At 71.4% G+C, this 42,207-nt stretch carries 37 protein-coding genes and 1 pseudogene; 18 read left to right on the forward strand and 20 right to left on the reverse strand.

Translation table 11 applies throughout. The features are described 5' to 3' along the window. Positions 1–4: 4 nt before the first annotated feature. Together treY and glgX are read right to left on the reverse strand one after the other, a co-directional pair. The gene (gene treY, locus ABT114_RS31355) at positions 5–2,389 is read right to left on the reverse strand and encodes a malto-oligosyltrehalose synthase (RefSeq protein WP_351146263.1); all 2,385 of its coding nucleotides are present in this window, start codon (positions 2,387–2,389) and stop codon (positions 5–7) included. A 117-nt stretch (positions 2,390–2,506) separates the two neighbouring features. Beyond that, the gene (glgX, locus tag ABT114_RS31360) at positions 2,507–4,624 is read right to left on the reverse strand and encodes a glycogen debranching protein GlgX (RefSeq protein ID WP_351146264.1); all 2,118 of its coding nucleotides are present in this window, start codon (positions 4,622–4,624) and stop codon (positions 2,507–2,509) included. Between the two features lie 181 nt (positions 4,625–4,805). On the opposite strand from glgX, the gene ABT114_RS31365 reads away from it, so the two are divergent. The 4 genes from ABT114_RS31365 (at position 4,806) to ABT114_RS31380 (ending at position 9,173) form a co-directional block, all read left to right on the forward strand. Then, positions 4,806–5,618, forward strand: a complete 813-nt coding sequence (locus ABT114_RS31365; protein WP_351146265.1) for a Tat pathway signal sequence domain protein — start codon at positions 4,806–4,808, stop codon at positions 5,616–5,618. A gap of 66 nt (positions 5,619–5,684) precedes the next feature. Beyond that, entirely contained in the window at positions 5,685–7,001 is a 1,317-nt protein-coding gene (locus tag ABT114_RS31370; RefSeq protein ID WP_351146266.1) for a copper amine oxidase, read from the forward strand. A 102-nt stretch (positions 7,002–7,103) separates the two neighbouring features. Next, positions 7,104–8,342: a DUF5919 domain-containing protein gene (locus ABT114_RS31375; RefSeq protein WP_351146307.1), complete on the forward strand. Its 1,239-nt coding sequence runs from the start codon at positions 7,104–7,106 to the stop codon at positions 8,340–8,342. Positions 8,343–8,450: 108 nt separating this feature from the next. Then, positions 8,451–9,173: a 3'-5' exonuclease gene (locus ABT114_RS31380; protein ID WP_351146267.1), complete on the forward strand. Its 723-nt coding sequence runs from the start codon at positions 8,451–8,453 to the stop codon at positions 9,171–9,173. A gap of 10 nt (positions 9,174–9,183) precedes the next feature. On the opposite strand, the gene ABT114_RS31385 is transcribed toward ABT114_RS31380, so the two are convergent. Next, the gene (locus ABT114_RS31385; protein WP_351146268.1) at positions 9,184–9,675 is read right to left on the reverse strand and encodes a YbaK/EbsC family protein; all 492 of its coding nucleotides are present in this window, start codon (positions 9,673–9,675) and stop codon (positions 9,184–9,186) included. Then, entirely contained in the window at positions 9,645–10,646 is a 1,002-nt protein-coding gene (locus ABT114_RS31390; protein WP_351146269.1) for a DMT family transporter, read from the reverse strand. Before ABT114_RS31390 ends, ABT114_RS31385 begins: the two co-directional genes overlap by 31 nt. 94 nt (positions 10,647–10,740) lie before the next feature. Here ABT114_RS31390 and ABT114_RS31395 point away from each other — a divergent pair, with 94 nt between their 5' ends. Then, positions 10,741–11,676, forward strand: coding sequence for a LysR family transcriptional regulator (locus ABT114_RS31395; RefSeq protein WP_351146270.1), 936 nt, complete (start codon positions 10,741–10,743; stop codon positions 11,674–11,676). Positions 11,677–11,812: 136 nt separating this feature from the next. Here ABT114_RS31395 and ABT114_RS31400 read toward each other — a convergent pair whose 3' ends face one another. Next, on the reverse strand, positions 11,813–12,676 hold the full coding sequence (locus tag ABT114_RS31400; RefSeq protein WP_351146271.1) for a phosphotransferase enzyme family protein: 864 nt from the start codon (positions 12,674–12,676) through the stop codon (positions 11,813–11,815). Positions 12,677–13,053: 377 nt separating this feature from the next. On the opposite strand from ABT114_RS31400, the gene ABT114_RS31405 reads away from it, so the two are divergent. Then, a complete protein-coding gene (locus ABT114_RS31405; RefSeq protein ID WP_351146272.1) occupies positions 13,054–14,277 on the forward strand; it encodes an RNA-guided endonuclease InsQ/TnpB family protein in 1,224 nt (407 codons plus the stop codon). A gap of 179 nt (positions 14,278–14,456) precedes the next feature. Then, a pseudogene (mgt, locus tag ABT114_RS31410) lies at positions 14,457–15,699 on the forward strand (macrolide-inactivating glycosyltransferase). Positions 15,700–15,868: 169 nt separating this feature from the next. On the opposite strand, the gene ABT114_RS31415 reads toward mgt, so the two are convergent. After that, the gene (locus ABT114_RS31415; RefSeq protein ID WP_351146273.1) at positions 15,869–18,115 is read right to left on the reverse strand and encodes an MMPL family transporter; all 2,247 of its coding nucleotides are present in this window, start codon (positions 18,113–18,115) and stop codon (positions 15,869–15,871) included. A 315-nt stretch (positions 18,116–18,430) separates the two neighbouring features. Between ABT114_RS31415 and ABT114_RS31420 the strand changes: the two genes are divergently transcribed. Further along, positions 18,431–18,973, forward strand: a complete 543-nt coding sequence (locus ABT114_RS31420; RefSeq protein ID WP_351146274.1) for a DUF1697 domain-containing protein — start codon at positions 18,431–18,433, stop codon at positions 18,971–18,973. Here ABT114_RS31420 and ABT114_RS31425 read toward each other — a convergent pair. Then, positions 18,948–19,820 (reverse strand): transglutaminase-like domain-containing protein, encoded by an 873-nt coding sequence (locus ABT114_RS31425; RefSeq protein WP_351146275.1) that lies wholly within the window; start codon positions 19,818–19,820, stop codon positions 18,948–18,950. The two genes, ABT114_RS31420 and ABT114_RS31425, sit on opposite strands and share 26 nt — an antisense overlap. A gap of 89 nt (positions 19,821–19,909) precedes the next feature. On the opposite strand from ABT114_RS31425, the gene ABT114_RS31430 reads away from it, so the two are divergent. Genes ABT114_RS31430 through ABT114_RS31440 form a run of 3 tightly spaced genes read left to right on the forward strand, consistent with a single transcriptional unit; the run spans position 19,910 to position 22,227 of the window. After that, entirely contained in the window at positions 19,910–20,932 is a 1,023-nt protein-coding gene (locus tag ABT114_RS31430; protein ID WP_351146276.1) for a ketopantoate reductase family protein, read from the forward strand. A 25-nt stretch (positions 20,933–20,957) separates the two neighbouring features. Beyond that, positions 20,958–21,554: a TIGR03086 family metal-binding protein gene (locus ABT114_RS31435; RefSeq protein WP_351146277.1), complete on the forward strand. Its 597-nt coding sequence runs from the start codon at positions 20,958–20,960 to the stop codon at positions 21,552–21,554. Positions 21,555–21,609: 55 nt separating this feature from the next. Beyond that, positions 21,610–22,227, forward strand: a complete 618-nt coding sequence (locus ABT114_RS31440) for a mycothiol-dependent nitroreductase Rv2466c family protein (protein ID WP_351146278.1) — start codon at positions 21,610–21,612, stop codon at positions 22,225–22,227. 45 nt (positions 22,228–22,272) lie between these two features. On the opposite strand, the gene ABT114_RS31445 is transcribed toward ABT114_RS31440, so the two are convergent. Together ABT114_RS31445 and ABT114_RS31450 are read right to left on the reverse strand one after the other, a co-directional pair. Then, on the reverse strand, positions 22,273–24,288 hold the full coding sequence (locus ABT114_RS31445) for a histidine kinase (protein ID WP_351146279.1): 2,016 nt from the start codon (positions 24,286–24,288) through the stop codon (positions 22,273–22,275). Next, the gene (locus tag ABT114_RS31450) at positions 24,285–24,965 is read right to left on the reverse strand and encodes a response regulator (RefSeq protein ID WP_351146280.1); all 681 of its coding nucleotides are present in this window, start codon (positions 24,963–24,965) and stop codon (positions 24,285–24,287) included. Before ABT114_RS31450 ends, ABT114_RS31445 begins: the two co-directional genes overlap by 4 nt. Positions 24,966–25,142: 177 nt before the next feature. Here ABT114_RS31450 and ABT114_RS31455 point away from each other — a divergent pair, with 177 nt between their 5' ends. Continuing rightward, entirely contained in the window at positions 25,143–25,547 is a 405-nt protein-coding gene (locus tag ABT114_RS31455; RefSeq protein ID WP_351146281.1) for a hypothetical protein, read from the forward strand. Between the two features lie 223 nt (positions 25,548–25,770). Here ABT114_RS31455 and ABT114_RS31460 read toward each other — a convergent pair whose 3' ends face one another. After that, positions 25,771–27,111 (reverse strand): MFS transporter, encoded by a 1,341-nt coding sequence (locus tag ABT114_RS31460; protein WP_351146282.1) that lies wholly within the window; start codon positions 27,109–27,111, stop codon positions 25,771–25,773. Between the two features lie 56 nt (positions 27,112–27,167). Here ABT114_RS31460 and ABT114_RS31465 point away from each other — a divergent pair, with 56 nt between their 5' ends. Further along, the gene (locus ABT114_RS31465) at positions 27,168–28,151 is read left to right on the forward strand and encodes an ArsR/SmtB family transcription factor (protein WP_351146283.1); all 984 of its coding nucleotides are present in this window, start codon (positions 27,168–27,170) and stop codon (positions 28,149–28,151) included. A 165-nt stretch (positions 28,152–28,316) separates the two neighbouring features. Continuing rightward, positions 28,317–28,595: a hypothetical protein gene (locus ABT114_RS31470; protein ID WP_351146284.1), complete on the forward strand. Its 279-nt coding sequence runs from the start codon at positions 28,317–28,319 to the stop codon at positions 28,593–28,595. A gap of 130 nt (positions 28,596–28,725) precedes the next feature. Here ABT114_RS31470 and ABT114_RS31475 read toward each other — a convergent pair whose 3' ends face one another. The 3 genes from ABT114_RS31475 to ABT114_RS31485 form a co-directional block, all read right to left on the reverse strand. After that, positions 28,726–29,325: a recombinase family protein gene (locus tag ABT114_RS31475; RefSeq protein ID WP_351146285.1), complete on the reverse strand. Its 600-nt coding sequence runs from the start codon at positions 29,323–29,325 to the stop codon at positions 28,726–28,728. Between the two features lie 190 nt (positions 29,326–29,515). Further along, positions 29,516–31,072: a sensor histidine kinase gene (locus tag ABT114_RS31480; RefSeq protein WP_351146286.1), complete on the reverse strand. Its 1,557-nt coding sequence runs from the start codon at positions 31,070–31,072 to the stop codon at positions 29,516–29,518. Beyond that, positions 31,069–31,785: a response regulator transcription factor gene (locus ABT114_RS31485; RefSeq protein WP_351146287.1), complete on the reverse strand. Its 717-nt coding sequence runs from the start codon at positions 31,783–31,785 to the stop codon at positions 31,069–31,071. The genes ABT114_RS31480 and ABT114_RS31485 overlap by 4 nt, the downstream gene beginning before the upstream one ends. A gap of 322 nt (positions 31,786–32,107) precedes the next feature. On the opposite strand from ABT114_RS31485, the gene ABT114_RS31490 reads away from it, so the two are divergent. The 4 genes from ABT114_RS31490 to ABT114_RS31505 are packed head-to-tail and all read left to right on the forward strand — an operon-like array spanning position 32,108 to position 35,755. Further along, positions 32,108–32,608 (forward strand): hypothetical protein, encoded by a 501-nt coding sequence (locus ABT114_RS31490; RefSeq protein ID WP_351146288.1) that lies wholly within the window; start codon positions 32,108–32,110, stop codon positions 32,606–32,608. Continuing rightward, entirely contained in the window at positions 32,605–33,858 is a 1,254-nt protein-coding gene (locus ABT114_RS31495; protein WP_351146289.1) for a peptidoglycan-binding protein, read from the forward strand. Before ABT114_RS31490 ends, ABT114_RS31495 begins: the two co-directional genes overlap by 4 nt. Beyond that, the gene (locus tag ABT114_RS31500; protein WP_351146290.1) at positions 33,855–34,547 is read left to right on the forward strand and encodes an ABC transporter ATP-binding protein; all 693 of its coding nucleotides are present in this window, start codon (positions 33,855–33,857) and stop codon (positions 34,545–34,547) included. The genes ABT114_RS31495 and ABT114_RS31500 overlap by 4 nt, the downstream gene beginning before the upstream one ends. Beyond that, entirely contained in the window at positions 34,544–35,755 is a 1,212-nt protein-coding gene (locus ABT114_RS31505) for an ABC transporter permease (protein WP_351146291.1), read from the forward strand. Before ABT114_RS31500 ends, ABT114_RS31505 begins: the two co-directional genes overlap by 4 nt. A 60-nt stretch (positions 35,756–35,815) precedes the next feature. On the opposite strand, the gene ABT114_RS31510 is transcribed toward ABT114_RS31505, so the two are convergent. The 7 genes from ABT114_RS31510 to cysD all read right to left on the reverse strand — a co-directional run. Continuing rightward, entirely contained in the window at positions 35,816–36,394 is a 579-nt protein-coding gene (locus tag ABT114_RS31510) for a Tn3 family transposase (protein ID WP_351146292.1), read from the reverse strand. A 183-nt stretch (positions 36,395–36,577) separates the two neighbouring features. Further along, the gene (locus tag ABT114_RS31515; protein WP_351146293.1) at positions 36,578–37,318 is read right to left on the reverse strand and encodes a sirohydrochlorin chelatase; all 741 of its coding nucleotides are present in this window, start codon (positions 37,316–37,318) and stop codon (positions 36,578–36,580) included. A gap of 6 nt (positions 37,319–37,324) precedes the next feature. Next, on the reverse strand, positions 37,325–38,203 hold the full coding sequence (locus tag ABT114_RS31520) for an ABC transporter permease (RefSeq protein ID WP_351146294.1): 879 nt from the start codon (positions 38,201–38,203) through the stop codon (positions 37,325–37,327). Continuing rightward, complete coding sequence (locus tag ABT114_RS31525) at positions 38,190–38,975, reverse strand: ABC transporter ATP-binding protein (protein ID WP_351146295.1); 786 nt, start codon at positions 38,973–38,975, stop codon at positions 38,190–38,192. Before ABT114_RS31525 ends, ABT114_RS31520 begins: the two co-directional genes overlap by 14 nt. Before the next feature lie 34 nt (positions 38,976–39,009). Then, positions 39,010–40,122 carry an aliphatic sulfonate ABC transporter substrate-binding protein gene (locus ABT114_RS31530; RefSeq protein WP_351146296.1) on the reverse strand — a complete coding sequence of 371 codons (1,113 nt, stop codon included), beginning with the start codon at positions 40,120–40,122 and terminating at the stop codon, positions 39,010–39,012. Positions 40,123–40,354: 232 nt separating this feature from the next. Next, on the reverse strand, positions 40,355–41,689 hold the full coding sequence (locus tag ABT114_RS31535; protein ID WP_351146297.1) for a sulfate adenylyltransferase subunit 1: 1,335 nt from the start codon (positions 41,687–41,689) through the stop codon (positions 40,355–40,357). Between the two features lie 2 nt (positions 41,690–41,691). Continuing rightward, on the reverse strand, positions 41,692–42,207 hold a 516-nt coding region (cysD, locus tag ABT114_RS31540; protein WP_351146298.1), incomplete at its 5' end, for a sulfate adenylyltransferase subunit CysD.

Below are 42,207 nucleotides of genomic sequence, written 5' to 3' on the forward strand. Positions count from 1 at the left end.
CTTGTCACCCCTCGTCGGCGGAGCTCCCGGACGGTCCGTCGGTGCCGATCCGTTCCAGCAGTGCCACCGGCAGCCGCTCGAAAAGCTCCGCCACGCGCGTGTGCCCCTCGAACTCGCGGCCCGGGTCCAGCACGTCGGCCCACCGCCCCGGCGGCAGCGGCAGCCGCGTGTCCTGCCAGCCGCCCGACTCCGCCAGCCGCAGCGACAGGCGTGTCACCGCCGTGACCACCGTTGCGGAGCGTGCGAACGCCAGGCAGTGCGCTGCCGCCGGGCCCTCGGCGGGCAGGGGCGCGTACGCCGCCGCATCCCCGAACACGCCGGGCAGTCGCCCGCGCAGCCGCAGCGCGGCCCTGGTCACCGTGCCCTTGTCGCCGGGGTCCTCGGGCGGGAACCGCACCGGCCGCCGGTTGTCCGGGTCCACCAGCGCCCGGTACTCGGCCTCCGTGCCCTGGTACAGGTCGGGGACGCCGGGCATCGTCAGATGGACCAGGGCCGTACCCAGCACGTTCGCGCGGATGTAAGGCTCCAGCGTGGTCCGGAAGGCGGCCACCCGCTCGCCCGGGACCCCGCACGGTCCCGCCGCGACGAACTGCGCCACGGTCTCCTCGTACGGGGGCTCCTGCTCCGTCCAGCTCGTGTACAGGCCGGCCTCACGCACGTGCTTCAGCAGAGCCTGCTGAACGCGTTCCCCGGACGCGGGCCCGAGCCCGAACACCGTCTGCCAGGCCGCCCACGCCAGTTGGGCGTCGGGCACGCCGTCGCCGTCCCGGGTCACCTCGGCCAGGACGCCGGCCCACCGCCCGGGGCACTCGGTCAGCACGGCGAGGGCCGCCCGGACGTCGGCGCTGCGCTTGGTGTCGTGGGTCGACACGACGGTCCCCGTGCCCGGCCAGTCGCGCTGCACGCGCGCGCAGTAGGCGTGGAAGTCCGCCGGGGACACGACCGGGCTCCCCGGGTTCCCACCGACCTCGGTCGCCGACAGCAGCGGCACATAGCGGTAGAACGCCGTGTCCTCCACGGACTTGGCACGCAGCGCCGACGCCGTCTGCGCGAACCGCGCACGGAACTCCACCTGCCCGGGCCCGTCACCGTGGCGCCCGAGCACGAGACCCCGTACGACATCGACCGCACCGGCCTCCTCGGGTACGACGAAGGCGAGCCGGGCCTCGGCCGCGGCCTCCTCGGTGACGACGGCGGCAGCGTCACTCGAGGTGTACGGCCGGTAGACCTCCAGGCGTACGAGCAGCTCCTGCAGCGCCGTACGCAGCGCCCAGGGCGCGTGGTCGCGCAGCGCGGGATCCGGTGAGGCCGTACACAGCCGGCCCGCCAGCCGGGTCAGCCGGTCGATCTCGGTGGCCAGCTCGTGCGAGAGCACCCGGTACGCCGCCCGCCGCACCGTCGCAGCCCAGTCGCCGCCCCGGTCCGTCTGCGGGGCCGCGAACCGCCGGTACCGGCCGAGGAGTTCCCCGGCTCCCGCCGGATCCGTGAAGACGCCGTCGATGTGCCTGAGGGCGTCGTAGCCGGTGGTGCCCGCGACGGGCCAGGAGGCCGGCAGGTGCTCCCCGTCCGCCAGGATCTTCTCCACGACCGTCCAGCGGCCCCCCGTCGCCTCGTGCAGCCGCCGCAGATAGCCGTCCGGATCGGCGAGCCCGTCGGGATGGTCGACGCGCAAGCCCTCGATCACGCCCTCGTGGAGCAGCTGGAGGATCTTGGCATGGGTGGCCTCGAACACCTCCGGGTCCTCGACCCGCACCCCGATGAGCTCGGAAATGCTGAAGAAACGCCGGTAGTTGAGCTCGGTACGGGCCAGCCGCCACCACACCGGGCGGTACCACTGGGCGTCCAGGAGTTGCGGCAGCGGCAGTTCCCCGGTGCCCTCGCGCAACGGCAGGACGTGGTCGTAGTAGCGCAGGACCTCCCCGTCGACCTCCAGGTGTTCGATCTCCGTGCCGAGCGGGTGGCCCAGCACCGGCAGCAGCACCTGCCCGCCCTGCGCCTCCCAGTCGATGTCGAACCACCGTGCGTACGGCGACTTCGGGCCCTCCCGCAGCACCTCCCACAGGGCGCGGTTGTTCCGCGGGGCCATGGCCATGTGGTTCGGCACGATGTCCACCACCAGGCCGAGACCGTGCTCCCGCGCGGTGCGCGACAGCGCGCGCAGCCCCTCCTCGCCGCCCAGTTCGGCACGTACGCGCGCGTGGTCCACGACGTCATAGCCGTGCGCCGAGCCGGGTACCGCCTCGAGGACGGGAGACAGGTGCACATGCGAGACGCCGAGCGAGGCCAGGTACGGCACGACCGCCGCCGCGGCCCCGAACGGGAACTCGGGCTGCAACTGCAGCCGGTAGGTGGCCGTGGGCACCACCGGGTCAGGTCGCTCAGGTGTCATGGAAACCTACGTACCCGCCCCGCCGCCGTTCGTGTCATCGCCGGACCCACCTCCGCCCGTACGCCGCCGGCCCCGTCCGCCCTGTCGTCCGCGCACCGCGCCCGCCCGGACAGGGTCCTACGTGGGCCGCCGCAGTACCGTCAGGCTCCGGTCCACCAGGGTCAGCCGGTCCCCGGCCTGCACCTTGGTGCTCGTCTCCGTCGGCACGCCCTCCGGGAGCGCCGTGTCCACCACCACCTGCCACTGCCGTCCGTGGTCTACCGGCACCACGAACTCCAGCTGCTTCGGCGAGGCGTTGAACATCAGCAGGAAGGAGTCGTCGCCGATGCGCTCCCCGCGCGGGCCGGGCTCCGAGATCGCGTTGCCGTTGAGGAACACCGTCAGCGCCGACGCCTGCGCCGAGTCCCAGTCCCGCTGGGTCATCTCCTTGCCCTCCGGAGCGAACCAGGCGATGTCCGACAGCTCGTCGTGGGTGCCCTCCACGGGCCGGCCGTGGAAGAAGCGCCGCCTGCGGAAGACCGGATGGTCCTTGCGCAGCCGCACGACGGCCCGCGTGAAGTCCAGCAGCTCGCTGCCGCTGCCGTCGGTGTCGGGCCACTTCACCCAGGCCAGCTCGCTGTCCTGACAGTAGGCGTTGTTGTTGCCCTGCTGCGTGCGCGCGACCTCGTCGCCGTGGCTGATCATCGGCACGCCCTGGGAGAGCATCAGCGTGGCGACGAAGTTCCGCATCTGGCGGGCCCTCAGCTCCAGGACGGCCGGGTCGTCGGTCTCGCCCTCGACGCCGCAGTTCCAGGACCGGTTGTGGCTCTCGCCGTCCCGGTTGTCCTCGCCGTTGGCTTGGTTGTGCTTGCTGTCGTACGACACCAGGTCGTGCAGCGTGAACCCGTCGTGGCAGGTCACGAAGTTGATGGAGGCGAGCGGCCGCCGCCCGTCGTCCTGGTACAGGTCGGACGACCCCGTCAGCCGGGACGCGAACTCCGCGACCGCCCGCGGCTCGCCTCGCCACAGGTCCCGCACGGTGTCGCGGTACTTGCCGTTCCACTCGGTCCACAGCGGCGGGAAGTTGCCCACCTGGTAGCCGCCCTCGCCGACGTCCCACGGCTCGGCGATCAGCTTCACCTGGGAGACCACCGGGTCCTGCTGCACCAGGTCGAAGAACGACGACAGCCGGTCGACCTCGTGGAACTGCCTCGCCAGCGTCGCCGCCAGGTCGAAGCGGAACCCGTCGACGTGCATCTCGGTGACCCAGTAGCGCAGCGAGTCCATGATCAGCTGGAGCACGTGCGGGGACCTCATGAGCAGCGAGTTCCCGGTCCCGGTGGTGTCCATGTAGTAGCGCGGGTCGTCGGCCAGGCGGTAGTACGACGGGTTGTCGAGCCCCCGGAAGGACAGCGTGGGGCCCAGGTGGTTGCCCTCGGCGGTGTGGTTGTAGACCACGTCGAGGATCACCTCTATCCCGGCCTCGTGCAGCGCCCGCACCGCCGACTTGAACTCCAGGACCTGCTGGCCGCGGTCGCCCCAGGAGGCGTACGCGTTGTGCGGGGCGAAGAAGCCGACCGTGTTGTAGCCCCAGTAGTTGCTCAGGCCCATGTCCACCAGACGGTGGTCGTTCACGAACTGGTGCACCGGCATCAGCTCCAGCGCGGTGACCCCGAGCGAGGTGAGGTGCTCGATGATCGCCGGGTGGGCGAGCGCCGCGTAGGTGCCGCGCAGCTCCTCGGGCAGGCCCGGGTGGCGCATCGTGAGGCCCTTGACGTGGGCCTCGTAGATCACCGTGTGGTGGTACTCGGTGCGCGGCCGCCGGTCGTCGCCCCAGTCGAAGTACGGGTTGACCACGACCGACGTCATGGTGTGCGGCGCCGAGTCCAGGTCGTTGCGCTTGTCCGGGTTGCCGAAGTGGTAGCCGTACACCTCCTCGCCCCAGCGGACCGAGCCGCTGATCGCCTTCGCGTACGGGTCGAGCAGCAGCTTCGCCGAGTTGCAGCGCAGCCCGCGCCCGGGGGCGTACGGGCCGTGCGCCCGGAAGCCGTACCGCTGGCCGGGCATGACGCCGGGCACGTACGCGTGCCGCACGAACGCGTCGCTCTCGCGCAGTTCGACCGCCGTCTCCGAGCCGTCGTCCTGCAGCAGACACAGCTCGACTCGGTCCGCGGACTCCGTGAAAACCGCGAAGTTGGTACCGGCGCCGTCGTAGGTGGCACCGAGTGGATATGCCTCTCCAGGCCAGACCTGCATGGACACGACTCTTCCAGGTGTACGGCCGCGCGGGGGGCGCCTTGGCCCCGAGTGTCCCCGAAAGTGATGGAACCACCTATGACTTACGTCCCTCTTACCGGGCGACCAGTGCATACGCGGTATGCCGAACCAGTGGGGCAAACACATACTCCCGGGGATGTAGGGGGAGTAGGGGGAAGATGTGCGCGAGACAGTGCACCGCCATCTGGGAAAGGTGGTGGCCGGTGCGGCCATGGCGGTGGCGGGAACCGCCGTCATGGTCGGGATCACCCTGCCGGGCACGGCAGGGGCCGATGAGACGGGAGGAGGCAAGGGCGGGCAGTCGGCCCGGCAGGCGGCCCAGGACCAGGGCGGCGCCGCGGTCGCGCCGGGTGTCGTCGAGCAGGCACCGGCCGAGGGCGAGAAGGGCACGGGCCGCGACCCGCTGACCGACGACGAGATCGAGCGCGTCGAGAAGCTCGCGCTGAACGGGCAGCTGCTCACCAGCGGGGAGAACGTGGAGGGCGGGCGTGGCCCGCAGCGCGTCGGCGTCGACCTCGCCGAGCCGGAGGCCTCGGAGCTGGACGACCCGAACGCGCCACGCCGCGCGGACGTCACGTTCTACGACTACCGGGACGACACGCTCGTCACCAGGACCGTGAACCTCGCCACCGGGAAGGTCGAGCAGACCAGCTCCCAGCACGGCGTCCAGCCGCCGCTGAGCCGTGACGAGCAGACCGAGGCCGCCCGGCTGCTGATCGCCGATCCGGCGGGCGCGGGCCTGAAGGCGGACTACAAGGACGCCACCGGCGACGAGCTGACCTCGCCGGACCAGCTGCTGATCACCGCCATGGTGTACCGGGCCACTCCGGGCGCCCAGCCCGCCGTACTCGACAAGTGCGGCGAACACCGCTGCGTGCGGCTGTTTCCGAAGGTCAAGAACGGGCCGTGGATCGACGCCAGGTCGCTCGTGGTCGACCTCAGCGCCCGCAAGGTCGGCAAGCTCGCCCGCTGAGCCGCCCTCCGTTCGCTTCCAACTCGTTCCTCTTTTTTGTTCCTCCTGTAAGGGAGTCACTTCTTCATGCGTGTGAACAGAATCGGTCGTGCCCGGAAGGCGGCGGTGGGGCTGTCCCTGGCGGCGCTGGCCGCCGGCGTGACGACCGCCGCGGGACCGGCGGCCGCCCAGCCGAAGGCGGCGTCCGCGGCGGCGGCGCAGTGCAGCACCACGTACCGCATCGAGCAGAAGCTCGCGAGCGGCACGACCTGGCGCATGTGCTGGCGCTTCGAGAGCAAGTCCGGGCTCGTCCTGGAGGACGTCTCCTACCAGCCGCCCGGCGAGGCCGCTCCGATCAAGGTCCTCGACAGCGCCAAGCTGGCCCAGATCCATGTGCCGTACGACGACGGCAAGAACGAGTTCAACGACGTCACGGACTACGACTTCGGCTCCGGCCTGGTGAACCTGGATCCGGGCGAGTGCCCGGGCGGCACCATCCGGGTGGTCAAGGTCCCCGACGGCCTGGACCCCGCGCACCCCTACGTCAAGGGCCTGTGCACCACGACCCGCTCCCGCGGCCACGCCTACCGCATGCAGGCCGACACCGGCAACAAGGTCTACCAGGCCCAGGGCAAGGACCTGCTCGTCTACACGGTCAACAAGGTCGGCTGGTACGAGTACATGACCGAGTGGCGCTTCCAGGACGACGGCACGATCAACATGAACGTGGGCGCGACCGGCAGCCTCTCACCGTACGACTACGACGCGGGCGACGGCCGCGGCTGGCCGATAGGCAAGGGCGCCAAGTCCTACGCCACCAGTCACAGCCACAACGTGTTCTGGCGGCTCGACTTCGGCCTCGACGGCTCCTCCAAGGGCCGCGTCGAGCAGTACGACTCGGTCGTCAGCCCGCCCGCGGCCGGCCAGCAGGGCCCGACCAACAAGACCACCCGCACCAAGGTCACCAAGGAACTCGCGGGCGACGCCAAGAACATGCGCTGGTGGCGCATGGTCAGCGCGACCGGCAAGAACAAGGACGGGCACGCGCGTTCGTACGAGATCGTCCCGGGCCCCACCTCCAAGTACCTGGGCCGCCCGTTCACCAAGCACGACGTGTACTTCACCGAGTACGACAAGTGCGAGCAGTACGCCAGCAACAACCCGCTCAACTGCGGTGCCGGACACGGGAAGTCCGTCGACACCTGGGTCGACGGACAGACCCTCACCCACCCCGTGGTCTGGGTGAACGTGGGCTTCCACCACATCGCGCGCGACGAGGACCAACAGCCCATGCCGGTCCACTGGCAGGGCTTCTCGATCGCCCCCAGGGACGTCACCGCTATGAATCCGCTCACTCCGGCCGAGCTGGCCGGGCAGAACGGGCAAGTGGATCCGAGTAGTTGAGAAACGACCCTGTCCATCCGGCTGCACCGCCGACCGCTCCCGGAGTACCCTTCCTTGATCGTTGAGACGGGGAAGCTCGGGGGAGCGGAAGGCGGTGCGCGGGTGGGCTCGGGAGGGCTTGAGTTGCCCCCTGGTGACGAGGGTCACGAGGGGAACTCGGCAGACGTCCCGCCCGGCACGGTGTCGCTGGCGCGGCCGATGGAGACGAGTTCCATCGGGCCGGAGCTGGACTGGGACGCCGACGCCTGGCGTGAGGTGCGTACGCGCGCCCAGCGAGCCGGCCGGGCCTACATCTGGCTGAACCTCGTCGAACAGCGGCTGCGCGCGGTCGTGGCCGCCGTTCTGCGGCCCATCTACGAACCCGTCCACGGCGACGAGTGGGTGGTCGCCGCGGCCGGTCCCGCCGGCCAGGAGTGGGTGCAGCGTGCGGTCGCCGTACGCGAGGTCAGCCGCCGAAAGGGCTATCTGCTCGACCCGGCCGATGACAACGTGATCAGCTTCCTGACGCTGCCGCAGCTGCGCGAGCTGATGGTGCAGCACTGGCCGTGCTTCGAGCCCTACTTCGACGAGCGCCGGGACGTCGAACTCGCCCTGGACGAGCTGGAAGTCACCCGCAACGTCGTCTCCCGCAACCGGGCCCTGTCCGAGGCGGTCCTCAACCAGGCCGAGCGGGCCTCCGCGCGGCTCCTCGAGATGCTCGACTCGAGCGGCGACGTGCCCTCCGCGCGGCGACTGCCCGTCGACGCGGTGGAGGACCTGGTCGGCGACCGGTACGCGGACGTGGTCGCCGTGCACTCCGACCGGGTGCGGCTGCTGCGCCAGTTCCCGGCCGAGGACATCTTCGGCGGCGCCCGCCGGCTCGACGCCATCGGCATCGGCCTCAACCTGCTCGTGCAGAACTTCTCCGGGCGGCGCCTGGTGCGGCTGGCGGAGGCGGGCGCGCGGGTACGGCTGCTGTTCCTCAACCCGGCCTCCAGCGCGGTCAAGCGCCGCGAGCGGGAACTCGGCATCAAACGCGGCGAACTGAGCCGGGCCGTGGAGATGAACATCCTGCACATGCGCCGGGTGCGCTCCCGGCTGCGGGACCCGGACGCCTTCCAGATCCAGGTCTACGACGAGACCCCGCGCTTCACCGCCTACCTCGTCGACGGCGACGGCTCGGACGGCATCGCGGTCGTGCAGTCCTATCTGCGGCGGACCCGGGGCATGGAGGCACCGGTGCTGGTGCTGCGCAACGGCAGCCGGGTGGTCAAGTCGGACGAGGTGGACGAAGGCGGTCTCTTCTCTGCCTATCGCGAGGAGTTCGAGCTCGCTTGGGCTGATTCGCGACCAGTGTCCTGAACTGTCCGTTCTTGAGGTGGCTAAGCGGAACGCGGTCCTCGGATTGTCAGTGCCGCATGCGATCGTGGAGACCACTGGGGGAAAGCACCACCGAGAAGGGGGGCCACCATGGCCTGGCACCGCGAGCTGCTGATCGGCTTCGACCTGGAGACGACGGGTACGGACCCGCGTGAGGCGCGCATCGTCACGGGGGCCGTGATCGAGGTCAGGGGCGGGCAGCCCACAGGACGCCGGGAATGGCTGGCCGACCCGGGCGTGGAGATCCCGGCGGACGCGGTGGCGGTGCACGGCATCAGCAACGAGCGCGCGACCTCCGAGGGCAGACCGGCCGACCAGGTGGCGGACGCGATCGCGGACGTCCTCACCACGTACTGGAAGACGGGCGTCCCGGTCGTCGCCTACAACGCGGCCTTCGACCTGACCCTGCTCTCCGCCGAACTGCGCCGGCACGGGCTTCCGTCCCTGCGCGACCGCCTCGGTGGCCTCGACCCGGCCCCGGTGGTCGACCCGTACACCATCGACCGCTGGGCCGACCGCTACCGCCGCGGCAAGCGCAACCTCGAAGCGGTCTGCGCGGAGTACGGCGTCGTCCTCGACTTCGCCCACGACGCCTGCGCCGACGCCCTCGCCGCGGCCCGGCTGGCCTGCGCGATAGCCGACCGTCACCCCAAGGTCGCGGCCCTCGGCCCGGCGGAACTGCACCGCCGCCAGATCGAGTGGTATGCCGACTGGGCGGCAAACTTCCAGAGCTTCCTGCGCGGCAAGGGCGACGCGGACGCGGTCGTGGACGGGACGTGGCCGCTGCGGGAGTTGGCGGACGACCGGATCTGAACCGGCCGGGTCAGGCCGGGCTCGCGATGCGCTCTACGCGCGGCTGGGCGAGCCTGGCGTAGTCGGCGCCGGAGATGACCAGGGAACGGTCCAGCCGGGCGGCGTTGAAGTACAGCCGCCGTTGGGCGACGACGTCCGGGTCGGCGACGAGGTCGAGGCCGGGGTCGAAGGCGAACGGCAGCACCGTTCCGGGGACGGAGCGGGCCAGCCGCTCGGCGGTCTCCGCGTCGCTGAAGCCGACGTACCGCGCCGCGAACAGCGCCCGCACGGCGTCCAGGTCCACGCGCCGGTCCCCGGGGACCACGGCGAGGACGTGGCGCGTCGTGCGCCGGTCCACCTTGACCCTGAGGACGATGCACTTCGCGGCCTCGGACGCCGGGTGACCGCGCAGCGCGCACACGGCCTCGGTGGCGCCCTCGGGCTCGTGGTCGATGAGGCGGTAGTCGACGCAGGAGGTGTCGAGCAGGGAGATCAGCTGGTCGTAAGTGTCGTGGTCCGGCATGGGGAGTCCTCTTCGAAACGGGGTTCGGTGCGGGGTTCGGTGCCAGGTACGGGGGTGGTGGCGGAGGCGGACAGGATGACCGGCGTCGCCGCGCGGTGGGCGCGTTCCACGGACTGCCCCCAGTAGGTGCCGGCGACCATCAGCGCCGCGCCGAGGCCGGTGAGCGGGCCGAAGTGTTCGCCGCCCAGGGCGACACCCACCACCGCGGCCCAGACGGGCTCCGTGCCCAGCAGCAGGCTGGCCCGGCTGGCGGAGGTCCGCTGGACCGCCCAGGTCTGGGCGAGGAAGGCGAACACGCTGCAGAGCAGCGCAAGATACACCAGCTGCGTCCAGGTCGCCGCGTCGGCCCGGACGAGGTCGGGCAGGCCGGTGGCGGCGGCCGGTGGCAGGAACAGGGCCGTGCCGACCAGGGTCTGCAGCGCCGTCAGGTGCAGCGGCCGGACGGCCCGGCGCGCGGTGAGTCGGCCGACGAGCGCCACGTGCACCGCCCGCACACCGGCCGCGGCGAGCATCAGCAGATCGCCGATACGGGGCGCGTGGAAGCCGTTGCCGGACATCAGCAGCCCGACGGCCAGGACGCACACACCGGCGGCGGCGTAGAAGGAGGGAGGCAGTCCGCCGGGGTGACCGGAGCGGTCGAGCAGCGGGGTGAGGACGATGGTCAGGCTGATGATGAGGCCCGCGTTGGCGGCGCTGGTGTGGGCGACGCCGTACGTCTCCACCACCAGTACCGCGGCCTGGGTCACCCCCAGCGGCACGCCCACCCGGACCTCGTCGCGGGTCCATCGGCGCGGTCCGCGACGGGCGACGCCCACCACACCCAGACAGGCGACGGCGGAGAGCGCGTACCGCGCGAACAGGACGGTCAGGACGGGCAGCGCGGAGACCGCCGTCTGGGCGGACAGATAACTGGAACCCCAGACGAGCGCGACCAGGAGGAGTACCGCGTCGGTACGGCGGGCGTCGGACACCCGCCTACCGTGCACCGACGACGTCCATGAAGCCCAGAACCAGTTTCTAAAATGATCTTTTAGCGTCCCTACACTGTGCCCTTACACTGCGAAAATGGACGAACGGCAGTTGCGGATCCTTCGGGAGCTGGGCGAACTGGGCAGCGTCACCGCGGTCGCCGAGGCGCTGCTGGTGACCCCGTCGGCGATCTCGCAGCAGTTGCGGCTGCTCCAGCGCTCGATGCCGGTGCCGCTCACCGAGCGCCACGGGCGGCGCCTGGTGCTCACCGACGCCGGCCAGGCGCTGGCGGGCGCGGCCGTCGAGGTGGAGAGCGCGCTGGCGCGGGCCCGGCACGCCGTGGCGGAGTTCGTGAGCCGGCCGGACGGGGACGTGTCGGTGGCGGCGTTCCACAGCGCGGGCTCGGCCTTCTTCCCCCTGCTGGTGCGGGCCTGCGCCGGGCCCGGCGCGCCCGCGCTCGTGCTCGCCGACGAGGACGTACCGCAGGAGGACTTCCCCCGGCTGACCCGGGAGTACGACCTCGTGCTCGCGCACCGCCTCGACCACGCCCCGCCGTGGCCGCGCACGGTGACCGTGACCACGCTGCTGCGCGAGCCGCTCGACGTGGCGATGCCCGCCGGCCATCCGCTCGCCGCCAAACGGCGGCTGACCCCGCAGGATGTGGCCGACGAGCCGTGGATCACGGTGCACGAAGGGTTCCCCGTCATGGCGACCATCGACGCCATCGCCGCCGCGGCCGGCCGCCGGCTCCGGCTCGGCCACCGCATCAACGAGTTCGCGGTGGTCGCCGAGGTCGTCGCCGCCGGGGGTGGCATCGCGCTCATGCCACGCTGGACCATGCGCCCGCACCCGGCCCTGGTCCTCCGGCCACTCAGTGGCGTCCAGGCCAGACGCCACATCGACGCCCTGTGCCGCCCCGAACGCACGGCCCGTACAGCGGTCGGCACGGTCCTGACCGAACTCCGCCGCGCCGCCCGCACGATCCAGGCCCGCGACGCGGGGACCCCGGTACCTGCCACCCCGGACGCCTGACCGCTGCTTCGTCTCAGAGCCGTCGTGAGAGCTGCCGTCAGCGCCGCCCTAGTCGTCGGAGCTGCCCTCGTCGTCGGAGCCGCCCTCGCGCTCAGAGCGCTCAGAGCGCTCAGAGCCCTCAGGGACGCTCAGCGTCTCAGAACGGATACCACCGCACCGTCTCGTCCCCATCCCGCAGCGACGCCACCCGGCGCCGGAACTCGGCCAGCGCCTTGGGGTTGCTCGGGGCGTGCTGGGCGACCCAGGCGCAGCTGGCGGTCTCGCGGGCGCCGCGCAGCACCGAGCAGCCCGTCCACGTGCGCACGTCCCAGCCGTAGGCCTCGGTGAAGGAGTCGTACGCCTTGGCCGGAAGACCGTAGCGGTCGCGGGAGAGGGCCATGACCACCAGGTCGTGCTCGCGCAGGTCGGCGGAGAAGGTCTCCAGGTCGACCAGGACGGGGCCGTCCGGCGCGATGTGCACGTTGCGCGGCAGCGCGTCGCCGTGGATCGGGCCGGGCGGCAGGTGCGGGGTGAGCGCGGCCGCGGCCGTCGCGAAGCCGTCGCGGCGCTCGCGCAGGTACGCGGCGTCCGCCGGGTCGATCGCGTCACCGGCCAGCCGCAGCCAGCGCTCCACCCCGCCCAGCAGCTCGCGCGGTGGCAAGGCGAAGGCGGGGGAGGGCAGGGCGTGGACGACCCGTAGCAGTTCGGCCAAATCGCGGGGCTCGGCGGGCCGTACCGGATCGGGCAGCCGGTGCCACACGGTCACCGGGTGCCCCTCCACCAGGAGGGCCTTGGATTCGGCCGCCCGTACCGCCGGGACACCCGCCTCGGCCAGCCATGCCGCGATGTCCAGTTCGCGCCGCGCCCGGTCGAGGAGTTCGGCGTCGCGGCCCACCTTGACGACCAGGTCACCGGCGGCGAACACCGCGTTCTCACCCAGGGCGAGGAGCCGTGCGTCCCCGGCCGGCCCCGGCGACACCCCCGCCGCGGCCAGTACCTCCCGGGCCCGTGCCTCGTCCATCGTCCGCCTCCGTGTCCGTACTCGCTGTTCCCGTGCGCCGGCGCTCACGCCGTCGGGATCTCGCCAATCGTCGGCCAGTGTCCCATCCCCACTGGTCGGACCCGGTGCGCGGTGTCTTGACGAGGTTCCGCGTCTTTACCTGATTCTTGCGAAGAGGCCCCGGCGTTCACGCCGGGGAGGAATCGCATCCCGTCCCGGCGACGCGGAGCGCCGTCACAGCCGCCTGACGGAGTCAGGCAAAGCGAACGTCCGTACGCCCGATCGCCGGTTGGGGTGATCGGGGTGGGAGTGGGGTGCGGGTGTGTGGATCTCGTACGTACGGTCGTCCGGCACGACGGGAACCGGACGGTGGGCAAAGGGCGCAGGGGGTTGATGGCATGGCGGCGCAGCAAGGCGGTGAAGAGGCGGGGCATGCCCGGTACACCTACCGGCTGCGCCTGTCGTCCACCGCGCACACGGCACTCTTGGCGGAGTGGGACCGGTGCCGGTGGATCTGGAACGAGTGCGTGGCTAAGTCCCAGGCCACCCACCTGCACAACCGGGCTCACCCGGACGAGCAGCAGACCTGCGGTCCGGCCCAGCTGGACAAGATGCTCACCCAGGCCCGCGCGGTGATCCCGTGGCTGCGGGAGGGCTCCTGCGTGCCGCAGCAGCAGATCATCCGCGACTTCGGCCGCTCCCGCACCAAGGCGCTCAAGGACATCGTCGAGCGGCTGCCGATGACGCAGCGGGCCGGGATGCCCGCCGTCAAGACCAAGCGCACGGCGCGACCCACGCTCAACTACACCCGGCGCGGCTTCCAGGTCAGGGACGGGCGGCTGCATCTGGCGGGCGGCATCGTCCTCACCGTGGTGTGGTCGCGCCCGCTGCCCGCCGACCCGACCAGCGTCCGCGTCCACCAGGACAGCCTCGGCCACTGGTATGCGAGCTTCGTCGTCCCGGCCACGGTCGTGCCGTTGCCGGAAACCGGTGCGGTGCTCGGCGTGGACTGGGGCGTGCGTGAGATCGCCACCACCACCTCCGACCCACACGATCTGCCGCACCCCGAGCACAGCACGAAGGCCAAGGCGAAACTGTCGCGCTACGACCGGATGATGGCCCGCCGCACACCGCCCAAGGGCCAGGCCGCCTCCAAGGGGTACCGGGCGGCCAAGCACCTGCGGGCCAAGGCCCACAAGAAGGTCGCCCGCCAGCGTGAGGACACCGGCCGCAAGTGGGCGAAGAAGGTCGTCGCCGACCATGACGCGCTGGCGGTGGAGGACTTCAAGCCCACGTTCCTCGCCAAGACCACGATGGCCAAGAAGGCCGCGGACGCCGCCATCGGCGCCACCAAACAGGCCCTGATCCACCTGGGCCGCAAACACGGGCGCGATGTGCGCCTGGTCCACCCCGCGTACACCACGATGGACTGCGGACAGTGCGGCGCGAGAGCCAAGCACGCCCTGCCGCTGGGGATGCGCACCTACACCTGCACCGCGTGCGGAACCGTGAAACCACGGGACAAGAACTCCGCACGCGTCATGCTCCACCGGGCTGGTCTCCTCCCGGCTGGCGCCGAGGGCACAAGACCACCCGGGGCGACGCCCCGGGAGGCAGCCTGAGCCAGGAATCCCCTCCCCTTGAGGGAGGGGAGGATTCAAGACCATGACGGGGCCCACCCGAGCCGCGCAAAGGGGTTGATGCAGCGACGTCAGCGCTGGAGGCAAGGCACCGGCCCCGACGAGGGCCGGGCCTGGGACGGAAGGAGCAGCGGCCCGCCGGCGACCACCGCCTATTTCATTTGCACGAGACGTCTCGTCTCGCTTACGGTCGATCGCATGACCACCCCCGCCCACATCGCCATGTTCTCCATCGCCGCGCACGGCCACGTGAACCCGAGTCTGGAGGTGATCCGTGAGCTCGTGGCGCGCGGGTACCGGGTCACCTACGCGATTCCGCCCGTGTTCGCGGAGAAGGTCGCCGAGACCGGTGCCGAGGTGAAGCCCTGGCGCTCCACGCTGCCCTCGCCCGACGACGACCCGGCAGCCTGGGGCTCCACGCTGCTGGACAACGTGGAGCCCTTCCTGAGCGACGCGATCCAGGCGCTGCCCCAGCTGATCGACGCCTACGACGGGGACGAGCCCGACCTCGTCCTGCACGACATCGCCTCCTACCCCGCCCGCGTCCTCGCCCACCGGTGGGGCGTGCCCGCGGTCTCCCTCTCACCGAACCTGGTCGCCTGGGAGGGCTACGAGGAGGAGGTCGCGGAGCCGATGTGGGCGGAGCCCCGGAAGACCGAGCGCGGGCGGGCCTACTACGCCCGCTTCCACGCCTGGCTGGAGGAGAACGGGATCACCCAGCACCCCGACCCGTTCGCCGGCCGCCCCGCCCGCTCCCTCGTGCTGATCCCCAAAGCCCTCCAGCCCCACGCCGACCGGGTCGACGAGCGGGTGTACACCTTCGTCGGTGCCTGCCAGGGCGACCGCGCCGCTCAGGGCGACTGGCGGCGGCCGACGGGCGCCGAGAGGGTGGTGCTCGTGTCGCTCGGGTCGGCCTTCACCAAGCAGCCCGACTTCTACCGGGAGTGCGTGCGGGCCTTCGGAGAGCTGACCGGCTGGCACCTGGTGCTCCAGATCGGCAAGCACGTCGACCCGGCCGAACTGGGCGACGTACCCGCGAACGTCGAAGTGCGGGCCTGGGTCCCGCAGTTGGCGATCCTGAAGCAGGCCGACCTGTTCGTCACCCATGCGGGCGCGGGCGGCAGCCAGGAGGGACTGGCCACGGCCACCCCGATGATCGCCGTACCGCAGGCCGTCGACCAGTTCGGCAACGCGGACATGCTCCAGGCCCTCGGCGTCGCCCGTCAGGTCCCCGCCGCGGAGGCCACCGCCGAAACCCTGCGCGCCACCGCCCTGGCCCTGGTCGACGACCCGGACGTGGCCCGCCGGCTGAAGGACATCCAGGCGCAGATGGCGCAGGAAGGCGGCACGCCGCGTGCGGCCGATCTGATCGAGGCCGAACTCCCCGCGCAGCGGCGCGCATGAGGATCGAGGCGGAGCTCCCCGCGCAGCGGCGCGCATGAGGATCGAGGCGGAGCTCCCCGCGCAGCGGCGCGCATGAGGATCGAGGCGGAACTCCCCCCACGGCAGCGCGCATGGGTGAGGGCCCGTTGGTTCCCGTCAGGGATACCAACGGGCCCTCGGCCGCGCAGGATCAGACCCTCAGCGGCTCGCCCTCGTCCGGCACCGCGGGAGCGGTCACGGCCTCCGGCGACTCGTCGTGCGTGAAGTCCGGCATCCGGTTCAGCCACTTCGGCAGGTACCAGTTGCGCTCGCCGAGCAGCGCCATCACCGCCGGGAGCAGCACACCCCGGATGACCGTCGCGTCGATCAGCACCGCAGCCGCCAGGCCGACACCCATCTGTTTCATCGACTGCATGGACAGCGTCCCGAAGATCGCGAACACGGCGACCATGATGACGGCGGCGCTGGTCACGACACCGGCCGTGGTGACCACGCCGTGCTGGATCGCGTCCTTCGTCGTACGGCCGCGCAGCCGCGCCTCGCGGATCCGCGAGACCACGAACACGTGGTAGTCCATCGACAGGCCGAACAGGATCACGAAGAGGAACAGCGGCAGCCAGGTCACGATGGCGCCGACGCCCTCCGCGCCCACCAGCGAGGCACCCCAGCCGTGCTGGAAGACGGCCACGAGGATGCCGTACGCCGCGCCCACCGACAGCAGGTTCAGCGCGATCGACGTGATCGCGACGGTCAGCGAGCGGAACGACAGCAGCATCAGCAGGAAGGCGAAGACCACGACGAACGCGAAGACCGGGACGACGGAGCCGACCAACTGGTCGTTGAAGTCGTGGTTGCCCGCGACCTGCCCGGTGATCGGCGCCTGGACGCCGTCCACCTTGCCGAGCGTGGCGGGCCGCACCTCGTCGCGCAGCTTCTCCAGGCTCGCACTCGCCTTGTCCTGGTCGGATCCGCCGACCAGCGGGACGTAGACGAAGGCGACGTTCTGTGCGTCGTGCAGCTTGATCTCGACCGGGCCGCGCGAGGCACCCGAGCTGATCGCCCGCTCCTTGAACTGCGTCAGCGCGTCCGCCACCTCGGGGGCGTTGATGTCCTGCGCCTTGACGACGACCTCGGCCGGCTCGGAGCCGCCGGGGAAGGCGTCGTTGACGCGGTTGTACGTCTGCACGATGGACAGCGAGTCGCCGAACTCCTGGTCCAGCGTGAGGTTCTGGGTCTTCATGCCGACCGCGGGAGCCGCGATCGCCAGCAGCGCGCCGGTCGCGACGACGACGGAGACGACGGGCTTGGCCAGCACGCCCCGCAGCACCGCCGTCCAGACACGGCTTCCCTGGTCCGCGGCCCGTCGGCGCCGGCCCAGGAACGGGATCCGGCCCTTCTCGACCCGCTCGCCCAGCAGTGACAGCAGCGCGGGCAGCACGGTCACCGAACCGACCATGGCGACCGCCACGACCATCAGCGAGGCCAGGCCCATCGCCTCGAACCCGGCGAGCCCGGTGAACAGCATGCCCGCCATCGCCACGCACACCGTGACACCGGAGACCACGATCGCCCGGCCGCTGGTCGCGGCGGCGATCCGCAGGGCCGTCTGCGCGTCCCGGCCGGCCTCGCGCTCCTCGCGCTCCCGGCGCAGGTAGAACAGGCAGTAGTCGACGCCGACGGCCAGACCGACCAGCAGCATCACGGAGTTGGCGGTGTCGCTCATCGGCATCACATGGCTGACGACACCCATCAGGCCCATCGTCGCCATGATCGCGGTGATCGCCAGGGCCACCGGGAGCAGCGCGGCGACCAGCGCACCGAAGGCGATGAGCAGAATGCCGAGGGCCACCGGCACCGCGGAGTACTCGGCCTTCTGGAAGTCGTCCCCGAACGCGTCGCTGAACGTCTTGTTCATGCTGGCGCCGCCGATCTCCTCGATCCGCAGCGATGCATGATCCTTGCCGACGCCCTCGACGGCCTTCAGGACGGGCTCCACCCGGTCCTTGGCGGTCTCGGAGTCGCCGCGCATGTCGAACTGCACCAGCGCGCTGCGGCCGTCCTTCGAGATCGTCTGCGTGTCGTACGGCGAGGTCACGTCCGTGACCTTGCCGGTCGCCTCGACTGCCTTGACGACGTCGGTGACCGCAGCCCGGAACTCGGCGTCCGTGGCCTTGACGCCACCGTCCTTGCCCTGGATCAGGACCGTCTCACCGGCCGGCTCCTGGATCCCCGCATCGTCGATGATCCTGGCGGCGGTGTGCGTCTCGCCCTTCAGTTGGTCGTTCTCGTCGACGTCGACCCGGCCCGCGGCCGAGCCGAGCCCCATCGCCAGGACGACGAACAGGACCCAGATCCCGACGGCCGCCCATCGGTGCCGGGCGCTCCAGCCGCCGGCCCGGGCGGCGAGACCCCGCACCCGTGAATCTCCGTTCCCCATGACGGGCTTGCCCCCTTGTGTGCGGTGACAGCCCCCTGCTGCCACCTTTCGGTTCGAAGGTATGGGCCGCGTAAAGGCATTTCGTCGTACTGTCCGGTGAGGTCGGGTGGGCCCGACTCATCCCCTCGGACCGCGCCGTCTCCGCACCGGGGAGGACAGTGGCCCCTTACACGTAACCGGTCTCTCCGGGATGCGGATCAGGGACGCGAGGTTGTGCTGCACGCTGACCAGTGAGTAACTTACGTTCCCCGGCCGGGCCTTCGCGGCCGTCGTGCCCGCCCCCACGGGGCACGACGGCCGCTCTAAGGTGTGCGAATGACGACGTATGCGGCGCTGTTGCGCGGAATCAACGTGGGCGGCAGCAAGAAGGTCCCGATGGCCGATCTCCGCACCCTCATGGAGGTCCTCGGCTACGACGGCGTCCGCACCCATCTGCAGAGCGGCCAGGCCGTGTTCACCCCCGGCCACGGCGACGAGGAGTCCCTCGCCGCCGAGCTCACGCAGGCGATCGAGAAGCACTTCGGCTTCCCCGTCGACGTCATCGTGCGCGACCACGCCTACCTGAAGGCGATCGCCGACGCCTGTCCGTTCCCGGCCGCCGAACTTCAGGCCAGACAGCTCCACGTCACGTACTTCTCCGAACCGGTCGACGCGGAACGCTTCGCCGGGATCGACCGGGCCGCCCACCTCCCCGAGGACTTCCGCCTCGGCGACCGCGCCCTGTACCTGTACGCCCCGGACGGCCTGGGCCGCTCCAAGCTCGCCGAGCAGCTGTCCAAGCCGCGGATCACCAAGGGGCTGATCGCCACCTCGCGCAACTGGAACACCGTCGTCAAGCTGGTGGAGCTGACAGGCTGACCGTCCGCACACCGAGATAGCCGGTGCGCGAGACGTACGACTGGATCTCCTCCGGCACGGTGAGGCGCGGATCGGTGTACAGCCGACGGAAGTCGTCGTCCGTGCGGGCCGCGGCGATCTCGTCCAGGAGGGCGAGGTCCTCGTCCGTGAGCTCGGCGTCGGCGCGGATCTCCCGGCCCCAGAAGTCCCAGGGCAGCAGCTCCACGCGGTTGACCGCGGCCAGGTCCAGCAGCACGTTGCTGCCGATGTACCACAGGCCGTCGAGGCCGTCGTAGCCCCAGACCCCGAAGGTCTTCGCATCGGCCTTCCCCGTTCGGCACGCCCGCCAGGCGTCCCCGGCCACCAGGAACCGGTCCCTGGGTACGTCCAGCGGGTCGAAGGGGATCTCGTACGACGGATGCAGCACCTGTGCGTCGGCCAGCCGCCGACTCCCGTCCGGCAGGCGGTACTCGGTGACCCAGTGGTCGTCGTGGTATCCCTCCGTGAAGTAGTCGGCGAAGCCGCACCGGATCCGGGCGGGCGTGCCGGTGGCCCGCAGCAGACCGCACAGCAGCAGGGAGAAGTCCCGGCACGTCCCCGCGAACCTCTCGTCGTACGCCCGCTCTTCGGTGAGCGGGCCGTCCCCGCGCTCGCGCAGGATCCGCAGCAGCTCCGTGACGTACCGGGAATCGGGGTCGTCGTGCTGTCGGTCCTCGGGGATCGGGTGGCCGAGACGTCCGCTCTCGCCCCGATGGATGATCAGATTCCTTACCAGGTGAGCAAGTTGACCAGGTTCACGCGGGAGCCCGCTGACGTCCAGGTCCCCCGGATCGCTGTACGGCGTCTGCTCCAGGTAGATGTCGTCCATGCCGCCGACGCTCCGCCTTGCCCCAGGGGCAAGGTCAACCAGCGCAGCCGGCTTGATGGAGTTGCCCATGACTGTGCGAGGCTCGTCCCATGCGCTACATCATCATCGGAGCAGGGGCGGTCGGCGGTGTCGTCGGTGGACGGCTGGCGGGGGCGGGGCACGAGGTCGTGCTGGTCGCGCGGGGCGCGCACCACGCGGCGCTCAGGGACGGCGGGCTGCGGCTGCGGGTGCCGGAGGGCGAGCTGACGTACCGGCTGCCCGTGGTCGACGGTCCGGGCCCGCTCGGCGAACTCCGCGCCGACGACGTGCTGGTCCTGGCCGTCAAGACCCAGGACAGCGAGGCGGCACTCCAGACCTGGGGCCCGGCTCCGGTCGCCGGTGGCGGTACGGCCGCCGAGCGACTGCCGCTGGTGTGCGCACAGAACGGCGTGGAGAGCCAGCGCCTCGCCCTGCGCCGCTTCCGGCGGGTGTACGGCGTCTGCGTCTGGCTGCCGTCCACGTACGTCGAGCCCGGCGTCGTCTCCGCCGCCGGCAGCCCCCTCACCGGCATCCTGCACCTCGGCCGCTACCCGCACGGCACCGACGTCACCGCCCGGGCGATCGCCGCCGACCTGGAGAAGTCGGGCTTCGAGGCGCCGCTCCCGCCGGACGTACGGCGCTGGCAGTACGCCAAACTGCTGAGCAACCTCGGCAACGCCATCGAGGCCGTCAGCGGACCCGTGGACAGCGACGAGGCCGAGGCCTTGTTCGCGAGGGTGCGCGCCGAGGGCGAGGCGGTGCTCGACGCCGCCGGGATCGCGTACGTCGGCCCCGAGGAGCAGCGGGAGGCCCGCGGCGACAAGGTGGCCCTGGTGCCGCTGGAGGGCGCCCCGCGCGGTGGGGGCTCCTCCTGGCAGTCCCTCGTCCGTGGCACCGGCACCATCGAGGCCGACCACCTCAACGGCGAGATCGTGCTCCTCGGCCGGCTGCACGGCATACCGACTCCGCTGAACGAGCTGCTCCAGCGCCTGGCCAACCGGTTCGCGCGGGAGCGGCGGGCCGCCGGTTCGATGCCGGTCGGCGAGCTCGTGCGGCTGGCGGACGACGCTGTCGCGTTTGTTCAAGAGGCCTGAGCGCGGTCTGTCTAGCGTGAGGCGCATGACGTACGACGACCTGCACCCGTACCTGACCGAATGTGCCGCCGAGGCGGCACGCGTCGCGCGCGGCGTCCCGGCGGACCGGCTCACCGACCCGACCCACTGCCCCGACTGGGACGTCCGTGCCCTGGTCAACCACTGGGTCCTCTACACCTCCCACGGTCTCGAGCACCGCGCCCTGCGCAAGCAGCTCCCCGAGGAGCTCACCGCGCGCGACTTCACCGCCGAGCCCGACTGGGCCGAGGCGTACGCCGCCCAGCTGGACCGTGCCGTCGCCGCCTGGGCGGACCCGGCGGTGTGGGAGGGCGAGGTCGACCTGGGGATGGCGAAGATGCCCGCCGTCGAGATCGCCTCGATGATCATCAAGGAGACGGCGGTGCACGGCTGGGACGTCGCCACCGCCACCGGCCAAGAGTTCCACGTCTCGGACGGCGCCGCCCGGCTCGTCCTCGACGTGGTCGAGAAGCACGGCGACATCTACCGGCAGTACGACGGCTTCGCCGACCCGGTGCCCGTGCCGGAGGACGCGCCCGTGTTCGAGCGGGCCCTGGCGGCCAGCGGACGGGATCCGCGTCAGCGCGCGCAAGTGGACCACTGAAAGACTGTCTGATTGGACCGGGACCCGGTACCAATCAGCCGCTGGCGTCGCCGGTATGACCCACACCTCGCCCACCCGCGTCGACCTGTACTTCGACCCCGCCTGCCCGTTCGCCTGGATCACCTCCCGCTGGCTGCTGGAGGTGGAGCGACAGCGGTCGCTCGACCTCCGCTTCCGGGTGATGAGCCTGTACCTGCACAACGTCGGCAACGAACTCCCCGACTGGTACCGGGAGTTGGTGGACAGGTCGATCGGCCCGGTGCGGGTGGCCGTGGCCGCCGCCGAACGACACGGCGAGAAGGTGCTGCGCGACCTCTACACCGCGTTCGGCACCCGGATCCACGAGCGCCGGGCCGAGGACTTCGACGCGGTGATCGCCGAGTCCCTCGCCGAACTGGGCCTCCCGGCCGACCTCGCCGCCGCCGCGCACGACCCGGCGTACGACGCGGCCGTCCGCCGCAGCCACGAGGCCGGCGCCGAACCGGACTCCGGCGGCTATGTGGGGACGCCCACCATCCATGTTGACGGGACGGTGTGGTTCGGGCCGGTACTGCGGGCCGTGCCGCGGGGTGCCAGGGCCGCCGAACTCTTCGACGGCTTCCGCGCGCTGGCCACCGAGCCCGACTTCTTCGAACTCAAGCGGACCCGCACGGGAGGGCTGTCCTTCGGCTAGCGGGGCAGCGTGGGACGGCGGGGCAGCGTGGGACGGCGGGACCGGTCAGACGGGGATCGTCAGGGGCAGGTCGGCCGTCACCGTCCCGCCCTCCGGTGTCGCCCGCAGGGTGAGCGTGCCGCCGATCTGCTCGACGCGCTCGTGCATGGAGCGGATGCCCACGCCGTGCGTCCACGGCGCGATGTGGCGGCCGGTGTCCGTGACCGTCACACGCAGGGACGCGGTGTCGGTCAGCTCCAGCGTGAGGGTGGCGGTCGCGGCGCCGGAGTGCCGGGCGACGTTGGTCACCGCCTCCACCGCCACCCGGTACGCGGCGACCTCGACGGCCGCCGGCAGCGGAGGCAGCACCTCAGGCGCGTCAACCGCAACCCGCAGAAGGCGGCCGTCAGGCGCTCGCAGCGGCGCGATGCGCTGGCGTACGGCGTCGACGAGGCCGAGTTCGTCGAGCGCCCCGGGACGCAGGCCGTAGACGATCCGGCGGATCTCGGTGATCGCGTCGCCGACGTCGGCGCGCAGCCCGCGCAGCATCTCCACGGCACGCTCCGGGTCTCCGCCGACGAGGTTGACGGCCGCGTCGGCGGTGTAGGCGATGCCGGTGAGGGTCGGGCCGAGACCGTCGTGCAGATCGCGGCGCATCCGACGACGCTCCTCCTCCAGCACGGTCACCACCCGGCCGCGGGACACCCGCAACTGCTCGCTCAGCCGCGCCGCGTGCAGTGCCTGGGCCAGCGGCGCCACCACCAGGTCGACCACCGCCGCGGCGGCCCGGGGCAGTCGCAGGTGCCCCGGCGGAAGCCACACCACGAGGTCGCCGACGTGCTCGCCACCCGCCCGCAGCGCGGTGAGCGTGGTGTGGCCGTCGTCCGCGCTCCCGACGGTCCCCGCGGTGGCGATGGTCGTGCCGTCCTGGCGCAGGGCGATCCCCGGCACCCCCAGCGTGGCGCGCAGGGTGTGCAGCCACAGCGGCGGCGGCGCCCCGGCGGTGAGGTCCGTGCCCAGCCGGGTCAGCGTCTCGACCGGGTCGGCCGACCTGCCGAACAGCATCTCGTCCATGCTCGCCTCGACCCGCAGCCGTACGGGCTGGTATCCGGCCGCGATCACGGCCGCCAGCAGCGCGGGCAGCCCCTTGCCCGGCCGGGTGCCCAGCGCCAGTTCCCACAGCGCCGCGACCCCCTCGTACACCGATGCGCTCAGCGCGAGCATGACGATGAGGACGGCGGCGCCGCGCATCACGGCCCGGACGTCGGCCCGGTGCGGCGCGACCGACGCCACCGTGATCGACAGCGGGAGGAGCAGCGACAGCGCACCCAGGGCGACGACCGTGGCGACGGGCCCCATCGGTACGGAGTTCTCCGCCGCGAAGAGCAGCATCCCGCCCAGAGTCGTCGCGGCGCCGCCCAGCACCAGCCACAGCACACGCCGCCGGTCGTCACCGGAGGTCACCTCGAACAGCACCCAGGTCCCGGCGCACATCGCGGTCCCGGCGGCGATGCCAGCCGCGACCAGCGCGGCCCGGCCACCCCACACCGACGCCGCCGCGCAGCCCGCCCCGGCGACGACGACGGCCGCTTCCGCCCAGCGCAGCAGCCGGGAGGCAGGCCGTACCTCGACGACGCGGAGGGCGGCCAGCGGCACGGTGACCGTCGAGGCGAGCACGGCCGGCACCACGGCGAACGAGTGGGCCCCGGCAGCGAGTACGAGCGGCGCGCCCAGCAGGGCCGCGGCGGAACCGGCCAGGAGGCGGGAGGCGGCCTGGCCCCCGCGCCGGACGTCCGCGGGGCGGGACGACAGCCGGGCGTTAACCGCGCCGGACGACGGCCGGGCGGTCACCGTGCCGGACGACGGCCGGGCGTTAACCGTGCCGGACGACCTCCGGGCGGTCACCGTGCCGGACGACGCTGCCAGGCCGCCGCCGGCCATCACCGCCCAGATCACCCACTGGTCGGACGACGACGGCGGGGCGAACCACAGGGACGCGGACGCCGACACGGCGAGCAGCGCGAGACCGGTCCACAGTGCGAGACCGGCCCACAGAGCGACCGGACGGCGGCGCCCGCTCACGTGCCGCCGGCGGCCGGTGCGTCGCCGCCCAGGCCTTGCTGCCGGGCCAGGATGACGGCCTCGGTCCGGCCGTTCACCCGCAGCTTGGTGAAGATGACGGACAGGTGGTTCGCGACGGTCTTGGCGGCCAGGGCCAGTTCGGCCGCGACCCTCGAATTGCTGTGCCCCCGCGCGACCAGGTCCAGCACCTCACGCTCCCGAGCGGTCAACTCCGGGAAGGGCAGGGCGGGTTCTGGCGTCGGGTCCAGACGTCCGAGCAGCCTCGCCGCGGCACCGGGGCCCATGACGAACTGCCCCGCCGCCACCGAACGCAGGGTGGTGAGGATCTCCTCCTGCTCCGCTCCCTTGAGCAGATAGCCGCGGGCGCCGGCCCGCATCGCGGACACCACCGTCGCGTCGTCCTCGAACATCGTCACCACGAGCACCGCCACGCCGGGCAGCAGCGTGGCCAGCCGCCGGGTCGCCTCGACCCCGTCCATGGCCGGCATTTGGATGTCCATCACAACGACGTCGGGCCGGCTCAACTGGGCTTCGCGCAGCGCCTCTTCACCGGTGGCCGCCTCCGCGACCACTTCCACGCCGTCCAGCGAGCTCAGCAGAGCGCTCATGCCCCGCCGTACGACGGGATGGTCGTCGGCGATGAGGACCCGGATCGGGCGGGCGACAGGGGAGGTCATGTCCCGATGATGGCGGAGATCCGCCGGTGCGGGGAGGGCGCTGGTTCCCCCCGGCCCGGGAACTCCTCCGGGGTGAACAGGACGAACAGGCGATGCGCGGTACGGGGTGTCTCCCCGATGCTCGGTTCACCGGGTCGCCGCAGCGGCGGCCGCCAAGTCCCGTACGGGGGAAACGACATGAGTGCGAAGGAAGCGGTGAGCTCGCTCACCCGCAAGAACAAGGTGGGCCTGGCGCTCGCCGGGGTGCTCGGGCTGGTCGACACGATGAACTTCCTCGACATCCCGGCGGGCGACTCGGACACCGCGGGGCCGCCGACGGCCGTGCTGTTCGCCGACGGTGTCCTCGGCCTGATCACGGTGGTCGCCGTTCTCTACGCCTGGCGCACCGCCAACCGGACCGGCTCCCGGGTCGTCGCGGGTTCCCGGATCCTCTCGGCGATCACCGCCCTCCCCGCGCTGTTCGTCAGCGGGGTCGCGGCATGGGTGGTGGCCCTGGTCGCGGTCTTCGTGGTGCTCACCGTCGTCGTCACCGCGCTGGTCCTGTCCCGGCCGGCACCGGCACCGGACGTGGTCACGGGGTGACGGGCGCGGCTCCGGCATCCGGGACCACGGGGGAGTGGCGGATGCCGGAGCCGGGCAGGTGCCGGGGCCGCGGCCGAAGCGGGTCGACCTCATGCGGGTCCGAGCCGGAGCCGCAGCCGGAGGGGGATCCGCGGGCACAGCCCCGCGGCCGCGGAGGGAGCGGCGGGCGCGAGCAGGATCAGCCGGGCAGGACGAAGGGGCGCGGGCCGAGCCGGCCGCCCCGTCAGACGCCCTCGCCCCGCCAGTCCCCGTCCCGCTGGGCCCACCGCACCGCCGGAGCCACCGCCACGCCCACCACCGCGAACAGCACGCCCAGCACCGCCCACCCCGCCGCGCCGTGCTGGATCGCGGTCACCGTCACGAGCGCCGGGCCCGCCATCATGCCGGCGGACATGCCCGCGCCGAAGACGCCCTGGTACACGCCGTGGGCGCGGGCGTCGGCGAGTGCGTAGCCGAGGGTCCAGCCGCCGGACGCGGACAGCACCTCGGCGAAGACCTGCACCACCGCGCCGGCGGTCAGCGCGAGCACCGCCCACACGGGGGAGAGGCCCGCGGAGAGCGCGTACACCGCGCAGGCCGCGGCGAGCAGCAGGCCCGCCCAGCCCATCGCCCGTACCGCACTGTGGACTTGGGAGGCGCGGCGGGCCACCCGCACCTGGAGCAGCGCGACCAGCACACAGTTCACGATCATCAGCAGGGCGGCCGTCCAGCGGGGCGCCTCGGTCCGCTCCACGATCCACAGCGGCAGACCGACCTCGGAGAGCGTGTACTGCACGACCAGTGCGGAGTTCAGCACGGTCACCGCCAGGAACGGCAGGTCCCGTACTGCGCGCCAGCGGTCGGCCGCCGGAGCGTCGGCCGCGACCGGCACGCGGTCGATCGCGTGCGCGGCCAACGGCAGCCGGCGAACCATCAGCGCGGGCACCGCGAACGACAGCGCGTTCACCAGAATGACCGTCATGTACGCGCCACGTGTGTCGAGTTGGAGGGCGATCGCTCCGAACACACCGCCCACGCCCATACCCACGTTCGTGACCATCCGAAGGTACGCCCGTGCCTCCACCCGGGTCGCCGCGGGCAGCACGTCCGCGTACAGCGCGCCCTGCACGCCACGGCTCGCCATCTGCAGCCCGGTCGCGCAGACCACCGCGAGGAGGAAACCGACGTACGAGTGCACCAGGACGTAGGCGGCCGTCGCGAATCCGGTGCCGCCCCACAGCAGCGACCCCACGCGCCGGGCGCCCCACCTGTCGGCGGCCCGTCCGGCGGGAATCCCGGCCGCCACGCCGACCAGCCCCGCGACGGTCATGCCGAGCCCGACCGAGGTCGCATCCAGACCGACGATGCGTGTGAAGTACAGGGCACCGAGCGGGAAGTAGAGGCCGTTGCCGAGGGAGTTGAAGGCGGTCAGCACCGTGGCCCGGCGCAGGACGGGGTCGGCGGGCAGCAGCCCGGCAGCTCGGGTGGCCGGCGCCGGCGCCGGCGCCGTACCAGCCGAACTGCCGGAGGGCGGGGAGTCGGACGCCGGTTCGGAGGTCGATTCAGAGGTCGGTGTCGTGGTCATGAAGACAGCCAACCCGGCCGTGTGTCCGTGCCGACAATGATTTAGCGTGGCGCTCAATGATTGAGTTCCGGTTCGCCGTCGGCGACCTCGCCACCACCTCCTTCGCGTACTCCCCGCTCCAGGAGGCGGTGTTCTCGCTGCGCTGTCTGCACGACCCGGCGCGCTATCCGCACCACCGGCCGTGGCTGCGCCGCATCCGCCCGCGCCTGGAGACGCTCGACCGCGAGCTGCTCACCGCGGTCGTAGCCCCCTGGCTGTGGGTACCGGATTTCCTCACCCCGCGCCCCGCCCGCGCCCGGCCCGTCGTCGCCGACGAGCTGAACGTGGTCCGCGCCACCCCGCCGGACGTCGTCGTCGCCGACATCCGTGCCACCTACCGGACCCGGGAGGCGCTCCCGGCCGTCCTCGCGCGGGGCCTCGCCGAGCCCGTCGCGCTCCTCGCCCGGCTCGCGGACGCGATCGACGCCTACTGGCACACCTGCCTCGCCGACGACTGGTGGCCACGCGTGCAGAGCATCCTGGAGGCCGATCTCGCCTACCGGGGACGCGTGCTGGCGGAGCAGGGCGCAGGTGTGCTGTTCTCGGGACTCGACCCGCGCCTCACCTGGACCGGCTCCTGCCTGCGACTGTCCGAGGTGGCGCCCATGGCACCCTGGCCCGAGGCCGCCGTCGGCATCGCCGGGCGCGGACTGGTGCTGCTGCCGACGCTGTTCGCCCGCGGCGCCCAGCCCCTGATCGACCCGTCCCGGCCGCCGGAGCTCATCTATCCGGCCCGCGGCCGCGCCACCCTCTCCGAGGAACCGCCCCCGGTCACCGCCGACGCCCTGGTACGCCTCCTGGGCCGCCCCCGGGCCCGCCTGCTGCAACTCCTGGCGGAACCCGCCTCGACCACCGAACTGGCCCACCGCCTGACCGTCACCCCCGGCGCGGTCAGCCAGCACCTGGCCGTCCTCTACGACGCGGGCCTCCTCAGCCGCACCCGCAACGGCCGGATCGTCCGCTATGCGCGCACCCGGCTCGGCGACGAGCTGTGCCGCTAGGACCTGTCCGGCGGATCACGCCGCAGACGCGGGGGCCGGCGCGCACTCCCCCGGAGGGGGACCCCTGCTGCGTGGTCGTCACTCGCCGACTCCCCCACGCTCGCCTTCGCGAAATTTCCTTGGGGCGCACGCTCGAAAGTGAGACTGCCGACCAGGGGAGGGGCCATGACGATCACAGCCCTCGACGAGACACTGCGAGTACGCGAGATCCTGTGCGTCCTCGCAGGACAAGAGCGGAGTCGAGCGCAGCAACGAGGAACCCGGTACACCTGCCGCGAACGCGGCTGTGTCGTGATCAGCAAGGCGGAGGTCGACAAGATCCTCACTGCCGAGATCATCGGCTACCTCGTACAGCCCGAGGTCTACCGTGCGGTGATCCCCGAGAACGGGGCGCCGAGCTGGAACAGGTGCGCGCCCAACTGTCTGTCAAACGTGAGTAGTTGAAGGAGGGGTCCCCGTAGTAATCGCCGAAAAACCAACGGATATCCCTGGCCTGCGGTGATGTGACTACGCCTGATGGTCAGCCTTCCTGTCGCGGTGCCGTTAACGAACGGCGAACCAGGTCCCAAGTAGTTCAGCGTGACGCCGGGGCTGCGGTTCCCCGGCTGGGCGCCTGCTGGGGAAGAGCCTTGTCGAGGTGGCGGTAGATGGTGGGGCGGGTGACGCCGAATTCGTCGGCGATCTGCTGGACGGTGTAGTCGCCGGAGTCGTACATCTTCCGGGCGAGAGCGACCTGGCGGGGGCCAAACTTGGGTTTCTGCCCTCCGGTGCGGCCGCGGGCGCGGGCGGCGGCGAGGCCGTCCATGGTGCGCTCGGACATCAGGGCGTGCTCGAACTCGGCGATGGCGCCGAGGATCTGGAAGAACATCCGGCCGACGGCGGTGGAGGCGTCGATGCCCTGGTCGAGCACGACGAGGTCGACGCCGCGCTGCTGCAGGTGCTTGGACAGCTCGATGAGGTTCTCCAGCGAGCGGCCGAGCCGGTCGAGTTTGGTGACCACGATCTGGTCGCCTTCGCGGGCGACGAGGAGGGCCTTGTCGAGTTCGAGCCGGCGGGCGAGCTTGCCGGACGCTCTGTCGGTGAATACCTTCTCGCAGCCGGCCGCGCTGAGCGCGTCTTGCTGGGCCTCCGGGTGTTGATCGCGTGTGCTGACCCTCGCCACTCCGATCCTCATGGCACGGGACTGCATCGCAAAGGGGGTTGTGCGTTGCGTAGGCGCGTACACGAGTTGCGTTACAGCCCCGTCCTGCGGGAACGCGATCACCGCGAGAGTGTCTCGCGAACGTTCGTTTCCGGACATCACGTCAACGATGATCCCCGCCGCCCGGAAAGCCGCGGCGCTTCGCACCGACTCGTACGGTTCATCATATGTTGGGAGCTCGATCATCAGTGGCGGCATGGGGCTTGTTCGGGTCGTCGGGCATCTCGCGAAGCTCGTTCGCAGGTGGGCCGGCATCCGCGAGCGGCAGGGTGATGCGGAACGTCGCCCCTGCCCCGGGCGGACTGTGCACGCTCACCGTGCCTTGGTGGGCGGCGGCCAGCGAGGTCACGATGGCGAGTCCGAGCCCGGAGCCGCCGGTGCGGCGCGTTCGTGAGGTGTCGGTGCGGTAGAACCGCTCGAAGACGCGCTCTGCCTGTTCCGGGGTGAGGCCGGGGCCGTGGTCCACGACGTCCAGCACCAGCGCGGGTGCCTCGTCGAGTCGACCGGGCCCGAGCCTGATCACCACGGGTGTGCCGGGTGGGGTGTGGGTGAGGGCGTTGCTGGTCAGATTCGACAGCACCTGGCGCAGCCGGAGTTCGTCGCCGGTGACGACGTAGTCCGCACGGTCGTCGGCCGCGAGCCGGATTTCACGCTCGGGGGCGAGCAGTCGGGCATCGCGTGCCGCGTCGACGGCCAGTGCGAGCACATCGACTGGATTCCGCTCCAACGGACGCTGCTGGTCCAGCCGGGCGAGCAGCAGCAGATCCTCCACCAGCCTGCTCATCCGGGTGGCTTCCGTGCCCACGGTGGACAGGATCCGCTCGAGATCGGCGCGATCCCGGCGGGGCCCGTGGTGGGCGTATTCCGCCCAGGCACGGATGACCGACAGCGGCGTGCGCAGCTCGTGTCCGGCGTCGGAGACAAATCTACGCATCCGCTCCTCCGACCGCCGGGCCGACGACTCCGACTCGGCCCGAGCCAGGAACGCCCCCTCGATCTGGGTGAGCATGCCGTTGAGCGCGCGGCCGAGGCGGCCCAGCTCGGTCTGCGGTGGATGTTCCGGCACCCGCTGGGACAGGTCACCTGCGGCGATGGCCGCTGCCGTCTTCTCCACTTTGATCAGCGGGCGCAGGCTCGCCCGCACGATCACGATGCTGATGATGGACAGGAGGAACAGGCCGAGTGCGCCCACGGTCAGGTCGATCCTGACCAGCCGGGAGATCGTGCCGTTCAGCTCGTCGAGGTCCATCGCGATCACGAGCCACCCTGACGTGTCCGTCAGCGGCCGTATCAGGATGCGCCAGATGCCGCCACCTGCACGCGCCGGCACGGTCACCGGGTGACCCGCGTGCTCGTCGAGCCAAGCCGCGTCCTGGGGGACCTGGGGACCAGTCGCCGGATCCGGCGGCTCGCGGCCGTCTTTCACCGGCTTCCCGTCAGCGTCGTACTGCTGGATCCGGTAGACGGCTGAACCATCCACTGCCGGCGCGATGCCAGGCATCCCGCCCGCCGGCTCCTCTTGCGCGTTCCCGCCGACCGGCGTAGCGGGGTACGTGGCGGCCACGGCGCTGAGCTGGGAGTCGGCCCGGGCGAGTAGCTGTCCGTGCAGGACCGTCACCCCGACCGCGCTGATGGCGGTGAGCGCCACGGCGACGAGCAGGAGGATGGCGGCGACCAGGCGGACTCGTAAGGACAGCCGCGCGAGAAGGCGTCGGATCACGAGGGCTGCCGCAGCACGTAGCCGATCCCGCGCAGGTTGTGGATCAGCCGGGCCTGCGGTTCGCCGATCTTGCGGCGCAACGCGTGGATGTACGTCTCCACGATCCCGCTGTCACCATGGAAGTCGTAGTTCCAGACGTGATCGAGGATCTGTGCCTTGGACAGGACCCGGCTGGGGTTGGTCATGAAGTAGCGCAGCAGTTTGAATTCGGTGGGTGTCAGGGTGATCCGCTCGCCGGATCGCCACACCTCGTACGTCTCCTGATCCAGTTCGAGATCGGCGAAGGTCAGCCGGGCGGCCGGGGCGGCGCCGGAGTCATGGTGCCGGCGCAGTACGGCGTGGATACGGGCGATCACCTCGTCGAGGCTGAACGGCTTGGTGATGTAGTCGTCGCCGCCGATGGTCAGGCCGCGGACCTTGTCCTCGGTGGCGTCCCTGGCGGTGAGGAACAGCACGGGCACGGGCACGCTCGCGCGCAGCCGGCGCAGGACCTCAAAGCCGTCCATGTCGGGCAGCATCACGTCGAGGACGACGGCGTCCGGGCGATGGCGCCGGGCCTCCGTCAGCGCCTCTTGCCCGGTCGTCGCGGTGGCCGTGTCGAACCCTGCATAGCGAAGGCTTCCGGCCAGCACCTCCAGGAGGTTCGGCTCGTCCTCGACCACCAGCAGCCGTGTCTTCGACGCCGGCCGGGGTCCGTGCCTCGCCTCGCTCATGTCTGCCCTGCCTCCGCACATTCGATCTGGCCGTGTCTCCATCTTGACCCGCCGGCCTGAGCGTCGTCTCAGGGCTTTCTCAGGAATCACTGAGTGCCGGCCGGCGGGGCTCTTCAGGAACCTCTGAGATTCGACTCAAGGCCCGCTGATTCTGCCCCTGCACGATCGCTGTTCGTATGACCGGTCGGCGCGACGGAGACCGACGGCGTCAGCGAGACGAGGAGCGGCAAGGATGCGACGAACACCAGGTCAGGTGAGAGTTTCACGGGACAGCTCGGCCGGAGCCGAGTCATCCAAGCGAAACTGGGTCAGGGCGCTGCCCTTGGTCCCGCTGCTGCTGTCGGGCGTGCTGCTGACGGCCTGCTCCGGCGGCGGGGACTCCGCCTCCGCCTCCGGCGCATCGCCCACCGGTGCCAAGGACAAGCAGCTGGCGTTCGCCAAGTGCATGCGCGAGAACGGCCTGCCGAAGTTCCCCGACCCGAACGACGACGGCGGTTCCGTGATCGGCAGGGATTCCGGCATCGAACCGAACTCGCCGGAATTCAAGAAGGCGCAGGAGGCCTGCAAGGACCTCGACCCGCAGGGCGAGAGCGGGCCGAACGGCGGCAAGCCGATCGACGCGGCGAAGGGCCGCGCGTGGGCGAACTGCATCCGCGACAACGGCGTGAAGGACTTCCCCGACCCCGATGCCGACACAGGGCAGGTAGACATGACAGGCGTCGGCACGGGCGGCGAAGATCCGAAGCTGGACAAAGCCTTTGAGACCTGCGAGGACAAACGTCCGGCCGGCATCACGATGAGGCAGAACGGCGGCGGCCAGTGACCAGGCCGGATTTCCCAGCGGGGCCCGCCGTCGCCCCGGAGCCGGGCGGTGCCGTCGTCGACCACAGCGACGGCGATGGCGTCCCGGCCGAGGCCGCCGGGCCGCCACGGCGCCGCCGGCACCCGGTGCGTACCTCGCTGATCGTCCTGGCCGCCATCGCGGTGGCAGCCGCGGGCGGGATCGCCGCCACCGGCGCACTCGGCGGCGACGGTGGGAACACCCCGGCGGCCGCCCCCTCGGGCCCCGCCCGCACCGCGGAGGTGGAGCAGACCACCCTGACCCGCAGCGAGACCGTGGCCGGCACCCTCGGCTACGGCGACGCGAGCTCCGTGCAGGCCGCCGGCGGCGGGAGCAGCGAGCCCGCGGGCGGCGACGCCAAGGGCAGCTCCGCGGGCGACGACTCCGGCGACGGCGCCGGGACGCTCACCTGGCTGCCCGGCGAGGGCGATGTGATCAAGCGCGGCGAAGCCGTCTACAGCGTGGACGAGGACAAGGTGCCACTGCTGTACGGCTCCACTCCGCTGTACCGCACCCTGGACGTCGGCGCCGAGGGCGCGGAGGTGAAGCTGCTGGAGAAGAATCTGGCCGCGCTGGGCTACACCGGCTTCACGGTGGACGAGGAGTACACCTCCGCCACCGCGGACGCCGTCAAGGCGTGGCAGGAGGACCTGGGCCGCGAGGAGACCGGCAAGGTGGCGCCCGGCGACGCGGTGGTGGCCTCCGGCGCCAAGCGCGTCGCCGAGGTGAAATCCGCCCGCGGCAACGCCGCCTCCGGCGAGGTCCTCACCTGGACCGGCACCCAGCGCCTCGTCACCGTCGACCTCGAGACGCAGTACGAGGACCTGGTCGAGGAAGGCACCAAGGCCACCGTCAAGCTTCCCGACGGCACCGAGGCCGACGCCGCCGTCACCCACGTCGGCAACGCCGCCACCGCCCAGCCCGCCGACAGCGGCGGCAGCAGCGGCACGACCACGCTGCCGGTCACGCTGTCGGTGAAAGACCAAAAGAAGCTCGGCCGCTACCAGGCCGCCCCGGTGGACGTGACCCTCGCCGCGGAGACCCGCAAGAACGTCCTGGCCGTGCCCGTCAACGCCCTCGTCGCCCGCAAGGGCGGCGGCTACGCCGTGCAGGCCGTCACCGCGAGCGGGGTGGAGTACCGACCCGTGAAACTCGGCCTGTTCGCGAACGGCATGGTCGAAATATCCGGCGACGGCATCACCAAGAACCTGAAGGTGGGGATCCCGCAGTGAGACCGCCCATAGTCGAGCTGGCCGGGCTCTCGAAGACCTATGGCGACGTGGCCGCCCTCGCCGACGCGGACCTCATGGTCCGGCGCGGAGAGATGCTGGCGATCGTCGGCCCGTCCGGCTCCGGAAAAACCACCATGCTCAACATCATGGGCACCCTGGCCCGCCCCACCTCCGGCACCGTCCGCATCGACGGCCACTTGGTGGACGATCTCTCTGACCGCGGACTGTCCGCGCTGCGCGCCGGCACCATCGGTTTCGTCTTCCAGTCCTTCCACCTGGCGTCCGGCGTCCCGGCGCTCGACGCGGTCGCGGACGGGATGCTCTACGGCGGTCGGCCGCTGCGCGAGCGCCGCCAGCTGGCGCGGCAGGCGCTGCGCCGCGTGGGACTGGGCCACCGGCTGTACAACGAGCCGCACCAGCTCTCCGGCGGCGAGAAGCAGCGCGTCGCCATCGCCCGGGCCGTTATGGGGGACCCGGCGCTGCTGCTCGCGGACGAGCCGACCGGCGCCCTGGACTCCCGCTCCGGCGCGGTGGTGATGGAGCTGCTGCACGAGCTGCAGCGGGCCGGCACGACGGTCGTCGTGATCACGCACGACCGGGACATCGCCGCCTCGCTGCCGCGCGAGGTGCGGATCAAGGACGGGCGCATCGAGCACGACGCAGCCGTGGCGGAACGGGTGGGCGCATGAGTACACAGACCCCGGCCCGCCCCAAGCCCGCCCGGCTCAGCCCGGCGGACGTGATCCGCACCGGCGGCTCGGGCCTGCGCTCGCGCCCGATGCGGGTCTTCCTCTCCGCCCTGGGCATCGCCATCGGCATCGCCGCGATGATCGGCGTGGTCGGCATCTCCACCTCCAGCACCGAGCAGCTCAACCGCAAGCTGGCCGCGCTCGGCACCAACCTGCTGACCGCGGCCCCCGGACAGTCCTTCTCCGGCAACGCGGCCCATCTGCCCGACGAGGCGGTGGACATGGTCAAGGCCATCGACGCTGTCACGTCGGTCTCGGCGATCGGCAAGACCGACGCGAAGGTCTACCGCAACGACCACATCCCGCAGGCGGAGACCGGCGGCATCGCGGTGTACGCCGCCCGCACCGACCTGCCCAAGACGGTCGGCGTGGAGCTCGCCGTCGGCCGCTGGCTCAACGCCGCCACCGCCCGCTACCCGGCGGTCGTCCTGGGCTCGACGGCGGCCGAGCGGCTCGGCGTGTACGAGGCAGGACCGGACGTGCAGGTGTGGCTGGGCGACCGCTGGTTCACCGTGGTCGGCGTGCTGGCCGCCAACGAACTCGCCCCCGAGCTCGACTCGGCCGCGCTGATCGGCTGGGCGGCCGCCGAGAAGGAGCTGGACTTCGACGGCTACGCCACGACGATCTACACCCGCGCCGACGAGGAGTCCGTCGCCGACGTCCAAGAGGTGCTCGGCGCCACCAGCAACCCGCAAAACCCCAACGAGGTGGACGTCTCCCGGCCCTCCGACGCCCTCGCGGCGAAGCAGGCCACCGACGACGCCCTTTCCGGGCTCCTGCTCGGCCTGGGCGCGGTGGCGCTGCTCGTCGGCGGCGTGGGGGTGGCAAACACCATGGTCATCTCGGTGCTGGAACGCCGTGCCGAGATCGGCCTGCGCCGCTCGCTCGGCGCGACCCGGGGCCAGATCCGCACCCAGTTCCTGTGCGAGTCGCTGCTGCTGTCCGCGCTCGGTGGCCTCGGCGGCGTCGCGCTGGGCATCGCGGTGACGGCCGGCTACGCCTCCTACCAGGGCTGGCCGACAGTGGTCCCGCCGTGGGCGATGGCAGGCGGCGTCGGAGCCACCCTGGTCATCGGCGGCCTGGCCGGCTTCTACCCCGCGGTACGCGCCGCCCGCCTCCCACCGACCGAGGCGCTGGCGGCCACCTGACGGCGCCCAGGCCGCGACGCCCCCGCTCGCCGCATCCCCCAGGTGGCGGGGGCGTCGCTCTTAGCGGCCCCCGAATAGCTGGCAGATCAATCTGAGCGCTCGACGGATGCCCCGACCAGGCCCGGCGAAGTACTTCTTCATCGCTCGCGCCGTGGTCGACTTGCCCTGCACCGGGAACCGCTGCCCGTCGGAGGAAGAGAGTGTGCCGCCGCCGAACACCTGGGTCAGTGGGAGGCGGTGGTGGTAGTTGACGATCGCCGCGTTCGCCGCGGCCAGGGTCTCCTCGCGGATGTACCACTCCTCGGTCCAGGCCAGGATGTCGTAGGAGATCCCGCACGCCTCGGCCATCCGCACCAACCCCAGATTCGTGGCATTAGCGATGAGCACAGCCAGCAGGTTGCGCTTGAGCTCGGCACTGCGCGACTGCTTCCCGCTGGCGTGCGTGAAACAGTCCAGGAAGCCGGTGCGACGGTCCAGCTCCACCAGCAGCGAGGCGATCGGGGCCAGCGGCAGCAGTTCGGAGAGCTCGTCGCGCAGGGCCTGTGCCTCGGCCGGGACGTCCTCGGCCGACAGCGGTGGGATGATCAGCTCCCCCTTGTCCGACAGCCGCACCTCCGGCCGGACGCAGGCGGCTCTCACGCAGAACCTGTCGACGGCGCACCCGCGCCGCCGAGCGGACCGGCTTCCACCAACTGCACGCCACCGAGGTCCACCCCCTCACCCCGAGGATCGGACCACCAGACGGCAACCGCACACGGCCACGCTGTGCCCGAAAAGCCCGGAAACCCCAGGCACACACAGAGTTCTAGAGACGCTCCGCCGTCAGGCACCCACAGCCGCGAGCGCCGGCATACGCGCCGCGTCGTACCGCTCCAGCAGCACCCGCGCCACCTCCGGAGCCGGACCCAGCACCTCGGCCAGCACGTCCGCCTCTGCCGCGCCCCGCGCGATGCGGTCCGGAAGGAAGCCGGGGGCCAGGACGTAGGGGGCGACGGCCACCCGCCGGCAGCCCAGTGCCCGAAGCTCCCGCACCGCGTCCTCGGTGCGGGGGAGGGATGCGGAGGCGAACGCAGGTCGCACGGCGCACCAACCGGTGTGCCGCCACTCCCGCGCGATGTCTGCGATCACTGCGATCGCCTCCGGGTCGGTGGACCCCGCCGAGGCCAGTACGACCCCGGTCGAGGACTTGTCGGCGGGCGTCAGCCCCGCCTCGTACAACCGCCGTTCCAGTGCGGAGAGCAGCAGCGGCGACGGGCCGAGAACCTCCGCCTGCCGGATCCGCAGCTGCGGCGGCGCGTCCCGCAGGACCGCCGGGATGTCCGCCTTCGCGTGGAAGGCGCGGGTCAGCAGCAACGGGAGCGCCACGACGTCACGGACGCCCTCCGCCGCCAGGGACTCCAACACCGCGTGCACCGACGGGATGTTGAAGTCCAGGAAGCACGTCTCCACGCGCAGCCCCGGCCGCAGCGACCGCACCCGCCGCACGAGGGCGTGGACGGTCGCCGCGTGCCGCGGGTCGCGGCTGCCGTGGGCGATGACGAGAAGAACGGGCTTCTTGTGCATGGGACTTCAGCTCTTCACCAGCAGACCGCGGCTGCGCAGCACCCACCGCTCCAGCGGGCTGAAGATCAGCAGGTCGATCGCGATGCCGACGAACAGGATGAGCAGGATGGCCTCGAACACCATGGCCATGTCGCTCGCGGTACGGGCGTTCTCCAGCAGCTGGCCGAGGCCCACGCCCAGGTCGGGGAAGCTGGCGATGATCTCCGCCGCCATCAGCGAGCGCCACGAGAACGCCCAGCCCTGCTTCAGGCCCGCCACATAGCCGGGCAGCGCGGCCGGCAGGGTGACGTGCCAGATGCCCTTGACGCCCGTCGCGCCCATCGTGCGTCCGGCGCGCAGGAACAGCGGCGGCACCTGGTCCACGCCGGACACCAGACCGTTGGCGATGGACGGGACCGCGCCGAGCAGGATCACCGCGTACATCATCGAGTTGTTCAGGCCCAGCCAGATCACGGCCGGCGGCACCCAGGCCACCGACGGCAGCGACTGGAGGCCGGACAGGATCGGGCCGATGGCTGCGCGCACGAACTTCACCCGTGCCACCAGCAGACCCAGCGGGGTGCCGATGAGCAGCGCGAAGAAGAAGCCCAGCAGACCGCGCGAGACGCTGGTCCAGATGTAGCCGAGCAGGTCGCCCTTGAGCCAGGCGTCCTGGAAGGCGCTCCCCACGGCGCCCGGCGAGGGCAGCTTGGTCGGGTCGTCGATGATCGGGTAGAGGATGTACCAGACCACGAGGACCACCGCGACGGCGGCGACCGGCGGCAGGATCTTGTTGACGAAGGTCTGCCGGAGGGTCGGACGGCCGGTGGCCGTGGTCTCCAGTGCGTCCAGGCCCGCCTCGACGCTCCCGGCGTCCTGGACCGGCGTCGTCTCAGTGCTGGCCATGACGGCGGATCTCCCCACGCAGTACATCGGTGATCTCAAGGGACAGTTCGGCGACGGGTGCGTCCTCGATGCGGCGCGGCTGCGGGATGTCGACCGTCCACTCGCGCGCGATCCGGCCCGGACGGGACGACAGCAGGATCACCCGCTGCGCGAGCCGTACCGCCTCGCGCACGTTGTGCGTGACGAACAGGACGGAGAGGCCGGTCTCCTCCCAGATACGGGTCAGCTCGTCGTGCAGCACGTCCCGCGTGATGGCGTCGAGCGCCGAGAACGGCTCGTCCATCAGCAGGAGGTTGCTCTCCTGCGCGAGCGCGCGGGCCAGTGCCGCGCGCTGGCGCATACCGCCCGACAGTTCATGGGCGCGCTTGCCGTACGCGCCCTTCAGCCGGACCAGTTCGAGCAGCTGCTCGGCCCTGCCGCGGCGGTCGTTCTTGGGAACTCCCCTGAGCTTCAGGGCGAGTTCGATGTTCTTGCCCGCGGTCAGCCACGGGAAGAGTGCGTGCTCCTGGAACATCAGGGCCGGGCGGCCGTCGGTCGTGATGGAGCCCGCGGTGGGCTTGTCCAGCCCCGCCACCAGGTTCAGCAGCGTGGACTTGCCGCAGCCCGAGGCCCCCAGGAGGGTGACGAACTCACCCGGCGCGACATCGATGCTGATGTCGTCCAGGACGAGCTGCTGCCCGCCCGGTGTCGCGAAGGACTTCGAGACATGCTCAAGGCGTGCCGCGTACTCGACCGACTCGGCGGCCTTGGCGAGAGTCGTGGTCGTGGCCATGGTCGTCACCTCCTGGGAACTCGTCGGGTCTGCGTCAGCTGGTGCCGAGACCGGCGGCGTCGACCGTGCTCACGCCCTCGGCCTTGAGGACCTTGTTGAGGATCGTCAGGTCGTAGATGCCATCGAGGTTCGGCTTCTCCAGCAGACCTGCCTTGACGGCGTGCTCCGCCTCGGCGTTGAGGGTGGAGGCCAGCGGGTCATCGGTGAACTTGATCGACGTCCAGGCCGGGTCCAGGACGTTCGTCGGGAGCGCCTTGCCGGAGTCCGTCTCCAGCTGCTTGTTCGCCGCCGCCTTGGCTTCGTCCGGGTTGGCGTTGATCCACTTGTTGGTCTCGACCGAGGCCTTCAGGACCGCCTCGACGGCCTTCGGGTGCTCCTTGAGGAAGTCCTGCCGCACGATGATGTTCGTGATCACGAACTTCTTGTCGGGCCACAGCGATGCCTCGTCGAGCAGCACCTTGCCACCCTCCGCGACCAGCTTGGACGCGGTCGGCTCCGGCACCCAGGCGCCGTCGATGGAACCGGACTTGTAGGCGTCCGGGGTGATCTTGTTGTCCGTGCGGACGACCGTGACGTCACCCTTGCCGCTCTGCGCGTCGACCTTCCAGCCCTGGTCGGCGGCCCAGTTGAGGAACGCCACGTCCTGCGTGTTGCCGAGCTGCGGGGTGGCGATCTTCTTGCCCTTGACGTCCTTCAGGGACTTGATCTTCTTCGGGTTGACGACCAGCTTCACGCCGCCCGACGCCGAACCGCCGATGATCTTCAGGCTCTTGCCGTCGGACTTGGTGTAGCCGTTGATCGCCGGGGAGGGGCCGATCCAACCGATGTCGATGGAGCCCGAGTTGAGGGCCTCGATCTCGGACGGACCGGCGTTGAAGATCGCGGGCTTGACCGTGGTGGCGCCGAGCTCCTTCTGGAAGAAGCCCTTCTGGACGCCCACGAGCGCAGTCGCGTGGGTCAGGTTGCCGAAGTAACCGATCTTGACGGAGTCAAGACCGTCGATCTTCGTGGACCCGGCGGCGACCTTCGCCTTCGAGGAGTCGTCGTCGGAGTCGGACCCGTAACCGCAGGCGGCGAGGGTGAGCAGGGGGAGAGCTGCGATCACGGCTATGCCGCGGCGAAGGAATGTTGAGCGGTTGACAGGCACGGGAGGCTTTCCTCTCGTTGGCCCGGCGGTCACGGTCTCTCAGGTCGTGGCCGGGAGGTCGGCAGGTCTACGTCGCTTCCGGGACGTCGGGTGGGGGGACGGGGCGCGCAAGCGGTGCGCGTACGTCATCGCGCACATCGCGCGACTCCGCCCTGCCCGCTGCCGAGGGCGCCGCTGCCGACACGGCCGCCCTCCTTCGCGAACGTCGAGTAGAAGTCCGTGGTCTTCATGCTCAGAAGTCCCAGCCGTCGTCTTCGGACGCGTCCTTGACCGGCTCCGGCGCGGCGAACGACTCGCCGACCATGCCCGCGGTGAGCGTGGTGCCGTCGCTCGGGTCGATCAGGATGAACGAGCCGGTGCGGCGCGAGTCGGCGTACGAGTCGACCGGCAGCGGCTCGGCGGTGCGGATCTTCACGCGGCCGATGTCGTTGGCGACGAGCTGTCCCGGGTGCGGGTGCAGGGACAGGTCGTCGAGCGTGAGACGGGCCGGGATGTCCTTGACGATCGCCTTGACCGTGCGGGTGCCGTGCTTGAGCAGCACGCGGTGCCCGACGGCCAGCGGCTGGTCGGCCACGTGGCAGACGGTCGCCTCGATGTCCTGCGTGGTGGGCGGCGCGTCCTTGCTCGGCACGATGAGGTCGCCGCGCGAGATGTCGATGTCGTCCTCCAGCAGGAGGGTCACCGACTGCGTCGTCCACGCCGCGTCGACCCGCTCGCCGAGCAGGTCGATGCCGGAGATCTTCGTCGAACGGCCCGAAGGCAGGACCGTGACCTGCTCGCCGACATGGAACGTACCGGCCGCGATCTGGCCCGCGTACCCCCGGTAGTCCGGGTGCTCGGCGGTCTGCGGCCGGATCACGTACTGCACGGGAAGGCGCGCGTGGCAGTGCGCCAGGTCGTGGCTGACCGGGACCGTCTCCAGGTGCTCCAGCACCGTCGGACCGCCGTACCAGTCCATGTTCGCGGACGGCTCCACCACGTTGTCCCCGGCCAGCGCCGAGATCGGGATCGTGGTGACCTCCGGGACGCCCAGCTCGGTCGCGTACGCCGTGAACTCCTCGGCGATTCCCGCGAACACGGACTCCTTGTACTCGACCAGGTCCATCTTGTTGACCGCCAGGACCACGTGCGGCACGCGCAGCAGCGCGGCGATCGCGGCGTGGCGGCGGGTCTGCTCGACGACGCCGTTGCGGGCGTCGACCAGGACCACCGTCAGCTCGGCCGTGGAGGCACCCGTCACCATGTTGCGGGTGTACTGCACGTGGCCGGGCGTGTCGGCGAGGATGAACCGCCTGCGCGGGGTCGCGAAGTAGCGGTACGCCACGTCGATCGTGATGCCCTGCTCGCGCTCGGCGCGCAGGCCGTCCGTCAGCAGCGCGAGGTCCGGCGCCTCCTGGCCCCGGCTCGCCGAGACGCGCTCCACGGCCTCCAGCTGGTCGGTGAGCACCGACTTGGAGTCGTGCAGCAGCCGGCCGACAAGGGTGGACTTGCCGTCGTCGACGGAGCCCGCGGTGGCGAACCGCAGCAGGGTGGTGGCCGAGAGTTCCTCGGTCGTGATGGTGCTCATGCTTAGAAGTACCCCTCGCGCTTGCGGTCTTCCATCGCGGCCTCGGACATCTTGTCGTCGGCGCGCGTGGCGCCGCGCTCGGTGAGCCGGGACGCGGCGATCTCGGTGATGACCTGGTCGAGGGTCATCGCGTCGGAGTCGACGGCGCCCGTGCAGGACATGTCACCGACCGTGCGGTAGCGCACCTGCCGCTTCTCGACGGTCTCGCCGTCCTTGGGGCCGCCCCACTCACCGGCGGTCAGCCACATCCCGCCCCGCTGGAACACCTCACGCTCGTGCGCGAAGTAGATCTGGGGGAGTTCGATGCCTTCGCGGGCGATGTACTGCCACACGTCCAGCTCGGTCCAGTTGGACAGCGGGAAGACGCGGACGTGCTCGCCGGGTGCGTGCCGGCCGTTGTAGAGGTTCCACAGCTCGGGCCGTTGGCGGCGCGGGTCCCACTGGGAGAACTCGTCGCGCAGCGAGAACACCCGTTCCTTGGCCCGGGCCTTCTCCTCGTCGCGGCGTCCGCCGCCGAA

The organism is Streptomyces sp. NPDC002088, assembly GCF_040296605.1.
GTDB lineage: Bacteria > Actinomycetota > Actinomycetes > Streptomycetales > Streptomycetaceae > Streptomyces.

Excerpts from the sequence above, each read along its gene's own strand:
- glgX (WP_351146264.1), bottom strand. The coding sequence starts at position 4,624 with ATGCAGGTCTGGCCTGGAGAGGCATATCCACTCGGTGCCACCTACGAC.
- ABT114_RS31420 (WP_351146274.1), top strand. The coding sequence starts at position 18,431 with ATGACGACGTATGCGGCGCTGTTGCGCGGAATCAACGTGGGCGGCAGC.
- ABT114_RS31515 (WP_351146293.1), bottom strand. The coding sequence starts at position 37,318 with ATGCACAAGAAGCCCGTTCTTCTCGTCATCGCCCACGGCAGCCGCGAC.
- ABT114_RS31455 (WP_351146281.1), top strand. The coding sequence starts at position 25,143 with ATGAGTGCGAAGGAAGCGGTGAGCTCGCTCACCCGCAAGAACAAGGTG.
- ABT114_RS31415 (WP_351146273.1), bottom strand. The coding sequence starts at position 18,115 with ATGGGGAACGGAGATTCACGGGTGCGGGGTCTCGCCGCCCGGGCCGGC.
- ABT114_RS31535 (WP_351146297.1), bottom strand. The coding sequence starts at position 41,689 with ATGAGCACCATCACGACCGAGGAACTCTCGGCCACCACCCTGCTGCGG.
- ABT114_RS31520 (WP_351146294.1), bottom strand. The coding sequence starts at position 38,203 with ATGGCCAGCACTGAGACGACGCCGGTCCAGGACGCCGGGAGCGTCGAG.
- ABT114_RS31465 (WP_351146283.1), top strand. The coding sequence starts at position 27,168 with ATGATTGAGTTCCGGTTCGCCGTCGGCGACCTCGCCACCACCTCCTTC.
- ABT114_RS31430 (WP_351146276.1), top strand. The coding sequence starts at position 19,910 with ATGCGCTACATCATCATCGGAGCAGGGGCGGTCGGCGGTGTCGTCGGT.
- ABT114_RS31450 (WP_351146280.1), bottom strand. The coding sequence starts at position 24,965 with ATGACCTCCCCTGTCGCCCGCCCGATCCGGGTCCTCATCGCCGACGAC.
- ABT114_RS31380 (WP_351146267.1), top strand. The coding sequence starts at position 8,451 with ATGGCCTGGCACCGCGAGCTGCTGATCGGCTTCGACCTGGAGACGACG.
- ABT114_RS31505 (WP_351146291.1), top strand. The coding sequence starts at position 34,544 with ATGAGTACACAGACCCCGGCCCGCCCCAAGCCCGCCCGGCTCAGCCCG.
- ABT114_RS31395 (WP_351146270.1), top strand. The coding sequence starts at position 10,741 with ATGGACGAACGGCAGTTGCGGATCCTTCGGGAGCTGGGCGAACTGGGC.
- ABT114_RS31460 (WP_351146282.1), bottom strand. The coding sequence starts at position 27,111 with ATGACCACGACACCGACCTCTGAATCGACCTCCGAACCGGCGTCCGAC.
- ABT114_RS31440 (WP_351146278.1), top strand. The coding sequence starts at position 21,610 with ATGACCCACACCTCGCCCACCCGCGTCGACCTGTACTTCGACCCCGCC.
- ABT114_RS31525 (WP_351146295.1), bottom strand. The coding sequence starts at position 38,975 with ATGGCCACGACCACGACTCTCGCCAAGGCCGCCGAGTCGGTCGAGTAC.
- ABT114_RS31405 (WP_351146272.1), top strand. The coding sequence starts at position 13,054 with ATGGCGGCGCAGCAAGGCGGTGAAGAGGCGGGGCATGCCCGGTACACC.
- ABT114_RS31425 (WP_351146275.1), bottom strand. The coding sequence starts at position 19,820 with ATGGACGACATCTACCTGGAGCAGACGCCGTACAGCGATCCGGGGGAC.
- ABT114_RS31400 (WP_351146271.1), bottom strand. The coding sequence starts at position 12,676 with ATGGACGAGGCACGGGCCCGGGAGGTACTGGCCGCGGCGGGGGTGTCG.
- ABT114_RS31475 (WP_351146285.1), bottom strand. The coding sequence starts at position 29,325 with ATGAGGATCGGAGTGGCGAGGGTCAGCACACGCGATCAACACCCGGAG.
- ABT114_RS31485 (WP_351146287.1), bottom strand. The coding sequence starts at position 31,785 with ATGAGCGAGGCGAGGCACGGACCCCGGCCGGCGTCGAAGACACGGCTG.
- ABT114_RS31370 (WP_351146266.1), top strand. The coding sequence starts at position 5,685 with ATGCGTGTGAACAGAATCGGTCGTGCCCGGAAGGCGGCGGTGGGGCTG.
- ABT114_RS31435 (WP_351146277.1), top strand. The coding sequence starts at position 20,958 with ATGACGTACGACGACCTGCACCCGTACCTGACCGAATGTGCCGCCGAG.
- ABT114_RS31470 (WP_351146284.1), top strand. The coding sequence starts at position 28,317 with ATGACGATCACAGCCCTCGACGAGACACTGCGAGTACGCGAGATCCTG.
- treY (WP_351146263.1), bottom strand. The coding sequence starts at position 2,389 with ATGACACCTGAGCGACCTGACCCGGTGGTGCCCACGGCCACCTACCGG.
- ABT114_RS31385 (WP_351146268.1), bottom strand. The coding sequence starts at position 9,675 with ATGCCGGACCACGACACTTACGACCAGCTGATCTCCCTGCTCGACACC.